We start from the raw sequence: 57,671 nt of genomic DNA, 5'->3' as shown, positions 1-57,671 counted from the left end.
TAAAACGTGCTAAGTTAGTAGCTAAATATGCTGAAAAAAGAGCTGCTTTGAAAGAAGCTGGTGATTATATCGCTCTTGATAAATTACCTAAAGCAGCATCACCGGTAAAATTGCACAACCGTTGCAAGCTAACCGGCCGCCCTCGTGGTTATATGCGCCAGTTTGGCATTTCACGTGTAACATTCCGTGAAATGGCATTAGCAGGCCAGATACCAGGAGTTAAAAAAGCAAGCTGGTAATACAAAAAGCAGGTACCGAATTGCCGGTTGCAGGTTGAGAATTAAATTCTTACCTTTGCGGCCGGCAATTCGCAACATATACCTGCGCTTGCCGATTAATGAATTTTTTAACCGATGGAAGGTCGTCGCTGTGAAGCAGAAGGAAACCACCATCATAAACAACAATAATGAATACAGATCCAATCGCAGATTATCTTACAAGAGTAAGGAATGCTATTAAAGCCAACCATAGGGTTGTTGAAATTCCTGCATCAAATCTGAAGAAGGAAATCACGAAAGTGCTTTTCGACAAAGGTTACATTGCTAATTACAAGTTTGAAGAAGTTGGTGTACAAGGCACTATTAAAGTAGCTTTGAAATACCACCCTATCACTAAAATTCCTGCAATCCGCAGCATTTCACGTATTAGTAAACCAGGTTTGAGGAAATACGCAGGCACGGCTAACATGCCAAGGGTATTAAATGGTTTAGGTATCGCCATCCTGTCAACTTCTAAAGGTGTAATGACCGATAAAGAAGCCCGTCAGTTAAATGTTGGTGGTGAAGTTTTATGCTACGTTTATTAATAGGAGGAATTTAAGCAATGTCAAGAATAGGAAAAGCACCTATAGCATTAGCCTCTGGCGTAACAGTTACCGTATCAGCAGATAACGTAGTAACTGTAAAAGGCCCCAAAGGTGAATTGCATCAAGCTGTTGATAGGGATATCACGGTAGAGCAAGAAGAAGGAAACTTATTAGTTAAACGCCCTTCTGATCAAAAACGTCATAAAGCGCTGCACGGTTTATACCGCTCGCTTTTAAACAACATGGTTGTTGGTGTAACTGAAGGCTACAAAGTTCAGCAAGAGCTTGTAGGTGTTGGTTACCGTGCAACTAATACAGGTAATACTTTAGATTTAGTGTTGGGTTTCTCTCACCACTATGTATTTGAATTACCACAAGAAATTAAAGTTACAACTACTGCTGAAAAGGGTAAAAACCCAACTATCATTCTGGAGTCTATCGACAAACAGTTGATCGGTCAGGTAGCTGCGAAAATACGTTCGTTACGTGCTCCTGAACCATACAAAGGTAAAGGTATTAAATTTGTTGGCGAAGTGTTAAGAAGAAAAGCAGGTAAATCAGCATCTAAAAAATAATCGTCATGGCAGGTAAATTATCAAGAAGAGACAGAATTAAAAGAGGAATCAGAAAACGTATTTCAGGTTCTTCAGAGCGTCCGCGCTTGTCAGTATACAGGAGCAACAAAGGTATTTACGCTCAGATCATTGACGATGTAACCGGTAAAACTATAGTATCAGCTTCATCTTTATCAAAAGATTTTACAGCAGCAGAAGGCACTAAATCAGATCAATCAGTAGCCGTAGGCAAACTGGTAGCTGAAAAAGCGATCGCGGCTGGCATCAAAGATGTAGTTTTCGATAGAAATGGTTATTTGTACCATGGCCGTGTTAAATCACTGGCTGAAGGTGCACGTGAAGGTGGTTTAAACTTTTAATCGAAACAAGAGATGTCAACAATCAACATAAAAAGAGTAAAAACAAGCGAGATCGAATTAAAAGACCGCTTGGTAAGCATACAACGTGTTGCCAAAGTAACTAAAGGTGGTCGTACTTTCAGCTTCTCTGCCATTGTGGTAGTAGGTGATGAAAACGGTGTAGTTGGTTACGGTTTAGGTAAAGCAAAAGAGGTTACCGAGGCTATTGCCAAAGGTATTGATGATGCTAAAAAGAACCTGGTAAAGGTTCCGATTATCAACAACACTATACCTCACGAGCAAATCGGTAAATTTTCAGGTGGTTTCGTATTCTTGAAACCGGCTGCAAATGGTACCGGTGTAATTGCAGGTGGTGCGATGCGTGCTGTATTAGAATCAGCAGGTGTACACAACGTACTTGCAAAATCAAAAGGTTCATCAAACCCGCACAACGTGGTTAAAGCAACCGTATCAGCATTAGCGCAAATGCGTGATGCCTTTACAGTAGCTCAGCACCGTGGTGTAGATTTAGGTAAAGTATTTAACGGATAATCATCATGGCAAAAGTCAAAATAACCCTGATTAAAAGCGTGATCGATAGAAGTGAGCGCCAGAAAAAGACAGTGCAGGCACTGGGCTTAAGAAAAATAAACCATAGCGTGGAAGTTGAAGCTACTCCGGCTATCATCGGTATGGTAAGAAAAGTTAATCATTTGGTAGCAATAGAAAGCATTTAATATTATGAATTTAAGTAATCTTAAACCTGCTGAAGGTTCTACCAAAAGCAGAAAAAGAATTGGCCGTGGTACAGGTTCAGGCCGTGGCGGTACTTCAACACGCGGGCACAAAGGTGCCGGTTCACGTTCAGGTCACAGCACTAAAGTTGGTTTTGAAGGTGGTCAGATGCCATTACAACGCCGTGTACCAAAGGTAGGTTTCAAAAACCCTAACCGTATTGAGTACGTAGGTGTAAACCTTGATGTGCTTCAAAAATTAACCGAGCAATATTCAATTGCCGTAGTTGATTTTGATACATTGAAAGAGCATGGCCTGGCTTCAAAAAACGACCTTGTTAAAATATTAGGCCGTGGCGAACTTACAGCCAAGTTAGACGTTAAAGCTCATGCATTTACTGCTACTGCGCAAAAAGCAATTGAAGCAGCTGGTGGTACCATCGTTAAGTTGTAAATTTCAATGAAGAAATTATTCACTACATTATCCAATATCTGGAAAATTGAAGATTTAAGAGTGCGTATTATTAACACACTCTTATTTCTTTTAATATATCGTATAGGCTCATTCGTGGTTCTGCCGGGTGTAGATCCGGCATCGCTTAACAGCCAAAATGCTAAAGAGGGATTACTTGGGTTGCTGAATATGTTTGCAGGAGGTTCGTTTTCACGTTCCTCTATTTTTGCATTAGGTGTAATGCCTTACATATCGGCGTCTATCGTAGTGCAACTATTAGGTATTGCTGTACCTTACTTTGCTAAAATGCAAAAAGAAGGCGAAAGCGGCCGTAACAAAATCAATCAGTGGACCCGTTATTTGACAGTTGCTATCACCATAGCACAGTCAATAGCCTACTCACGTGCACAAATTACACCTGAAGCTAAACTGATAGGCGAACCATTGTTCACTATCTTAAGTACTTTCGTACTTACCGCTGGGACTTTATTTGTAATGTGGCTGGGTGAAAAAATTACGGATAAAGGTATCGGTAACGGTGTATCGCTCATCATTATGGTGGGTATCATCGCGCAGTTACCTGGTGCATTTGTTACCGAGTTTCAAACGCGTACAAGCGGCAGTGGTGGTTTAATTACCTTCATTGTTGAAATTGTAGCGTTGATACTGGTAGTAATGTTTACCATACTTATAGTACAGGGTACGCGCAAAATTGCCGTACAATATGCTAAACGTATGGTGGGCAACAAGCAATACGGTGGTGTACGTCAGTACATTCCGTTAAAGGTAAACGCTGCAGGTGTAATGCCGATCATCTTCGCCCAGGCGCTGATGTTTATTCCGGCTACTATCCCTCAGTTTGTACCAAGCTTAGCTACTAACAGTGTGCTGATGTCATTATCAAACTACAACTCATGGGCACATAACGTGTTGTTTGCAGTGCTGATCATCCTGTTCACTTACTTCTATACTGCCATCACGGTTAATCCAACCCAAATGTCAGACGATATGAAGAAGAACGGTGGATTTATACCAGGTGTTAAACCGGGTAAAACTACTGCAGATTATATTGATGATGTAATTTCAAAGATCACCCTTCCAGGTTCAATCTTCCTGGCTATTATCGCTATCATACCTGCTTTGGCAAGTGTTGTAGGTGTAAACAGCCTGTTCGCAAGATTCTTTGGAGGTACATCACTGATTATATTAGTGGGTGTGGTACTTGATACTTTACAGCAGATTGAAAGCCACTTATTGATGCGTCATTACGATGGCTTAATGAAAACAGGTAGAATTAAAGGCCGTTCAGCCGTTCCGGCTGCTACAGGCACTGTTCCACCGGCTATCTAATTATCGATGTCTAAGATCCATTACAAGTCGGCAGAGGAGATAGAACTAATCAGGCAAAGCGCCTTGTTAGTATCCAAAACGCTTGCAGAGGTAGCCAAAGTAATTGGACCGGGTGTAACAACCATAAAACTAAACGAGCTTGCCGAAACCTTTATAAGGGACAACGGCGGCGTACCGGCATTTTTGAATTATCATGGATTCCCCTATTCGTTATGCATTTCGCCTAACGATCAGGTGGTCCATGGTTTTCCAGGTAAAAAAGAACTGGTTGACGGCGACCTGATATCGGTTGACTGCGGTGTGATACTGAATAAGTATTACGGCGATTCGGCCTTTACCTTCGCCATAGGCGAGGTTGACGAAACTACCCGGACTTTGATGCGTGTTACCCGCGAATGCCTTGATAAAGGCATTGAGAAAGCCGTAGCAGGTTTACGCGTAGGCGATATAGCCAGCGCGGTACAGGAGCATGCTGAACAGCATAAATTCGGTGTGGTGAAAGAACTGGTTGGCCACGGTGTAGGCTTACAGCTGCATGAGAAGCCCGAAGTACCTAACTACGGTAAACGCGGCTCAGGCATTAAGCTTGAAGAAGGTATGGTGATAGCAATTGAACCGATGATCAACGCCGGCCGCGCCGGGGTTAAATTTTGGGACGATGGCTGGACAGTATCAACTGTTGATGGCAAACCATCAGCGCATTACGAGCATACCGTTGCGGTAAAAAAGGGGAAAGCAGACATCTTATCAACGTTTTCATACATTGATGATGTTTTAAAAGAAAAAAATAATAATTAAAAAAATTTTATTAATTTTGCGTCCCGCTTTTAGGGCTGGATAATTAAGTAATAATCAACAAAATATGGCGAAACAATCTTCGATTGAGCAGGACGGTACAATTAGGGAGGCATTGTCAAATGCAATGTTCAGGGTTGAACTGGAAAACGGCCACGAGATTATTGCACACATATCTGGTAAAATGCGTATGCACTACATCAAAATTCTTCCTGGCGACAGGGTGAAACTGGAGATGAGCCCATACGATTTAACCAAGGGCAGAATAACTTATAGATACAAATAAAATAAAGCGATGAAAGTTAGAGCATCCATTAAAAAACGCAGTGCTGATTGCAAGATCATCCGCCGCAACGGGAAACTTTATGTGATCAACAAAAAGAACCCAAAATTTAAACAACGCCAGGGCTAAGAACAATTAGTGAAGGATTGAAGAATTGAATGAGTGAATTCAATGTTCATGAATTCAACAAATCAACAAATAAAAAAATATGGCAAGGATTTCAGGTATTGATTTACCAAAAAATAAAAGAGGAGAGATCGGACTTACTTACATTTTCGGTATCGGCCGTACTACAGCTCAAAGCATTTTGACTGAGGCAGGTATTGATTTTAACATTAAAGTACAGGATTGGACCGATGAGCAGTTAAGCGCTATCCGTGGTATCATTAACGACCGTTTAAAGGTTGAAGGTGCACTGCGTTCAGAAGTACAGCTTAACATTAAGCGTTTAATGGATATTGGTTGCTACCGCGGCACCCGTCATCGCAAGGGCTTGCCATTACGTGGTCAGCGCACTAAAAACAACTCACGTACCCGTAAAGGAAAACGTAAAACAGTTGCTAACAAGAAAAAAGCTACTAAGTAATAACTGATTGGCAGGTTAACGCCTGCCAGGACTATAAATTATAAAACAGCTCAACGGGTCCGGGTTATAGTATTGATCCAGTAATTCGTTAGCTCAATAATTAAAAAAATGGCTAAAACTAAAAAAGTTACCAAAAAACGTATCGTAATTGTTGAGCCGGTTGGCGAAGCACACATCAACGCTACTTTTAACAACATCATTTTAACCCTTACCAACAAAAACGGACAGGCTATTTCATGGTCATCTGCAGGTAAAATGGGTTTCAAAGGTTCAAAAAAGAACACTCCTTACGCTGCTTCACAAGCTGCTGCCGATTGCGGTAAAGTTGCTTATGATTTAGGCTTGCGTAAAGTAGAGGTATTTGTTAAAGGCCCGGGTTCAGGTCGTGAGTCGGCTATCCGTACTTTACAAACAACCGGTATCGAGGTAACTACCATTAAAGATATCACCCCGCTTCCGCACAACGGATGTCGTCCTTCAAAAAGAAGAAGAGTTTAATTAATTCGATTTTTAAAGCTAAGATTCAGCAGCTACAGGCTGCCTGATACTTTAAACAACAAACAAAAATGGCAAGATACACAGGACCAAAGTCCAAAATTGCACGTCGTTTCCGCGAGCCGATCTTCGGTCCGGATAAAGCACTGGAAAGAAAAAATTACCCACCGGGTATGCATGGCGCCTCTAAAAGAAGAGGAAAACAATCTGAGTACTCTACTCAATTGCAAGAGAAACAAAAAGTTAAATACACTTACGGTGTATTAGAGCGTCAGTTCGAAAACTTGTTTCACCGTGCATCAGCAAAAGAAGGTATCACCGGCGAAAACTTGCTTAAATTCTTAGAAGCTCGTTTAGATAACGCGGTATACCGTTTAGGCATCGCTCCAACCCGTTCAGCTGCCCGTCAGTTGGTAGGTCACAAACACATCACTGTAAACGGTGAAGTGGTAAACATCGCTTCTTACGCTTTAAAAGCTGGTGATGTAGTTGCCGTACGCGAAAAATCAAAATCTCTTGAGGCTATCACTACTTCTGTAGCAGGCCGCAGGATCAATAAATATAGCTGGTTAGAATGGGATGCTAACACCTTAACAGGTAAATTCCTAACCTATCCAAATCGTGATGAGATCCCTGAAAATATCAAGGAAAACCTGATCGTCGAGTTGTACTCTAAATAAGTAATGATACTTATCCGCATAATGGTTGGTTTATTAAACCAATCATTTTTGTGGTTTAAATCAATTCAATTAAAAACAATAAACAAAGGATATAAATGGCAATTTTAGCATTTCAAAAACCAGACAAGGTTATCATGCAAAAATCAACTGATTTTGATGGCACGTTTGAATTCCGTCCGTTAGAACCAGGCTTCGGTGTAACCATTGGTAATGCTCTGCGTCGTATCTTACTTTCTTCGTTAGAAGGTTTTGCTATTACTTCTGTTCGTTTTTCAGGAGTTACGCATGAATTTTCAACGATTAAAGGCGTTGTTGAAGACGTTACCGAAATCATTTTGAACTTAAAACAAGTTCGTTTCAAAAAGACAGGTGAATCAGGCGACAACGAAAAAGTATTTGTTATCATCAACGGTCAGGATACTTTCAAAGCCGGTGATATCACTAAATTCTCAAATAACTTTACTGTTTTAAATCCTGATTTGGTTTTGGCCAATATGGATTCATCAGTTACACTTGAAGTTGAATTAACCGTTGCCAAAGGCCGTGGTTACATTTCAAACGAAGAAAACAAGAACCCTGATGCCAACATAGGCGTGATCGCTATCGATTCGATCTTCACCCCTATCAAAAACGTAAAATACACTATCGAGAACTATCGTGTTGAGCAAAAAACCGACTACGAGAAACTGGTACTTGATATTGCTACTGATGGCTCAATCCATCCGGAAGATGCATTAAAAGAAGCGGCTAAGATCCTTATCCAACACTTTATGCTATTCTCTGATGAGAACATGATGCTTGAAGCACAAGCTAAAGAAGAAACCAAAGAGGTTGACGAAGAGATACTGCACATGCGCAAGATCCTGAAAACTGAACTGGTTGATCTTGACCTTTCTGTTCGTGCATTAAATTGCCTTAAAGCTGCCGATATCCGCAGCCTTGCAGACCTGGTTTCTTATGATGTAGCTGATATGTTAAAGTTCAGAAACTTCGGTAAAAAATCATTAACTGAAATTCAGGACCTGGTTAAATCAAAAGGCCTGTCATTCGGTATGAACCTGTCTAAATTTAAATTAGACGAAGAATAATCAACAGAAATAAAGAGCAAAGAGTCAGGGATCAGGACTTCTGTCTTGCACCCTGGCTCTTTATTCTTAAATCAAATAAATTTAACCCGGCATAATTCCGAGGGCTTGACGGTAACGCCGCCCAACGGTATGCACGTGCCATAACAACAAAAAACAATGAGACACGGAAAAAAAGTAAATCACTTAGGCCGTACCAACAGTCACCGCAAGGCGATGTTAAGTAACATGGCTACTTCGCTTATTTTACACAAGCGTATTACAACTACTTTAGCTAAAGCGAAAGCTTTACGCGTTTATGTAGAGCCTTTGATAACAAAATCAAAAAGCGATACTACACATTCACGTCGTACAGTATTCAGCTATCTTAAAGATAAAGATGCTGTTTCGATCCTGTTCCGCGAAGTAGCTGAAAAAGTAGCTAACCGTCCGGGTGGTTACACTCGTATCATCAAACTGGAAAACCGTTTAGGTGATAACGCTGAAGTTGCGATAATTGAATTAGTAGATTATAACACTGTTTACGGTGCTGACGCTGCTCCTGCTGCTAAGAAAACAACACGTCGTCGTGGTGGTTCTGGTAAAGCTAAAACTGCTGACGCTGCTCCTGCTGAAGAAGCAGTAGTAGTTGAAGAAACTCCAAAAGCAGAAACAACTGAAGAAACTCCTGCCGCTGAAACACCAGCTGCAACTGATAAAGAAGAAAACGCTGAAAAGGGTGAGTAATCTTTAAAAGAGATCAATACAAAAACGCCTCGCTTATTTAAGTGGGGCGTTTTTTGTTTATGGCAGTTTTTTTAATTAATAGCCACTTGCATTTTCAATCGCCTGAGGTATGCTATAATATTTTCGCTGTTTCGCGTTAGGGGTAGTAGCGGATACCGGCCATGCGCATAAGGCCTGCAGGCGTATGAGCGGATAACCCGGACCGAAGGTAACGCCCTGATAATGGATATATAATAAATTCGCCCCTGTTGAATTCGCAGAACTTTTCCTCTTATTAGTGTAATTACTCCCTGTAATGGCTGTAAGGAAAAATGCATAATTGCACTTTGAAGGTAAAATGACGATTGCCCACACCCACTCTCCACTGTCATGCTGAGGAACGAAGCATCTATCGCAGATAAGTATAGCGAAGAAAGATTCTTCAAACGTTCAGAATGACAGTTTTTTTTAAATACGTCATTACTGTAAGGTGCGAAGCAATTCGTACTTAGGCTATGCTTGTGGTGTAATCAGCGTTAGTCTGCTCTTGGGCGCAGTGCCCCATTACTTTTGAGGGCAAAAGTAACAAAACCCTTGTCCAGCAAAAGGCTTTTTTGCCGCACAAGGCCTTCCCTGCAAAACGCGCAGAACTTTGGGCTGGAACTTTTGCGCCACCGCTCGCTTCCACCCCGCATGCAACAAGTTCACTATGCCCGCCTTTGCGCTCATGGCCTCCGCAGTTCTGCCCGTTTTCGCCCGAAGCTGTTTGCTGACGGAAAAAGGAATTAAATGAAAGATATAAAGCCCTCTCCCATGGAGAGGGTTGGGTGAGGCTAAACACATCAGGTGAGGTAGCTTGCTGAAAGTTATTTCATAAGGCCTTTACCTCCTTCTGATAAGCTCCCATTATTTAACCTCCATCGCACATTTATATCATCAATTACAACATGCCCCTTAAAACCCAAGTGTAACCAACTCTCTTACTTACCACAGCTCAACATATTTCGCGATTGCTTCGTACCTATCCATGACGTATTAAAAAAACTGTCATTCTGAACGTTTGAAGAATCTTCTTCGTTATGCCTATCTGCGATAGATGCTTCGTTCCTCAGCATGACAGTGGAGTGGGGGATACGTCGTCATTTTACCTCCAAAGTCAAAAAGGATTAAATTCTCTCAATGGCACGTTTTACGCTATTGGCTAAGGAATATGAATTGCCACAACAAACCCATTTCTGACAACCTGTCATTTCACTATACACCTTTTCTGCAAAAATATCCCTGCCAAATGCCATTATAAAGCAGTATTACTGCCATTTGCCAATTGGCACAAGCATTGATAAATAGCAGTGGTAAATACAATTAAATAAGAAAAAACAATCATATGTCTAAAATCATTGGAATCGACTTAGGGACAACAAACTCGTGCGTAGCAGTAATGGAGGGTAACGAACCTGTAGTTATTGCCAACAGCGAGGGTAAACGCACTACGCCATCAGTAGTTGCTTTTGTTGACAACGGCGAACGTAAAGTGGGTGACCCGGCAAAACGTCAGGCGATCACCAATCCTACAAAAACTATTTATTCTATCAAACGCTTTATGGGTAACCAGTTTAACGAGGTTACTAAAGAGGCTACACGTGTACCATACAAAGTTGTGGGTGAAAACAATACACCACGCGTTGAAATTGGCGACCGTAAATATACCCCCCAAGAAATTTCGGCTATGGTGCTTCAAAAAATGAAGAAAACCGCTGAAGATTTCTTAGGTACTGAAGTTACAGAAGCGGTTATTACCGTGCCTGCTTACTTTAACGATGCACAACGCCAGGCTACTAAAGAAGCCGGTGAAATTGCAGGCTTAAAAGTACGTCGTATCATTAACGAGCCTACTGCTGCTGCCCTTGCTTATGGCTTGGATAAAGCACACAAGGACATGAAAATCGCGGTATTTGACTGCGGTGGTGGTACGCATGACGTATCAATACTTGAGTTAGGTGATGGCGTGTTTGAAGTAAAATCAACCGATGGTGATACTCACTTAGGTGGTGACGACTTTGACCAGGTAATTATCGACTGGTTAGCTGACGAATTTAAAAGCGACGAAGGTATTGATCTGCGTAAAGACCCTATGGCTTTACAACGTTTAAAAGAAGCTTCTGAAAAAGCTAAAATTGAGCTTTCAAGCACTGCGCAAACTGAAATTAACTTACCATATATTACCGCTGTTGACGGTTTGCCTAAACACTTGGTTAAAACTTTAACCCGTGCTAAATTTGAGCAACTGGCTGATAGCCTGATCAAACGTACTATCGATCCTTGCCGTTCTGCATTGAAAAACGCAGGTTTAAGCACTTCTGATATCGACGAGGTTATTTTGGTAGGTGGTTCAACCCGTATCCCTGCAATTCAGGAAGCTGTACAATCATTCTTTGGTAAAGCGCCTTCAAAAGGTGTTAACCCTGATGAGGTTGTAGCTATTGGCGCCGCTATACAAGGTGGTGTGTTAACAGGTGAAGTTAAAGATGTATTGTTACTTGACGTTACCCCGCTTTCATTAGGTATTGAAACTATGGGTGGTGTAATGACCAAACTGATCGAAGCTAACACTACTATCCCTACTAAAAAATCGGAGACTTTCTCAACCGCGTCTGACAGTCAGCCATCAGTTGAGATCCACATATTACAAGGTGAGCGCCCAATGGCTGCTGCCAACCGTACTATTGGTCGTTTCCACTTAGATGGTATTCCACCTGCACCGCGTGGTGTGCCACAAGTTGAGGTAACTTTTGATATTGATGCTAACGGTATATTGCACGTATCTGCAAAAGATAAAGCAACCGGTAAGGAGCAAAAGATCCGTATCGAAGCTTCTTCAGGCTTAACTGATGCCGAGATCAAGAAAATGAAAGATGAAGCAGAAGCAAATGCTGAATCGGACAAGAAAGCAAGAGAAGAAGTTGAAAAACTGAACGCTGCTGACGCCCTGATCTTCTCTACAGAAAAACAACTGAAAGAGTATGGCGATAAGATTCCTGCTGACAAGAAAGCCCCAATTGAAGAAGGCTTAACCAAATTGAAAGCAGCGTACGAATCTAAGAATCTGGCTGATATTGAAGTGGCTCAAAACGAATTGAACACTGCATGGACTTCAGCTTCTGAAGATATGTACAAAGCTTCGGCAGAAGCAGGTCAACAACCGGGCGCTGATGCCGGTGCCCCTGGTACACAAGCAGGCAACGCTGATGGCGTTACCGATGTTGATTATGAAGAGGTAAAATAATATAACTCATCATATATAAAAACGGCCCGACTGATTACTCAGCCGGGCCGTTTTGCGTTTGGGAGGAAACTCGTCATTGTTACTTGCGCTCGTTTGCAACGAGCGCTTAACATGGTCTTGCGATTGCATCGCAACTACTATATAATAACGTTGCAAACGTTAACCCACATTGAAGCACTCGTTGCAAACGAGCGCAAGACGCAAACTCATATTCCATCATCAATACCCTGCCCCTACCACCGGCATATTATCTAAACATTTAGCAAAATACTTATCCCAGCTTACTTGCTGTACACGGTTTTGCATGTGGTTGGTGTCTGCTTCGTAGTCGAGATTGAGCTGGTGATATTTGGCATCAATACGGTTGAAAATATTGGCAACAACGATACTGTAATCTCTGCCGAAACGGGTCTGGCTAAATGTCCGCAATACTTCCTGCTGTTGCAGGTAGGCTATAATGTAATGGCCTTGTTCGTGCTTTAATACTTCGGGGAGTATATCATTGGTTACTTTGCTGCGGTTGAGCCACGATAGCCCTTTATTCATTACCATTTGCACGTTAAAATTGAGCTTAAACACACCGTTTAAGCGGCGAACCTGGTAATTATAACTGATGCTGCAATTGGTATAGGCTACGGCACCATAATTAGTTATTTTGGGAGTGCCCTGAAAATCGGCCGCGGTGAGTATGCGGTAGCCCTGGGCAAATGTTATTGAGGAAAGCGACAGCAGCAATACACTTGCTGCTATCGCTTTTTTAATGGTAGAAAACATACATCAAAAAGTTAGTTTTTACTTTTTGACGTCATCCTGTTTTAAAAGGTTTAATGCCATAGTTTCTTTCAGTGTGCGTTCCATTCCTTCAACCGAGCCATCAAGGAAGATCACGTTGCCTTTCGAGTTCTCGGAGAAGTGCTTGATCGACTCTGTCCACATGGTGAAAAGGATCACCGACGTATCCATATTGGCATGCTGCATCTCTTTGGCGGCTACCGTCATACCCTTGGCCACTTCCTCGCGGAACAGCGCGATACCTTGTCCGCGTAGTTGAGCAGCCTGGCGCTCGGCTTCGGCAGATATTTTGATGGCGTTACCCTCGGCCTCGGCGGCTTTGGTTTTGGTGATGAGTAAAGCCTGACCCTCGTTCTCCGCAGCGGCTTTCAGGTTGTTGGAGGCCACTACCTGGCTCATGGATTTCATGATCACATCATCAAAAGTAATATCATTCAATTGCAGATCTTGCAGGTGATAACCCCAGCTCTCCAGTATATTATCCAGTTGCTCTTTTACGTGCTCCACAATATCACGGCGCAGTATCAATACATCTGCCTGGCGTTTGGTGGCTACAAATGCACGGATGGAGCCCTCAACGGTACGCACCAGCGCCTGCATCAAGTTACGTTCATCCACAAACTTAAAGGCTACGTTTTTAATGGTTTCTTCATTTTGATCGAGTACCGAATAAAGCAGCATGGCTTTAAAGTAAACGTTGGCCTGATCAAAAGTTACGGCCTGAAACTCCAGCTCTACCGAACGGTTCTGTATAGAGATTCGGGAGTAGATCATCTCAATCAGCGGGATCTTAAAGTTAAGGCCCGGTGTAAGTATCCGGCGATACTTCCCGAATACCGTTATTACAGCTATAGTGCCCTGCTTTACAGTTACAAACGAGCTGAACAAAATAATAATTAAAACAAAAACTACTATTGAAATGCTTATAGTTGACGCCATGATTAATAATTGATTACGGAATAAATATAAATTAATTATTGGTGTATAATTTGTTTTTTTAACAATGTAAATCTAAAATCAATGAACTTAAAACGTACTTTCGGCACTGTACTCACCATATTGGGCATCATCGGGCTTATTTATACCGGCCTGGGTGTGATACAAAAAAACGCAGCCGTTACTACATTAATAGTAGTAGGCATAATCGCTATCATTTTCTTTTTTACAGGCGTTGGCCTTGTGCGCAACACCAAAGACGAAGCCTAACCCGCGGGTGTAATAACCCCGGAGTCGCTGATGTTGAGGCCGGCTTCGGGGATATCAATAGCGTTGAGCATTTTTATGCGCTTTACTACACGGTTAGCAGTATCTACACGTAAACCACCCGGCATTGATTGCCGGGTTGAAATGATACGGCCGCTCAAAAACTCTCCACTTTTGTTAATATAAATTTTAAGCAGGGGCGCAATGCCGCAAACGCCAGTGGTGTTTACACCTTTATAGGTACAAAAATTACCCAGGCTATACGCTATAAAACGGTTATTATATTTCTCCATAGCCCTTGTAAGGTGCGGACCATGCCCCAATACCACATCTGCACCGGCATCAATGGCGTTATGGGCAAACAGGCGCACATCCCCGCGGTGTTCGCCTTTGTATGATTCAGGCCCGGAAGGCACATGTTCATGATCGGTTCCCTCTCCACCGCCATGAAAAGATACGATCACTACATCAACCTGCTGCTTTAATTCGCTGATGATAGCGGCTGCCTTGGCATGATCGAGCAGTGATACCGTTGGCGCATTGGGCGAAAAGGCGCAAAAGCCATAAGTAACCCCATTTATTTTAAATATGGTGGAAGGATATTTGTGCAATCCGGCATATTTTATACCCACCGAATCGAGCATTTTAACGGTACTCTTTTGCCCGGCAAGGCCAAAATCGCCTACGTGGTTATTGGCTATACTCAACACATCAAAGCCTGCATCCTTCAAAATATCGGCATAATGCTGCGGCATCCGGAACAAATAGGCTTTACTTACCTGGTGCAGTTTATAATAGGCAGCCGCGCCGGTATCCAGCAGTACACCTTCGAGGTTACCGAAAGTAACATCGGCACTGCGTAACTCATCGGCCACAGCCTTAAAACTGTTCTTACCGCTATCAGGCGGTAAAGTTTGTTTATCTGGATATGATGTCCCCAGCATAATATCGCCAACGGCGGCAATACATATAGAATCGGCCGAGTGCTTAACCACTGTTTTGGTGGCAGTATCGTTTTGAAGAACATTCGCGGAATCGGGCTTTTGCGCTTGTTCGTTATTGAACCGGCAGGCCGAAAGTAGCAGAGTGATCAGTAAAAGGTTCAGGTACGGTTTCATAGTCAAAAAAAAATCCTTTCGTTATAACGAAAGGATTCAAATATTAATTCAAAGATATAAAAATCTTATTGGCTGTCATCTTCTTCTTCGTTTTCCAGCTGATCTTTGTAAGATGCCAGTAAACGGCCGCCTTTATAAAAGTAGCGGTTGTAATAGTTATCATCAAGGCTTGATATGGCAACACCTTTTGATGAAGCGTGCGCGAACCTGCCGTTGCCCAAATACACGCCTACGTGTGATATGCTGCGGCTGTGTATTTTAAAGAAAACCAGATCGCCTTCTTTCAACTCATCTTTACTAACAGGATTAACCATGCTGAAAATATCGCGTGAGCTGCGTTTGATGCTCAGGTTAAAAACCTTGCTGTACATCTCTTTGGTAAAGGCCGAACAATCGATGCCCCTGCGCGAAGTTCCGCCGAAACGATACGGAGTACCGATCCAATCATGAACAAATTCAAAAAGTTTTAAGTTTGAGGTGGCCGATAAAGCTACACCCATTATTTGAGAGAGGTATGTTTTAGCTAAACTTTCCTGATCATCTGCCGCATTATCAGTAGCCGCCGTGGCTGGCTTTGTTTGTGCACTTGCACTTAGCACGCTGATAATTAGTGCAATAGCAATAGTAATTTTCTTCATTTAATCCTTACCTTGTTGTTAATAGGGGTTCAACAGATTGTTTATTAAACTATACAGTGTGTCTATTGTTGAATACAAAGCTATCCAAACATTTTAAAATTGCAAATTTATGGCACACTTTTTTTAAATTAATGTAATTTTTGCAGCCTGCATTACGTACCCGGATAATTGTAAGTAACATTTGTAATGTATTTTCATAATTTAAAGTATATAGTTAGATTTGCGCTTCTGTTAACACAAAACTGGTTCTTTTAAAATATAATGAGTTCAATCGAAATAAATAAAGACACCTACCTGATGTGGTACGAGTCGATGATGCTAATGCGTAAGTTCGAGGAGAAAACCGGACAATTATACGGACAACAAAAAATAAGGGGCTTTTGCCACTTATATATTGGGCAGGAGGCTGTTTTGGCCGGTGCCATGTCGGTATTACGCCACGAGGATAGTATGATCACCGCGTACCGCGATCACGCTCATGCCCTTGCAAAAGGCACAACCCCTAAAGCCATTATGGCCGAAATGTATGGTAAAGCTACCGGCTGTTCAAAAGGCAAAGGTGGTTCAATGCACATGTTTGATAAGGAAAACCATTTTTACGGTGGTCACGGTATTGTAGGCGGTCAAATCCCATTGGGTGCCGGTATCGCTTTCGCCGAAAAATTTAAAGGTACCGAGTTTTTAAACGTTGCCTACATGGGCGATGGCGCCGTACGCCAGGGCGCGCTTAACGAAACCTTTAACATGGCTGCCCTTTGGAAACTGCCGGTTATTTTCGTTTGCGAAAACAATGGTTACGCCATGGGTACTTCAGTAGCACGTACTACAATTCAACCTGACATATATAAATTAGGCTTACCATACGGTATACCATCATCTGCTGTTGACGGTATGGATCCGGTAGCTGTACATAACGCTATGGACGAAGCCGCGCAACGTGCACGTGCAGGTGAAGGCCCAACCTTCCTTGAAATGCGTACTTACCGCTACAAAGGTCACTCGATGTCTGATCCGCAAAAGTACCGTACCAAAGAGGAGCTTGAAAGCTACAAAGCCAAAGACCCTATTGAGGTGGTAAAACAAACCATATTAAAAGAAGGTTATGCTGATGAGAAATGGATTGAGGAAATTGATGCCAAAATAAAAAACACTGTTGATGAAGCGGTAAAATTTGCCGAAGAGTCACCTTGGCCAGAGGCATCAGAACTATACACTGATGTTTACGTGCAAAAAGATTATCCTTACATTTTAGACTAACCCATTATATACATCTGAATTAATATGGCTGAAGTAGTTAAAATGCCTAAAATGAGCGATACCATGACCGAAGGGGTATTAGCTAAATGGCATAAAAAAGTTGGCGACAAGGTAAAATCAGGCGATGTAATTGCCGAAGTGGAAACCGACAAAGCCACAATGGATTTCGAATCATTCCAGGATGGTACTTTATTGTATATTGGAGTTGAGGAAGGTAAAGCAGTTCCGGTTGATGCTGTAATTGCCGTTTTAGGTAAAGATGGCGAAGACTATAAAGCCGCTTTAGAAGGCGAAGGAAGCGCTCCTGCTGCCGAAACCAAAGAAGAAAAACCTGCCGCCGAATCAAAACCGACTGAAGATAAAAAACCTGCGCCGGTTGCTCAAAAAGTTGATACTTCAAGCATCCCGGCTGCTGTAATACGCATGCCATTATTGAGCGACACCATGACAGAAGGTGTGATCAACAAATGGAACTTTAAAGTAGGCGATAAAGTAAAGGCCGATGATTCACTGGCCGATGTGGAAACCGATAAGGCTACCATGGAGGTTGTGGGTTATGAAGAAGGCACATTATTATACATTGGCGTAAAAGAAGGTGAAGCTGCTCCTGTTAATGGCATTATTGCCATTGTAGGTAAAGAAGGTACCGATATTACTCCATTATTACAGGATGGTGGCGATGCTCCTGCTGCTGAAACTGCAACAGAAGAAGCTGCTCCTGAAGCTAAAGAAAGCGCTCCGCAGGCAACTGCTCAAGCCGGTGGTTCATCTGATGATGACAGCCGTGTAAAAGCATCTCCGCTGGCACGCAAAATAGCTAAAGATAAAGGTATCAACCTTAACGATGTAAAAGGCAGCGCAGAAGGCGGCCGTATTGTTAAGAAAGATATTGAAGGCTTTACCCCTTCTACCAAAGAAGTACAGGAAGCCGCTGCAAGCAAACCGGCAGAAGCGCCTGCTAAAGAAGCAGCCAAAGGTGGCCAAACCATCTCTATACCTGCTTACGTTGGCGAAGAGAAATACACCGAGAAACCGGTTACTCAAATGCGTAAGGTAATTGCCAAACGCCTATCTGAGAGCTTGTTCACCGCGCCTCACTTCTACGTAACTATGTCAATTGATATGGATGCCGCTATTGTGGCCCGTAACAAAATGAACGAAGTTGCGCCGGTTAAGATCTCTTTCAACGATTTAGTGCTTAAAGCTACTGCTAAAGCATTGAAACAACACCCGATTATCAATTCATCATGGTTGGGCGATAAAATTCGCTTTAACGAGCATGTGAACATTGGTGTAGCCGTTGCGGTTGACGAAGGTTTATTAGTACCGGTTGTACGTTTTGCCGATGGTAAATCATTAAGCCACATATCTGCCGAGGTAAAAGAATTTGCCAAGAAAGCGAAAGATAAAAAACTACAGCCATCTGACTGGGAAGGTTCAACTTTCACTATCTCAAACTTAGGGATGTTCGGTGTTGACGAGTTTACCGCCATCATTAACACTCCTGATTCATGTATATTAGCAGTTAGCGGTATACAGGCAGTACCGGTAGTTAAAAATGGCGCGGTAGTACCGGGTAATATCATGAAAGTTACCCTGAGTGCAGATCACCGTACTGTTGACGGCGCATCAGCCGCAGCATTCCTGCAAACGTTAAAATCATTCCTTGAAGAACCGGTTAGGTTACTGATCTAATCAACCAGGAATTAGCATATTGAAAAGCGATGAGTTCAGGCTCATCGCTTTTTTTGTTTTGTGGGGATGTTTGTTATTTTAACCACAGAGTGCGCAGAGGCTTTCACGGAGTTACGCGGAGGTTTTGAGGGTTTTAGAGAGAAACAGAATTAGTTATATGATACCTTTGACAACTTTTAAAAAGTTGTCAAAGGTTGTCTACTCAACACCTATGCAAACGCACAGCCCTTCAATAACCGAAAAATGCGGCATCGTAAGGAACGGGTAGCACAAACCCTGCCTAAGCATAACCCAAACATAGTTCCTTGCGCAGCCGCGACTTTTTTCTTTGGTTACTTTCTTTTTTGAGAGAAAAAAGAAAGTAACATCCATTAACGATAATAATAGCAGAAACATTCCTAACGAAGAACTAATCGACGCAAAAACCAATCGCATAAGAACTCAGCATTGTAAAGGGTGAGTGAAGTGAAAAATTTGCCCGAATCATCCCCTTCTCCCCCATAAAGGGTGATTTCCAATCGCCCGATTGATAATCCCGTCACAATCATTAGCTTTACGTTATTAACTTACCGCAATAATGAAAAAACCAATTTTAATCCTGTGCCTTGCTTGCGCCTTCGCGGCTTGTAAGCAGCCTAAATCGGGCAGCGCAACGGGCGAAGAGAATAAAGATCTCGCCAAGCTATTCGACAATTATTATGAAGGCTATTTAAAGCTTGATCCCCTGACTGCCACCTACATTGGCGATACCCGTTATAACGATCAGCTGGCCAATAACGGCGCTGACGACTTCCTCAAAAAATCACACGATTTTTATACCGCCTATCTTGATAGCGTAAAAACCTTTAACCGCGAAGAACTCAACGATAACGACAAGCTATCGTACGATATATTTGTTTACGAAACTCAAACCACGCTTGATGGCTTTAAACACCACCTCGAATACCTGCCCTTTAACCAGATGTTCGCCTTGCCGCTTACTATTGGGCAGCTGGGCTCGGGAGCAGGCGCGCAGCCTTTTAAAACCGTTAAAGATTATAACGACTGGCTGAAACGCCTCGGCGCGTTTTCTGTTTGGGCCGATACTGCCATCGCCAACTTTAACAAGGGTGTTAAAACAGGTGTGGTACTGCCAAAATCGTTAGTGGTAAAAATGATACCGCAAATGCAAAGTTTTGTGGTTACCGATGCTACCAAGAGCCTGTTTTACGAGCCGGTGAAAAACTTACCGAAAGAATTTAGCGAGGCCGATAAGAAGACCGTTACCGATGCCTACATCAAAGCTATAAACGAAGTGGCCGTGCCTACTTACAAACGCCTGGCCGATTACCTGCAAAAAGATTATCTGTCACACACCCGCAACACATCCGGCTTATCGTCGGTTACTGATGGGGCTGCTAAATATGCTTACCTGGTAAAACAACAAACCACTACAGACCGTACACCCGACGAAATTTACCAGATAGGTTTAGATGAAGTGGCCCGCATAAACAAGCAGATGGATAGCATTAAAAATGCCGTAGGCTTTAAAGGTGACTTAAAGGCGTTTTTTGAATACATGAAGAACGATCCTAAGTTCACGCCTTACAAAACGCCTAAAGAGGTGCTGGATGCCTTCGAGAACATCCATAAACGTATGGAACCCAACCTGAAGAAAATGTTTAACCACGTGCCTAAAACACCATTCGTGATCAGGCAAACCGAAGCCTTCCGTGCCGCGTCAGCAAGCGCGGAATATAACCAGGGTTCGGCAGATGGTACAAGGCCGGGTATTTTCTATGTGCCTATACTGGATGCTACCAAGTTCAATATTACTTCGGGTATGGAATCATTGTTCCTGCACGAAGCTATACCGGGGCATCATTACCAGATCTCGTTAACACAGGAGAATACTTCGCTGCCAAAATTCCGCAGGTTCTTGATATTTGAAAACGCTTACGTAGAAGGCTGGGCATTGTATTGCGAATCGTTAGGTAAGGAGCTTGGCTTGTACACCGATCCATATCAGCACATGGGTGCTTTGGGCGATGAAATGCACCGCGCTATCCGTTTAGTGGTCGACGTGGCCATCCATACCAAAGGCATGACCCGCGAGCAAGCTATTAAATATATGATGGATAACGAAGCCATCAGCGAGCAGGGCGCTACCGCCGAAATTGAGCGTTACATGGGTATCCCGGCACAGGCCTTAGGCTACAAAACCGGCGCGCTAAAAATACGCGAACTGCGCAACCGTTACGAAAGCCTGCTGGGCAGCAAATTCAACCTCGCCGAATTCCATGATCAGGTATTAAAAGACGGTGCCATGCCACTAAGCGTTTTCGAAACTAAAATGGACGCCTGGGCAGCGAAACAGAAATAGTCTTTCTTGCGGGAGTCCGGAAGTCGGAAAGACGGGAAGTCCGAAAGGTCTGATTAACAATATTCCCCTATCGTCATTGCGAACGTAGTGAAGCAATCCCCGACTTTCAGAGCCACTCTATATAGTTTAGAGATTGCTTCGTCGTTCCTCCTTACAGCAATGACGATCAATGTAAAAAGCGCAATGACAAAATTGTAAAATAGCAAACCAGCGGTGGATCCCCCACCGCTGGTTCTGTTTGTGATATATATGGTTTAAGTAGGTTCTTCGAGCTAACTCTTGTCTATCTGCTCCCGTCTTACATCTTGTCTTGTCTCTTGCATCTAAATTCTTGACTCTAAAGCGTCTATTTCCCCGCGGCCAACTCTGTTTTCGCCAATAGCTTCGCGCTTTCGGCCAGTTTTATAAATTCGGCGCGGTATCCTTCGTGGTCGTCGCCTTTGCCTGAACGGGCTATGCGGATGGCCTGATCATAAGTAGCGTTCTGCTTGAATTGCGAATCGCGCAGCAACATCCCTATTTCGGCTACAGATGCGGCAAATTTGAAATCGGTAGAAGTGCTGTTGAAATCTTTAGGCATATCCTTCACAACAACCTGACTTAACTTACTGGCAGACGATTTAGGATCTTTATACCTGAATTTAATGGTCATCATTTCATCAGAGCTTGATGCCGCCGGTTTTTCATCGGTCTTCTGGTATTTCAAAGCATCAACCGAACCGCTGTAGTCATCCTTTATCCCGGCCGGTACAATTTCGTATAAGGCGGTAACGGTATGCCCGCTGCCCATATCACCGGCATCCTTTTTATCGTTATTAAAATCTTCTTTATTCAGCATCCGGTTCTCATAACCCACCAAACGGTAAGCCTGTACTTTGGCCGGGTTAAACTCAATTTGCAACTTAACATCCTTGGCCACGGTGAATAAGGTGCCGCCAAACTCGCTGACCAGCGTTTTGCGCGCTTCGGTAATGTTATCTATATAAGCATAGTTGCCATCGCCTTTATCGGCAAGGGTTTCCATTTTGCTGTCTTTATAATTACCCATACCATAACCTAATACCGATAGGTGAATACCGCTCTCTCTCTTTTTGGTGATCAGTTTCTCCATGTCATCATCGCTGGAAGCGCCTAGGTTAAAATCGCCATCGGTAGCCAGTATAATGCGGTTGTTGCCCTCCTTTAAAAAGTTTTCGGCAGCTACACGGTAAGCCAGTTTAATCCCTTCGCCGCCGGCTGTTGAGCCACCGGCGTTCAGGTTATCAATGGCATTGTTAATAGTGCTTTTTTTATCGCCATCGGTTGGTGGCAAAGCTAAACCTGCCGCGCCTGCGTATACCACTATGGCTACCTTATCTTTAGCACGCAACTGATTCACCAGCATTTTCATAGATGATTTTACCAGCGGCAGTTTATTTTCGCTCTCCATTGACCCCGAAACATCAATCAGGAAAACCAAATTCGAAGCAGGTAGGTTATCAGTAGGTATAGTTTTAGCCTTAAGGCCGATGCGCAGCAGGCGGTGTTTGCTATTCCATGGTGCCGATGATAGCTCGGTGTGGATAGCCACCGGCTCGTTACCAGCAGGGCCAGGCAAGTTGTAATTGAAATAATTGATCATCTCCTCAATGCGCACTGCATCGGCAGGCGGCAATTGACCGCCATTTATAAACCGACGAACATTACTGTATGATGCCGCGTCCACATCTACCGAGAAGGTGGATAACGGATTGCTCTTAGCTATATTAAAGCCATTTTCGGTGATGCCCTTGTAGCTTTCGGTATTTTCGGCCATAGCCGGTGGGGCATAATAACTTTTTTCAGACACACTTGGAGATACATACACTCCGGCAACCCGGCCATTTAAAACGGATACAGCAGAAGCTGTTGTAACCCTCTTTTGTTTGGTAGTATATCCCACCACCACAACCTCATTTAACGCCATATTATCGTTTTTTAAAATAACATTGATGGTATTAACCGAGCCGATCTTTATTTTTTGCGGCAGATAACCTATAAAATTGAAAGTGAGATATTTTTTGCCATCGGGTACGGTAATACTGTAATGGCCTTTTGCATCGGTAACTGTACTGATATTTGTTTCGTTAACAATTACCGACGCGCCGGGTATTACGCCCGATCTGTCAGATACCGTACCGCTGATAGTTCGGCTGCCGTTTAGCTTAAACGCCGTTAAGCCGGTGAACAGCAAAATAATGATAATGATCCTTTTCATGATTACTGGTTTTGCTGATAGGATGCAACCAAAAGCAGATTTCCATAAACCATTTAAAAAATTTATTTTGTGACGCCATAAATGAACTTTTTTAAACGAACCAATAAACCTGACGACGCGGATGATACGGCGTTGCTGAACAGCTACCGCGGCAGTGGTAACCTGTCGGTTTTAGGCTCGCTGTATGAAAAATATGCCTCTATAGTTTATGGTGTTTGTTTAAAGTATCTGCCCAATGAAGATGCTGCCAAAGATGCTGTAATGGCTATATTTGAAGAACTGATAACCAAAGCTAAACAACACGATATTAAGCAGTTCCGGAGTTGGCTATATGTACTAAGCCGTAATTATTGCCTGATGCAATTGCGGTCGGCCAAAAAGGTTGATACCGTTAATTTGGACGACTTTATGGAATTCACTCCCGTTTTGCATCCTGATAATGAATATAGTGAAGAGCACATTAAAGCTTTGGAACGATGTATGGATAAGTTACCCGGCGCGCAAAAAGAAAGCGTAAATCAATTTTATTTGCAGCAAAAATGCTACAAAGAAATTACCGAAGCAACCGGTTATACCTTAAACGAAGTAAAAAGTTATATACAAAACGGAAAGCGCAACCTTAAAATTTGCCTGGAGAAGAACAGTGAATAAACGAACCGACATATCGCAGCGAATAAGCCAATACCTTAACGGGGAACTGGATGCCCGTGCTATGCACCAACTGGAACGCGAAGCACTGCACGATCCTTTTTTGGCAGATGCCATAGAAGGGTACGAAAAAGCGGCCACCGATCAACAAACTAACCTAAACGATATACAGGCCCGGTTACAGCAACGCCTGAATCCACCTGTAAAAAGACTTATCCCCTGGAAGGTAATTTCTATAGCCGCGTCTGTACTGGTTGTGCTAACTGTAGGTATATTGGTATTAAATAAGGATACTAAACAAAGCGCGCAAAAACCTAAGATAGCGCTGGCCGAAAAAGCACAGCAAACTCCGCCACCACCTGTAGATTTGCAAAAAAAACCGGATTCTGCTACAAATGATGAAGTGATAATTGAAGCAGAACCTCCCGCACAAGCATACATCCCTACCAGATACCGGGCTAAAAAATTTGCCCCTCCCGTAGTAAAAGAAAGCGTACCGTTATTTGACAAAAGCGGTAACAAAAGTGACACAACCAACGCGCTTGAAGAAATGGTTGTGATGGGTTATGCAACACAAAAGAAAGAATCAACTACCAGTGCTGTAACTACAATAAAACCAAGCGATGTAACTGTCGAAAAAGCGGCTCCGGCACTTAACAATACCTTACAGGGCAGGGTTGCGGGACTATCTGTTTCTCCCGCCGATAAAAACAAAATAGCTACGCCTATAACCGGAACCGTTGTTGATGAACAGGGCGCTCCTATTCCGGGTGCTACTGTAAAGGTTGCCAATAGCAATAGTGTAAGCCAAACCAACGCGCAAGGCAAATTTACCCTTCCTGTTGTGCCAAATCAATCTGTATTAGATATTGCTTTTATAGGTTTTGAATCTAAACGTGTAAAGGTTAAAAACCTCGACACATTGATGATAGCTATGGTAGAAGACAAAAGGGCATTACAGGAGGTAGTAGTTAGCGGTTACAGCAGACCTAAAAAGCCTATTAAAAGCGCGCACCCTGAAGTTGGCTGGAAAGAATTTAACAAATACATCGGCGAAACAGCCGAATCGCCGGATGGCCAACAGGGAACCGTTAAACTATCATTCATTGTTGAACCCGATGGTGATTTAAGCGAGTTTAAGATACTGAAAAGCGTAAGCCCTAAAACTGATCAGCAGGCTATAGATCTGGTACAGGAAGGCCCAAAATGGATTGGCGAACTCAACGGCGAACCTAAAGAGATCAAGCTGAGCATCAAGTTCAGGAAAACGGAGTAGTATTATCGTTCCTGCTTTCTGACCAATTTATACTTTAACGTCCCTAAAACCAGTTCTGAAGAATCGGCATTGGCAAGCGTTTCATAAATATTCAATGTATCCCTATTTATTAAAAAAATGAAGTTAGCTTGATTTTTCTTATACTCATCGAAAGCTATTTCATCCATATTATTCATTGGGCCTGAATTAAAATCGGTTTGGAGATTATATAATTCAAAATTGCTTAAGCCATTTACCTTACCATCCGTAGTAAAATGTACTTTATTATGCACATTTAAGCTATCGTTTAAAATGTAAGTACCTGTTATTATAACTTGATTTACTAATTTATCCAAACCTGGCTGTAAACCAGCATCAGGGCTTAAATTGGGCGCCTTTATAAATTTAATAGTTTGGTTAACATTTCCCTCCGCATAGTACAAAACAAGCAGGGTATCCTTGCCCTTTATCTCGTATCCAAAATCGTTTCCACCAAGCAAAATTGTAAATGGCCTTTTCCCTTTGCGAAATTTCAAAGGCATCTCACCAGCATCGTGATTATTCCATCCAACTAATACCATAAGGCTATCATCTTTAATAGAGCCTACTTTGATCTCCATCCCTGTTATACCTTCGGCCAGATCTTTTGCCGCGTATGGCGATTTGGTTTTACTAATCTTATCGATATAATCTTTTTTAATCCAAATGCCATTGATTATAGGCTTAAAAGTATTTATAAGTTCCGGCGCAGCATTAGCTACAGGTGCAACAATTTTAGAGGTATCGTCATCCTGCTGTGTAGTTTTACTTTGGCACGAAGCGTAAAGAATGACAATCAATAACGCGTAAATAAGCTTTTTCATAATATGTAATGGTAAAGGCAATGTTCAAAAGTAACAAAAAACGTATTCGCGGTTAATATCGCTAATACTTAATTCTTATTTGCCTGCTCTTAATTTCGTTACCTTTGCAGTTATGATCAATGCTATACTTAAAAAGGGTAAAGAGAAAGCGGTTTTACAACGTCATCCGTGGGTATTTTCGGGAGCTATTGAAAAGGTAAAGGGTAAACCGGCCAATGGCGATGTGGTAAAGTTATTGAACGCGCAAGGCATATTTATGGCTTACGGTTTTTATAACGATCAATCGCGGGTTGCTTTACGCTTGCTGGAATGGAACGAGGAAACAGCCATTGACGAAGCCTGGTTTCGTGCAAAAGTAGCTACCGCCGTGGTCGCCCGTAAGCATATATTAGAAGATGGCAGCACCAATACCTGTCGCCTAATTTTTAGCGAAGCCGATTACCTGCCCGGACTTATCGTTGATAAATATGCCGATCATTTAGCAGTACAGGTGCTTACATCGGGCATACAAAATGTAATGCCGGTAATTATCGATGAGCTGCAAAAGCTGCTCAACCCATTAAGTATTTTTGATAAAAGCGATGCTTCATCCCGTGCGCACGAGGGATTGGAAACTGTAAATAACTTGCTGGCCGGCGTACATCCGCCCGAACTGGTGGAGGTAAAAGAGAATGGTATAACCTATGGCATCAATATCGCCGAAGGGCAAAAATCGGGCTTTTACTGCGATCAGCGCGATAACCGCCGCATTGTAGCATCATACGCCAAAGGCAAAAAGGTGCTCGATTGTTTTTCTTATACCGGCGGCTTTACGCTTAACAGCTTCAAAAACGGCGCTTCATCGGTATGTAGTGTGGATAGTTCGGCGTTGGCCATTGAAACCCTGCAAGAAAACATCCGTCTGAATAATTTCGACACGGGTAAACATACCTCAGTACAATCTGACGTAAACAAGCAGTTACGCAGGTTTAAAGAAGAAGGCGAAAAGTTCGACATCGTGATACTCGATCCGCCCAAATATGCGCCATCGCGCTCCGCACTTGATCGTGCCTCCCGTGCCTATAAAGACCTTAACCGTGTAGGCATGCTGCTGCTAAACGAAGGCGGCCTGCTGGCTACCTACTCCTGCTCGGGCGCTATGGATATGGAAACCTTTAAACAAGTACTGGCCTGGGCCGCGCTGGATGCCGGTAAACAGGTACAGTTCATCCATCAGTTTTGCCAACCCGAAGACCACCCCGTGAGGTCATCCTTCCCCGAAGGTGAATATTTGAAGGGGTTATTGTGCAGGGTGTTTTAAGGGAGATTTGGAAGAGGAGAGATTAGTTTGAAAGGCATCCCTCCCTCGGGAGGGCAGGGAGGGGTTAATGAACTATTCTGAAAATAATGACCAATAAAATCATCCCATACAACCCGGCCAATAAGGCTTTAGCAAATAAGCTTCGTAAAAATATGACGTACGGTGAGGTGTTGCTATGGAACGAGTTGAAGCAGAATGCGATCCTGGGTTTTGATTTTGACTGACAAAGGTGCATTGATAATTATATTGTTGATTTCTTTTGTAAAGACTTAATGCTGGTGATTGAAGTAGATGGTCATTCACATAATAATGAGATTACGTTTAATCACGATGAGCATCGGCAAAGTAAATTGGAAAGTTATGGCATCACCGTTTTACGTTTTAACGAAGCTGAAGTAAAACATGACCGGCTTAATGTTACCCGCACAATTACGTATACTATTATTGAGCTCATAAAGAAAACGCCGGGATGCAAACTGCCATCAGAGTTTGATATGACGTTACTTGATGGTTGAGGTCGCTTTTATAGACCCCTCCCTGCCCTCCCGAGGGAGGGATGCTTTTCAAATTCTTTTATTTCTTGGCTGCCTTCTTTGCCTGGCTTTTACTTTTAACTTTCAGGTTCAGCATTTCAACCAGTACCGAGAAAGCCATGGCGAAATAGATATATCCTTTCGGGATGTGCTGTTCTAACGCTTCGGCGAGCAGGGATACACCGATAAGCAACAGGAAAGACAGGGCCAGCATTTTTACCGTAGGGTGCTTGTTTACAAAGCTGGCCACACTTTCAGATGCCCACATCATGATCCCCACCGCGATAACTACTGCCGCTATCATGATCTCCACGTGTTCGGCCATACCTACGGCGGTGATCACCGAATCGAGCGAGAAAACGATATCCAATATCATGATCTGGAAGATGGTTCCCCAAAATGAATGCGGCTTAACGTTGGTTTCTTCTTCTTCGCCTTCAATTTTTCCGTGTATCTCATGAGTACTCTTATAGATCAGGAACAAGCCCCCTATCAGCAATATCAGATCGCGGCCGGAGATAGCCAGTTTTTCCACCCATTCGGCATTGGTAATACCAAACAAACCTGAAAGGTTGAATAGCGGCGAGGTGAGTTTCATTACCCAGCTGATAGACAGTAATAACAAGATCCGGGTGATCAAAGCCATGCCCAAACCTACTTTGCGGCCTTTGTTCTGTTCATCTTTAGGCAACTTATCGGCAAGTATGGAGATGAAGATGATGTTATCAATCCCCAATACGATTTCTAACACAGTAAGGGTAATGAGGGAGATCCACGTTTCCGGGTTCGAAAATATTTCCATAGGATGGGCAGTGTGAGTGTTTGGAGTGCCTAAAATAATAAAACCCCTGCCGTGGGGCAAGGGTTTGCGGTAATTAGTATATTAATTAAAATCGAAAGGGGCTTATTCAAATTTCACGCTGCCGTAGCTTGATTTAATGGTGATCACTTTATCGCCATTACCCTTACCCAGCTTACCTTTATAGTTTTTGGTAGAGCTCCAGCCTTTTTCTTCTTCGGATGGGGTTTGGTTAACCACGCTTACGGTGTTGTTATCGTAATTAAAGCTTCCGTAATGTACGGTTACATCAAAGTCGACATTATCTAAGGCGCCCATGCCTACCTTTACGCCCGAGTAGGATGAATTTACCTGTAAGGCCTTCAGGTTTCTATCGAGCGTTGCAATATTAAGCGTGCCGCTGTAGCGCACATTGATATTACCCGATGTTTTGATGCTGCCAATTTTGGCCGAACCATAGCTTACGTTGGCGGTTAGTTTATCGCTGGCACCCAGTACAAGGCTGCCATAAGCCACATCGAGGTCGCTGCCTACCAGGCCTTCGATATTGGCACTGCCGTATTTTACCTTGATCACGTTATCGGGGTTACTCAAATTTTTCGCGGTAAGGTTGCCGTAAGCACTGTTGATATTTAGCTTTCCGGTGAGGTCGGGCAGTACGGTAGCACCATAACGGTTACTTACTATCAGTCCATTTTTAACCGGCATATATACGATATAGTTGATCTCCATTTTACGTACCACTTTTCTGCCCGAGAAGAGTGATGACCACGAGCCGCCATTGCTTTCATCGTCAATTTTGGTTTTGAACCATACGGTTTCGCCATCCTTACCATCGCTGATGTTCACATTATCCAGCATCTTTTTGGCCTCGCCTTCGCGGTTGGTACCTACTTTTATCTGCACATCAACCTTAAATTCGTTTTTGGTCCATGTGTTTATGGTTACCTTACCATAACGGTTATCAATGCTCAGCACATCATTCCTATCGGCAGCGTAACTTTTGCTGTAGGTTTTCACCTGCTCATCAAGATCCTGCGTTTGAATGTTATTGTCGCCACTAATCAATATCGTATTTGAATTGGTATCATAATTAACAGATGCCAGCGGTTCAAAATGATCAAAGTTGATATCCAGATCGGTATTGACGCTGCTTAAGCTGCTGTTAACACTGGTTGTAATAGTTTTATCCAAATTTTTAAAAGTGTAAGTAAGGGTCTTGTTCAGGTTCTTATCCAGCTTAAGCTTACTCATCTTTTTTTGCAGCTCTTTCATTTGAGTTTGCAATTTGGCCATGCTCTTTTGGTAATCTTTATCCTTACTAATGTCGTAGGCTTTCGGTATCACAATAACGTGCGGAACCGGGTTTACCTGCGGAGCCGGAGTTGCAGGTGGTGTTGGGGGCACTGCAATGGCATTTTGTGCCAGGCCGGGTGTACTGATAGCCAAAAAAGCCATAAGTACAAAAAGTGCGGGGTTATATACTTTTGATTTCATTTTTCTCTTCCTTTTTCATCTGATTGTATTGTTCTATCACATTTAGCTGCTGATTAAGCACTTCGGTTTGTATTTGCAAGTTCCGGATCATTGCACGTAAAACACGTTCCTGGTTAGGGCTGGTACCTAAATCAACACTTAATTTTTTGTAAGCCGAATCCATCTTCGTCAACTCGGCATTAAATTCTTTATATAGCTGCGGATCTGATTTTGCCAGTTCTTTTAAAGCGGTACGCTTGGTTTGCACCATTGAAGCATACTGCACTTGTTGTTTGGCATAAGTTGGGTTAATAGCGGCCAGGTCTACGCCTTGTTTTTTGCCGTTGTGCAGATACAACGCGAAACCTATACCCATCACAACGATAACGGAAGCGGCCACCCGGAGCACAAAGCCAAGCGAGAATGTTTTGGCCTCTTGCTTTTTTGGCTGATCGCCGCTCTTTAATGTCAGCTGCTTTTCAATGTTATCCCAAAGCTCCATGCGGGGCTCCAGCTCATCAAACTCGTTATGGTTAGCTCTAATGAAATCTTCTAATCGCTTGCTCATTGTTTAATTCCCTTTCTGTTTAAAATTTCACTCAACTTTCTTTTTGCTCTCAAAAACTGCGTTCTTGATGTATTTTCTGTAATATTCAAAATCTGTCCTATTTCTTCATGATCGTAGCCTTCAAGCAGGTATAGCGATAATACTACACGGTAACCTTCGGGCAATTCGTTCATGGCTTGTTTTATCTGGGCCACTTTATATTGCGTTTCATCATCGTCGGGCGCTACTTCGTCGGGTATGTTTTCCAGCTCGTCGCCTTCCATTTCGGCCCATTCCAGCTTACGCTTACGCAACAGGTTGATAGAACGCGATACCACAATTTGCTTGAGCCACAGCCCGAAGGTGGTTTCCTGCCTAAAATCGTGCACCTTGTTAAAGGCGTGCAGAAAAGCCTCCTGAAGAATATCTTCGGCTTCGGCAATATTTCCCAATATCCTGAAGGCCACGTTCAACATGGCTTTAGAATACAGGCGGTATAACTCGTAGCAGGCTTTTTTGCTTCCCTGCTTACACTCAACCACCAGGTCGTAATGTTTATCTATATATATGGCTTCCAACTGTGATATCAAGCTTTCTGGTTATATGACACATGATATTTACCAACGTTGCACGGAGAGTGATAAATTATTTAATATTTTATTAATACAGCTAAATATCAAACAATTACAAAAATAAGCATATTACCAAAGCATAGTAATAATAGTTAGCCAATAAACGCGTCGATAGCGTTTACCGCGTTTTGATAACGTTCATCGCCCAGGCCGGAGATCACTTGGTAATTGGCATTAAGGGCTTTTAACTCGTTATGCCAAACCTGCATAAAGTGCTCACGCATATCGGGAAAGTTGCGCAGCGGGTCGTCTGCCCAAGGCATATCGATATCCAGCAGCAGATACAGATCGTAAGGGTGTTTTGGCAATTCATCCAACACCTCCTGCGGGGAACGACCGAATATTTCATCGCTCCATATTTTTACGGTAATAAAGGTAGTATCGCATATTAATATGCGGTTGGCCTGCGACAGCATTTCTTCTTCCAAAGCTATTTGTCCGTAAAACATGTTGATCTCGTCCTGCCAGGTACAGGGTTCGGTAAGTTTTTCACAATAGCCGCGTGCATACTCGGGCACCCATATCGTATGATAATGCTCCGCCAGGTATGCCGACATGGTTGATTTACCCGTTGACTCGGGGCCAACGATGGCTATTTTTATTATAGAGGGGTTATTCATTTATGCTTTGTTATTAAAAAATAATGATGATTGTCATTGCGAGGTACTAAGCAATCTCCACTTAGGTTTTGCTTGTGCTGTAATCAATGTTAGTCTGCTCTTGGGCGCAGGGCCCCATTACTTTTGAGGGCAAAAGTAACAAAACCCTTGTCCAGCAAAAGGCTTCTTTGCCGCACGAGGCCTTCCCTGCAAACCGTGCAGAACTTAGGGCTGGAACTTTTGCCCCACTGCGCTATTCCATCCCGCATGCAACAAGTTCACTATGCCCGCCTTCGCTCTTGGGCCACCAAAGTTCTGCCCACTTTCACCCGAAGCTGTTTGCTGACGAGTAACCCACATTTCACCATCACTCCATCTGCTTCTTCCAATCCCGTCGCCATTCAATATAGCCTAATAATGCTATACCAATGTACACGGCGTACATTATTGCAGTGAGGTGAAGATCTTTAAACAGGTATACGCCTACATATACTACGTTAACAAATATCCATATCAGCCAGTTCTCTAATACCTTGCGGGCCATTAATATTTGCGCGCCCATGCTGCAAGCAGCGCAAAAGCTGTCGATATATGGGTAGGAGGCCGTGGTGTATTTTAAAACGCTGCCTAATATAATGGTGAACACTATTACGGCTGCCGAAAGCAGTAATACCTGTTGCCGGGTGATTAATTTTACCGGGGTTTTAAGTGCTGCCCCGGGCTTATGGCTCCAATAATACCAGCCGTAAATATTCATCCATAAAAAGTATACCTGCAAATACATATCGGCAAAAAGGTGCGCCTTGAAAAAAATGAAAATGTAGATGCTCACATTAACAATGGCGAAAGGCCAATTCCAGATATTGTTTTTGGCCGCGAGGTAAACGCAGGCCAGGCCGGTTACAAAGCCAGCCATTTCGATAGCTGTTTGCTGGTGCCACCACTGGCTTAATTCCTGGCTGATGTTCATTATTGCCAAATATAACATGTTAAGCATTTATATTAACCTCAACGAAATGGCAGCAAAACGTTAACAACACAACATTGCACACAAATACTACTCAAAAAGTGCCATCAAAATAAGACATTGTAGTGAATAAAATACATAAATGTGTTTTAAATAACATACAGTGTACAAAATAGCGTATATTTTAAGGTTGTAACATGTATTATTTGTCAAAATAAATTCTTCTTAAAAAATTTACAATCAGGTTAATTTTTCAGTTAAAATATTTTATTCCGCCTATTTGTAACAGGTTAGTTACCTCCCCTTTTCAAAGTTTACAAATTGTGGCTTCGTGTTTGTTATTCCCTTACCGACCTTGCATCATCTGTGAAGAAATATAAAACAACATCTACCTTTGAAAAACTTTGTTTTTGAATTCTCAGACGCCCAGGCTGGGATTTTATGTTCTTTGTTTTGGGTTTAATCAATAGTTTAAATTAATTAGGGGAAAGGGAGCTTCAAAAAAGCTCTCTTTTTTTTTGACTAAAATTTACTATGCTTGCATACCAAACGCATACCTTCAATTAAATTATAAATCGATGGACTTTCAATTAACCGAAGAGCAGTTGATGATACGCCAGGCCGCGCGTGATTTTGCACAAACCGAATTAAAACCCGGCGTAATTGAGCGCGACGAACACCAGAAGTTTCCGGCAGAACAAATTAAGAAGCTCGGCGAGCTGGGCTTTTTAGGCATGATGGTAGCGCCCCAATACGGCGGCAGCGGCCTCGATGCCATATCGTACGTGCTGGCTATGGAAGAGCTTTCAAAGGTGGATGCCTCTGCATCGGTAGTGGTATCGGTAAATAATTCGTTGGTTTGCTATGGGCTGGAAAAATACGGCAGCGACTACCAAAAAGAGAAGTACCTGGTGCCGCTGGCCAAGGGCGAACACATAGGCGCGTTCTGCCTGTCGGAACCCGAAGCCGGTTCTGATGCTACCTCGCAACGTACCACGGCTATTGATATGGGCGACCATTACCTGCTCAACGGCACCAAAAACTGGATAACCAACGGTAATTCGGCATCAACCTATATCGTTATCGCGCAAACCGATGCCGCGAAAAAGCATCATGGAATAAACGCTTTTATAGTAGAAAAAGAGATGGCCGGTTTTACCGTAGGGCCAAAGGAAAATAAGATGGGCATCCGTGGGTCGGATACGCATTCGCTGATGTTTTCCGATGTTAAAGTGCCGAAGGAGAATCGTATTGGTGCGGATGGGTTCGGGTTTAAGTTTGCCATGAAGGTTTTGGAGGGCGGCCGTATAGGCATCGCCGCGCAGGCGCTGGGCATAGCGTCGGGGGCTTACGAGTTGGCGGTGCAATATGCTAAAGAACGTAAATCGTTCGGAAAACCTATTGCTGAACACCAGGCCATTCAATTTAAACTGGCCGATATTGCTACCGAAATTGAGGCGGCACGCCTGCTTTGCCTGCAAGCGGCATGGCTGAAAGATAACGGGCAACCCTACGCCAAAATGAGCGCGATGGCCAAACTCTTCGCCTCCGAAACGGCCATGAAAACCACTGTTGAAGCCGTGCAGATACATGGCGGATATGGTTACGTAAAAGAAAATCACGTGGAGCGGTTGATGCGCGATGCCAAAATTACGCAGATCTACGAGGGCACTTCCGAAATTCAGAAGATTGTCATTTCCCGCGAAGTGCTGAAGTAATTGGGCTTTTTATTTACCTTTGGAAGAAAGTATATCAACTTGGTAGATTTTTTTCAAGAGGGATGATCAATAAAATATTTATAACAGCCGCGGCAGCACTATTTACATTTACCGCAGGCTTTGCACAACAACTAAAAACAGGCACCTGGCGTGGCGCTTTAAAAACCGCGTCGGGCAATGAAATACCTTTTAACTTCGAGGTTAGTCAGCAAGGTGGCAAACCACAACTGGCCATTATTAACGGTAACGAGCATTTTAAAGTGACCGACGTTACTACACAAGGCGATTCGGTATTTATAAAGATGCCGTTGTTTAACACCGAGTTTAAGCTGAAACAAACCAACGGTAACCTCACCGGTAAATGGGTAAAACATACCGCGACTGCCGATGTACTTACCGATTTTACCGCTACCCCCAACACCAACTGGCGCTTTTTTAAAGAACCGGCCAAACCCGCGCAAAATTTAGGAGGCCGCTGGTCGGCAGTGTTTGGTGAGGGCGAAGGGCGCGACAGCACAGTAGGTGAATTTAAGCAAAGCGGACAAAAAATTACAGGTACATTTTTAACTACCACCGGCGATTACCGCTTTTTAGAGGGCGTTGTAGCTGCCGATAGTTTATATCTTTCGTGCTTTGATGGCGGCCACGCGTTTTTGTTTAAGGCGAGAATCAGCGATGCCAATATACTAACATCGGGCAGGTTTTATTCGGGCTATTCAGGCTCTGCCACCTGGACAGCCGTACGCAACGAGAACGCCCAACTCCCGGATGCTTACTCGCTGACAGCTTTAAACCCGGGCTATAAAAAATTGGAGTTCAGCTTCCCCGGGTTAGATGGCAAAACCATCTCCACCAGCGACGATCGCTTCAAAAACAAAGTGGTTATTGTACAAATATTAGGTTCGTGGTGCCCAAACTGTATGGACGAAACCGCTTATATGGTTAATTACTACAAAAAATACCAGGCTAAAGGTGTAGAGGTGGTCGGCCTCGCATATGAGCGCACCAAAGATTTCGACAAATCGGTAAAGGCATTGCTGCCGTTGAAAGCCAGGTTTAATATTCCGTACCCAATTTTGGTAACCGGTTACACCAGCGACAAAAAAGAAACAGCCAAAAGCTTACCCGCGTTGAGCAAAGTAGTGGGCTTCCCAACAACTATTATCATTGATAAAAACGGCGAAGTACGCAAAATACACACCGGGTTTAACGGCCCGGCTACAGGCGCCCACTACACCGAATTCATCAGCGAATTTGAAAAACTAACGGATGATTTGCTGGCGGAGAAAGCAGGAGAGTAATTAGATTCAAGAATTAAGATACAGGAATCAGGACCTTTCGAGGGATAAGAAAAAGGGTTACGAAGTTTTGAAAACTTCGTAACCCTTTTTCTTTTTTGCTTGCGCACGTCTGCGACGTGTGCTTAATATGGGTTAGCGTTTGTATTGCGGTAAACGGGTAACTAACTCACCCCGACTTCGCTGCGCTGGTCGCCCCTCTCTACTTCGTAAAGAGGGCGGAGTACAGCTATCCCTTCTTTGCGCAGCAGAGAAGGTGGTCGAGCGAAGCTAAGACCGGATAGGTAATTCTAATGGAGCTCTCAGGTTTTTATCCTCCATCCCCTGCAACTTCAATCCCCGATCCACGGCCCCAATCAACACACACTGAATCCCCGAACCCCGAACCCGAAACCTCACAACCAACTAAGCCCGCTCCTCCCATATCGCGCATAAATGCAATATGGTGTCTACCGCTTTTTGCATGTCTTGTACCGATACCCATTCCTGTTTACTGTGAAAGGCATGTTCACCGGCAAATATGTTGGGGCATGGCAGGCCCATAAATGATAGCCTCGAACCATCAGTACCGCCGCGGATGCTGCATAGCTTGGCGTTCAATCCGGCGCGTTTGATGGCCTCCATACCGTACTCAACTATTTCGGGATGCTGGTCGAGCATTTTTTTCATGTTGCGGTATTGGGCGGTTATTTTTAATGAGTATGATGAACCGGGAAACTCTGTGAGCACATCATCTGCCACCTGCTTCAGTACTTCGGCATGCCGATGCAGTTCCTCGTCGTCAAAATCGCGGATGATGAAGTCGATCACCGCTGTTTCCACATGGCCTTGTATGCCAACCGGGTGTATAAAACCCTGCATGTCTTCAGTATGCTCGGGCGACAGGCTATCCGGCAAAGCCGCTACTATTCTACCGGCAATCTTTATAGCGCTTTCCATCTTGCCTTTGGCAAAGCCGGGGTGCGTGCTGATGCCGTTAATGGTAAGCTTAGCACCATCGGCCGAGAAGGTTTCGTTCTCCATATTGCCCGCGCTTTCGCCATCAATGGTATAACCTGCATAAGCGCCCAGCTTTTCAATATCTACGTTATCTACACCCTTACCAACTTCTTCATCAGGGGTAAATAATATCCGGATCTTCCCATGTTTAATAGCCGGGTTATTGATCAGTTGATAACAGGCATCCATAATTTCGGCTACGCCTGCTTTGTTATCGGCACCTAACAAAGTGGTACCGCTGGCGGTGATAATGTCATTACCTATCTGGTTCTTCAGGTCGGCGTGATCGGCAAGGCGAAGCACCTGTGTTTCGTCGTCGGGCAGTACAATATCAGCCCCGTTATAATCAGCATGAATAATAGGCTTCACCCCTTCGCCGCTGCAATCGGGCGAAGTATCCATGTGTGAGCAAAAGCAGATCACCGGCACATCAGCCTTATCAGTATTGGCGGGAATGGTGGCATATACATAACCAAACTCATCTAAATGCGCATCGGCAACGCCCATTTCCAATAGCTCCTTTACCAATACACGGCCCAGGTTCTTCTGCTTTTCGGTGGATGGGAAAGTCTCCGATTCAGGGTCTGATTGGGTATCTATCGTTACATATCTTAAAAACCGTTCGGTCACGGTGTAGTTATTCAGGTTATTCATGTATATTTGATTTAGGGCAGATAACCCCGTTTTCAGCTTATCTTACCAATGCTAAATTATCATTTTAATACCCCTTGAACCTTGAAAAAAATATTTTTTTTACTCCTTCTATTTGCTGTTACTGCAAAAGTAATGGCCCAGCAGAGTTATAATTACCGCGAATGGGCTATTGGTATAACCGGTGGCATGACCAAACCATTTTGCGATCTCCAAAAAACAGATTTTGGCTATTCGGGCGGGGCAACTATTACGTATAACTATAACCCATACATACCGCTTACTGCTGAATTTCAATTCGGGCGGCTTTCGGGCGGCGATATTTTTAGCGATAAGGATACCCGCCAATTCACTAATAACTACAAAGCTGCCCTGATCTACGGCGATGTACAACTTGGTTCGTTCATTGAGTATTCATACAGTGGTTTTCTGGATGCGATTAAGGGCTTTTACGGAGGCACTGGTGTAGGCTTTATCATGAACAATAATAAAACAAACCGCTACAGCCGTACCAATGTGGGCTACAGGTTTCCGGGGGTAGATAAAAGCAGTAATTTTATGGTGCCCGTACGCTTTGGTTATGAATTTAAGATATTTGATGCTTATGACGACCCGTATTTGCGGATTACCATAGGTTATGTGCACAACTTTACGTTCGGCGAAGGTTTAGATGGCTATAACGATCCGCCCGAAATTTTCAAGAATGATCAGCCCGATCAGTACAACCAGATCACCATAGGAATAAGGTACGATTTTGGCAGGGAGGTATCTTATAATAAATTTATAAGACGCATAAGGTAAAATGAACATTGAAGAAATACGCGACCATTGCCTTATCAAACCGGGTGTAACCGAAAGCTTCCCTTTTGATAATGATACACTGGTATTTAAGGTTGGCAATAAGATATTTTTACTGGCTGGCCTGCCGCAAGGCGATCGTTTTAATGTAAAGTGTGATCCCGAACTGGCTATTGATCTGCGCGAACGCCATACCGAAGTACAGCCCGGTTATCACATGAACAAGGCCAACTGGAATACCGTTTTTATTAACGGCAGCCTTACCCGTAAACAGTTGTTTGATATGGTTGACCACTCGTACGACATGGTATTTAAAGGCCTAACCAAAAAATTACAGGCCGAAATTAACGAGGCTACTACCTGAGCGGTATATTTGGTTAAATTTAACTGATGAAACGTTTTTTAGCCGCCCTCTTTTTCAGCATTATATATACCGGCACATTTGCCCAGCTTACTCCTTTTGAACAAAGTAAGGATAAAAACTATACCGCTGCTTATCCCGAAGTAATTTCTTACTACAAAAAGCTGGCTACCCAATATCCGCAAATGCGGTTAATTAATTACGGCAGTACCGATGCAGGCAAACCACTTACTTTAGTCGTATTATCGGCTGATAAGGTGTTCGACCCGTTGCTGATAAAAAAGCAGGATAAGCGGGTATTTCTCATCAATAACGGCATCCATCCCGGTGAGCCGGAAGGCATTGATGCCAGCATGATGCTGGTACGCGATCTGCTGAAAAAGAAACAACTGCCCAAAAATGCAGTGCTGTGTTTTATTGCCTTGTATAATATTGACGGTAGCATGAACCGCGGTATTTCCCGCGCCAACCAAAACGGACCACGGGCACACGGTTTCAGAGGGAATTACCGTAATTTAGATTTGAACCGTGATTTTATTAAGGCCGATAGCCGCAACGCACTTGCCTTTGAGCAGATCCTCAACACCTGGCAGCCCGAAGTACTGCTGGATAACCATACCAGCGATGGCGCCGACTATCAGTATGTAATGACACTGATTGAAACCCAAAAAGACAAGCAGATCCCTCTATTGGCTGATTATACTACCCAAACCCTCACCCCTGCCTTGTATAGCGGTATGAAAAAGGATGGTTTTGAAATGATCCCTTATGGCGCGGGCGAAACCGGACTGCCGGATTCGGGCATTGTGAGTTTTATGGAATCGCCGAGGTTTTCAACAGGCTACGCGGTATTACACAATATGATCAGCTACATGGCCGAAACCCACATGTTAAAGCCCTTTGATAAACGGGTATATGCCACCTACGCGCTGATGCAAAACTTTATTAACACCATTGCCCGCGATGCAAAACAGATTGGCGAGCTGAAACAACTGGCAGATGAGCAGGTTAAAAAGCAGAAAAGCTTCCCGCTTACCTGGACTTTGGATATGGAGAAGGTAGATACCATCACCTTTAAAGGCTACGAAGCCAAATATAAAACCAGTGAAGTAAGCGGCTTAAACCGTTTGTATTACGACAGGAACAGTCCTTACACCAAAACCGTAAAGTTTTATAATACCTATAAACCAATAGTAAGTGTTGATAAACCCGTGGCCTATGTTATACCGCAGGCCTGGGGTAAAGTGATAGACCTGTTTAAACTTAACGGCGTAAAGATGCAGACACTAAGCCACGATACCACGCTGGCTTTGCAGATGTATTATATTGATGATTATAAAACAGCGGCTCGTCCGTATGAAGGGCATTATACCCATAACGGTGTAAAGCTAAACCCGGTTGATGCCAAAATTAAGTTTTACGCCGGCGATTACGTAGTGTACACCAACCAGCCGGTAAACCGCTATATTGTTGAAACGCTGGAACCCCAGGGTGTCGATTCATTTTTTACCTGGAACTTTTTTGATTCGGTATTGGGGCAAAAGGAATATTTCTCCGATTATGTATTTGAAGACATGGCCGCCGACCTGCTAAAGAAAGACCCTGAACTACGCAAGAAACTCGACGATGCCAAGGCGAAAGATAGCAAGCTGGCCACCGATGCCGAAGCACAGCTATATTTTGTGTACCGCAACTCACCTTATTTCGAAAAAACATATCTTCGCTACCCTATCGGCAGGTTATTGACCGATACCAAACTCGACCTTAAATGATTGAATATCTTCAGATGGCCCCGGTGGCGGCACTCATATTTATAATTACAATTATTACCTCGTTAATGGTGTTTTCAAACGAAACGCTTTACGGTAAATTTATGCTGCACCCGTATAGTGTATCGCGCAAGCAATACATTTATACCATTTTTACCAGCGGACTGATCCATAAAGACTGGATGCACCTCATCTTTAACATGATGTCCTACTATTTCTTCGCCTTTATGCTGGAAGCAACCATAGGGCACTGGCAATTTGGCTTGCTATATATAGCAACATTGGTATTGAGCGATTTACCGACTATTTATAAACAGCGCGATAATTATGGCTATCACAGTCTTGGCGCCTCGGGAGCTATCAGCGGGGTTATTTTTGGCTTTATATTGTATTACCCTAAAAGCCAGATGGGTATACTGTTTATCCCATTTCCAATACCGGCATATATATTTGGCGGGCTTTATTTATTGTATTGTACCTACGCCTCGAAACACTCACACGATGCCATTAACCACGATGCCCACTTATATGGTGCGCTTAGCGGTTTATTGATCACCATTGCGCTTAATCCCGATGTTATCGCTATTTGTTTGAGTCAGTTCGGGATAAGATTATAGTGCGAGGGTAATATCGTTGGCTTTAATAAACTCACCTTCTTTATCAAGCAGGTAGCTTACCGGGTGTTCGGGATCTTTGATGATCTCCAGCAGCAAAAAGCCCCAGTTTTTCCAGAAATTTTCCAGTACCTGGCCATAGGTTTTGTTCATCCAGTGGTCAAACAGCGGTTTGCTGCTCATACCCCGCAGGGGCATAGCTTCAATATAAATATCCTCGTTAACGGGTAATATATTGTACTCGGGCAGGCGGTTAAACAGGTAGGCCGAATAAAACAACCGCGCGTTCATTTCTTCAAATTGAATAGGGTGCAATAACTCGTCGCCCATTTTTGCCAGTACTTCGTGATGGTAGTTTCTGTTGGTGCCGTTATCCTGCAAACAAATGATCAGGCCGAAATCTTTAATACGTAACGAAAATGTAAGCGTATTGATCTCATCGCGGTAGCCAAAAATATCTTCGCTGTTATTTACTTTGAACAGAAATAGGCTGAAGGGTGTAAACTCGTCAAATATAATAGGCAGGTTAAGGCTTTGCAGCATCAAATGCAAATGGCTAAACCGGTGTATAATAGCCTGCGACATGTTAAAATCTTCGCCATTATTATGCTGCTGGCGTATGCCGGCCTGTATCTCATTAAAAATGATACCATATAATAACTTGCCCGCCCATTGAAAAAGCTTTACCTCCTCCAGCTGTTTAACGGCATCATAACCACGCTCAAAGGCTTCGGCTATTTCGTTTTCGAGGGGTTCGAGGTAGTCGTGGTTAATTTGTGCCGAGCAGGGTAATTTAAGGTCTTTATAAGTAGCCATGCTTTCATCAAGCAGCTTAAAAGGCTGATCCTGTAAATTAAAACGGCTCATTAGCCATTGCGGAAAAACCTGGATTTTCTCTTCCTCACTGATCAGTTGCTGCCCGGTTAAAAAGCAGTTTCTGTTACTAAAATTAAACTTCTCGAACGGATTATAAATTTGTGCCGGCATGGCCGCAAAGATAAGCATGAAATTGATTGGAAACTTTTAGCTTTGATTTTATAACATGCAACTGACTTACCAGCCATATGACCTGCAACTGAAGCACCCTTTTACCATAGCCCGCTTCACGCGCACATCTACGCCCTTAATGCTGGTACAGCTTAAACACGAGGGCTATATAGGTTATGGCGAAGCATCTATGGTACCTTACATGGGCGAAAGTCACGAAAGCGCCGCAGCATTTTTAAATAAGGTTGATGTAAACCGGTTTACTTACCCTTTTAATTTTGCGGAGATCATTACCTACCTGGATAGTCTTGCCACTGGCAACCCGGCCATAAAAGCGGCCATTGATATTGCGCTGCATGATCTGGATGGAAAGATCAAACAACAACCCTGCTGGCAATTGCTGGGCAGTGATCCTGCAAAAATGCCCGTAACCAGCTATACCATTGGTATGGATACGCCCGAAATAATAAGACAAAAGGTAAAAGAGGCCGAAGGGTTTAAGGTAATAAAGGTAAAGCTGGGCCGCGATGCCGATAAGGAATTGATCAGTACGATACGTTCCGTAACCGATACCCCGCTTTATGCCGATGCCAACCAGGGTTGGACGGACCGCCACCAAAGCCTCGACTTATTGCATTGGCTGCACGAACAAGGGGTACAACTGGTAGAACAACCTATGGACAAGGCTGACATTGACGGCAATGCCTGGCTTACCGAACGCAGCCCAATCCCCATTATTGGCGATGAAGCCGTGCAGCGGCTGGCCGACGTAGAGAAAGCTTATGGTGTTTACCATGGCATCAATATAAAACTAATGAAATCGGCAGGAATGTATGAGGCCGGGCTGATGATACAAAAAGCCCGCGAACTGAACCTGAAAATACTGATAGGCTGCATGAGCGAAACCAGTTGCGCCACCCTCGCCGCGGCAGCCCTCGCCCCGCAATGCGACTGGGCCGACCTCGATGGGCCATTTTTAACAGTAAACAATCCTTACCGGCAACCCGGTTTTGAAAATGGCAGGTGGGTATTGAACAGCGAACCAGGCTTGGGTATTAATCTATAAAAGCCTGTATATTTTCCCAATCGGCATCCTCTTCAATATCAACATCGGTGAGCCTGCCGGTAGTAGTTCCCCATTCTTCAAAAAAGGCGATAAGCGATTCATCGTTAGGTATGTAAAATATAATTTCGCGGCGTTGAGGTATGGTTGTGTGACCTACGTAGATCACATCGTACGGTTTTAACTTCTCTAACAACCTGGATTCTATTGCCTCCAGGTATTCGTATTCCGCATCGCTGGGGTGCCCATTCTCATCAACCTGTTCGGGTTCAATACCTATAAAAACCGATACCGGATAGGCCGCCTTGTTATCAAAGCCATCGAGCGTTGAATTGATAATGGCGAACGCCGGGTAACCGTCAAATTCAAATTCGTATGATTTAAAGGGGGTATCGTTATAGTCCATCGTGAGTGTTGGGGGAATGGTTGTTATTGAGTTACTGTGGGGTGGTCATCCTGAGCTTGTCGAAGGATCGCGCGGAAAGGCCTTCGCACGCACCCTTCGACAAGCTCAGAGTGACCAGCGTTGGCATCTCGGCCAAAACCTTACGAAGTTTTGAAAACTTCGTAAGGCCGGAATATGGCAAGCTTAATTTTTCGAGTTATTTCTGTGCTGATCTATCAGCTCTTTTACTTCTTTACGCAGCCTTATTTTGAGGGCTATAAATACCCCGCCAATAAATATCGCGCCAAGTAAAAATTCGTAACGGCCATGTTCAACGCCCCAGTAACCTATAATAATAGCTATTACTATACCTACGTTGTACAGTACGTTAAGTGCAATCTTTTTACCCATGGCTTAGTACACTTGTATATCCGGGTCAATTTCGGCTTGCCAGGCTAATATACCGCCTTGCAGGTTGTACAGGTTGGTAAAACCCTGCTGCTCTAATTGCGCTACTGCTACCGCGCTGCGTTTACCGCTGCGGCACATAATAACTACCGGTTTATCTTTGTATAATTTATCTTTCTCAATTAAAATACCACCCAATGGTATATGCTGACCGCCAATGTTTGATGTTTCGTATTCAAAATCTTCCCTTACATCTATCAGCTGGAAATCTTCGCCCCTGTCAAGCTTTTCTTTTAATTCCTGTACGGTAATTTCGTTCATGGTATAATTATTTAATTTTCAAATGTATGTTTTTTATATAGCAAACAATCAAAATGGCTATTGTGGCCAATAAATATTTACAATAGCATTAAATGTTTATAATTAACGTTGCTCTTACTTAAAACACCATAACCGTTCCCTTTAAGGCAAATTGCAAATATTTGACCTTTTGTGCTGTAACAATCAGGCAGTAAAGGCGTTTTATAGTAGTTAAAGTAATTTTAATTATTGATGAAGAAAATTACCCGCTTTTTCTGGTTTTGTTCAGGAGCGCATATTGATACCCTAAAAAAGTACCCCATTGAACATAATAAGTATGTTGGTATAGGTGCCACCATATTCTTTACCGCCTTATTTGCAGCACTTTCCGGCGGTTATGCTATGTATTTCGTGTTCAGTGGCAGCGCTTTCGCGGTTGGCTTTGCCATACTGTTCGGCTTGCTGTGGGGTACCGCCATTTTTAATATGGACAGGTATATCGTATCAAGCATAAATAAAGAAGGCAGCACCAACCATCAGATCTTGCAGGCGTCGCCGCGTATTTTACTGGCTATTATGATAGGTGTTGTAATATCGCGCCCGCTCGAACTCAAGATATTTGATAAAGAAATACGCCAGAAGTTAAAAACATCTTACCTGAAAGGTCAGCACCGTAAAATTGATACCCTGCAAAAAACCTATCAGCAAAAATATGCTATGGAGCTGGGTAAAAACGTGGAGCTGAAAAAAGAGAAAGACTCCTTAGAGAAAGACATTAATCGCTCACGTTACCAGCTTAACCAGGAGGTTTTTGGCGATAAAACCAACCAAACTTCGGGCATATCGGGCTACGGCACTTATGCCAAGCAAAAGCAGTCGGTATTAGAAGAAAAGCAGGCCCGCCTGAAAACCGTTACCGATAATTTAGGACAGATGGACCAATACCTCAGCGCCCGTAAAGATTACGAAGGACTGAACAGCACGCGTCTTTTCTCCGAAAAACAACTAGACAGCCTCAGCAGTGTGGCCGGTTTCTCCGACCGTAACTGGGCCCTGGGGCAGCTCTCATATAATGAGAACGGCACGCGCGACCTGGATACTTATCTTGCCATAGCGTTCATTGGCTACCTGTTCATTTTGTTTGAGTGCTTACCGGTATTTGTAAAGTTGATGTCGCCCAAAGGGCCTTATGATACAGCCATCGCCAAAATAGCCGAAGCTAATATTTACCATGCCGAAAAGGATAAAGACCGCGACATTGCCGTTACCGATAACGTATACGATCACCATCTTGATGCCGATGTAAACAAGCGAAAGCAAATGATTACCGGCCAGGCAGAGTATGACTTGGGCAGGCATAGCTATGATTAATGTTTCGGCTGATAAGCAATAGCTTATACCATACGTATTACATCTTTTACAATAATAATCGGTTAACAGGCGGGCGCTTTTTACCGCTATTGAAAAATTATAGTAATTTCAGCCTGTTAACTGGTTCTCATGAAAAAACTTCTATTAGTGGCGGTGGCCTGTATAGGCACATCCGCGTTATTCGCGCAAAAAAGATCACAAGCCCCTGTATATTATAATGTATCGTTCCCTAACGCGGTACACCACGAGGCCGAGATTGTAATTACCGTACCGCAGGCACCTGCCGGCCCAATGCGTTTTCGCATGAGCCGTTCTTCGCCGGGGCGTTACGCCACGCACGAGTTTGGCAAGAATATATACAACGTAAAGGCATTTACCGATAAAGGCACCGAACTTCCTCTTAAGCAAATTGAGGGCGATGTGTACGAAGTAGCCATGCACCCTTCAACCGTAAACATTAGCTATACGTTGTTTGGCAATTGGGTTGATGGTACTTATGCCGGTATTGATGCCGGGCAGGCACACCTGAATATGCCCGCCAGTTTTATGTGGGTAGCAGGGCTCGACAAAAGACCTGTAAAATTCAAGTTCAACGGCATTGAAAAATACGGCTGGAAGGTATCAACCCAGTTAAAGAACGAGGGCGATAACGTGTACAGCGCGCCCAACCTGCAATACATGATGGATAGCCCTACCGAGCTGTCGAACTTTAAATCGGCATCTTGGGAGGTGGTAAATCCGGATGGTAAAAGGCAAAAGGTGAACCTGCATGTATATTCCGATGATAGTCAGCAGGTGGTAGATAACTTCGCCAAAATGGTGCAAAAGGTAGTACTGGAAGAAAAAGCGATATACGGCGAACTGCCAAATTACGATTATGGCGAATATACCTTCATCAACAACGTACACCCTACCGTAAACGGCGATGGTATGGAGCACCGCAACTCCACCATTATTACCGATCCTATTGATAAAATTGGTGGTAACGAGGTTGATGTGTTAAGCACTTTCTCGCACGAGTACTTTCACAGCTGGAATGTGGAGCGCATCCGCCCAAAATCATTAGAACCATTCAACTTTGAGCACTCCAACGTAAGTGCCGAACTTTGGTTTGCCGAGGGTTTTACGCAATACTATGGCGAAATGCTGCTGCGCCGCGCCGGTTTTCATGATGATGAAGCTTATGGCAAGGTGTTAGCCGGTTTGGTTAATTCGGTGTTGAACATGCCTGCCGCGGCTAAATATTCACCGGCCCAAATGAGCCGCTACGCGGTATTTGCCGATGCAGGTGTATCTATTGATGCCAATAATAACCCCAACATATTCACTTCGTACTATGTATATGGCGGCGCGACTGCCTTAGCGCTCGATCTGCGTTTGCGCAGCGAGTTTAACCTTACCCTGGATGATTATATGCGCAAGGTTTGGCAGCTATACGGCAAAAAAGAGAGGGCCTATACCATACCAATGCTGCAACTGGCGCTCGCACAGCTCACCAAAGAGCCGGGCTTCGCGTCGGATTTCTTCAAGCAATATATTTATGGGTTCGAGAAGAACAATTATGTACCGCTACTGGCCAACGCGGGCTTTGCTATGCAAAAGGCAAAACCGGGCGCGGCGTGGGCTGGTCCGCTGTTTAACAATTTTGGCCGCAGCCGTGCAGGGCAGGCACATTCGGCAGTGGCTGATAGTGGTTTGTTCATAGCAACGAGTACCGTACAAGGTACTCCTATTTACAAAGCAGGCATTGATGCCGGTGATGTGATATTGAAGGCAGATGGCAAGAGTATAAAAACGCAAAAAGAGTTTAACGATATCGTAGCGACCAAAAAACCGGGCGATAAAATAGTAGTGAATTATAAGAACCGTACAGGTGATCATCAAACTACTATCGTGTTAGAAGAAAACCCGTATTTTGAAGTCGTGCCGTTTGAAAAGGCGGGCAAAACATTAACGGCAGATCAGGAAGCTTTCCGTAATAATTGGTTACAATCAAAAGTTAAATAATACTATCATGAACATAAAACATATTATAGCCGCTTCGGCACTCGTTGCCTTATCGGTTAACAGCTTCGGGCAAAATGTTAACAAGCTGATAAAACGCGCCGATGTGGAGCGCATTATCAAAACCCTTTCGGCCGATGACATGCAGGGCCGTGGTACATTTACACCGGGCATTGAAAAGGCAGCCACATTTATAGCTAATGAATTTAAACAGATAGGCCTTACGCCATTAACGGGCAATAAGGGTTATCTGCAAAGCTTCAGCCTTAACCGTTCAACGCCGTTAAAAGCAACAGTAAACATCAACGGGACTGAATTATCGCCCGATTCGGCATTCGTAGCTGCCGGGGCATCCTTTACATGGGACAGCAACAGCGGCGCGGAGGTGGCAAAAATTGCAGCGGGAGCCAACTTCAGGGAAGAATATTTTAAATATATAGAGAGCGGCAAAAAGATGATCATCGTTGTTGATACTTCATTCCATGCCATATTTAAACGGATAAAACAGCGCTCGTCTGATGGTCAACTGGTAGCGAAAGGCAGCGAAAAACAAGCCCTTGTTTTTGTACTGGGTAAGTATGATGAGGTAAAGAATTACACTGTAACTTACGAAAGTAAAACCGAAGAACTGCCTTTGGCCAATGTTGTTGGTGTGTTAAAAGGTAAAACCAAACCCAAAGAGTTTGTGATCTTTTCGGGCCATTATGATCACCTCGGTATTATCAAACCAATGGATGGCGACAGCATAGCCAACGGTGCAGACGATGATGCGTCGGGCACCACGGCGGTGATCTCATTAGCCAGGTATTACAAAAAGCTAAACAATAACGCCCGCACCTTAATTTTCGTAGCCTTTACTGCCGAAGAAATTGGCGGTTACGGTTCACGCCATTTCTCAGAAAAAGTTGACCCCGAAAAAACTGTAGCCATGTTCAATATCGAAATGATTGGCAAGGCTTCAAAGTTCGGTACTAACTCGGCATTTATTACCGGTTACGAAAGGTCAAACTTCGGTACCATTTTGCAAAAGAACTTAAAAGGTACCGTGTTCCAGTTTCACCCGGATCCTTACCCGGAGCAGGAGCTTTTTTACCGCAGCGATAATGCCACACTGGCTCGTTTAGGTGTACCGGCACACAGTATTTCAACCGACCAGATAGACAGCGATAAGCTATACCACACAGTAAAAGATGAGTTCAGCTCGCTGGATGCAGGCAATATTACCTCAACCATCAGGGCTATCGCTTTAAGCTCGCGCACTATAGTAAGCGGCAAGGATACGCCTACGCGCATCGCTAAAGAAAAATAAGAGGAAGCTATTTATATAAAAACGTTTTTATTACCGTTAATTGAGCATGAAAAAATTTGGTTTTTTATTGGTTTGCGCGTTCATTATGTCATCAGCGTACGCGCAAACCAAAACTACTATAACCCGCCAGGTAGTTAGGTACGAAGTAAAAAATATGGGTATTACTACCGAGGGTAAGTTTAGCGACTTACAGGCCGATATAAAATTCACCCCGGCACAATTGGCTACCAGCAGCATTGAAGCATCGATCGATGCCAACTCCATCAACACCGAAAACACCAAACGCGACGAGCACCTGCGCAGCGAGAAGTTTTTTGATGTGGCACATTATGCAGCCATTACCCTAAAATCGGTTTCGTTTCAGCAAAAGAGCGGTAATAACTTCAAGTCGAAATTTAACCTTACCATAAAAGGCAAAACCAAAGCGGTTGATGTAACCTTCACTTATACCGAAACCGGCAACACGGCCAGTTTTAAAGGCAGCTTTAAAATAAACCGTAACGATTTTAATGTAGGCGGCAGCAGCATGGTGTTAAGCGACGAGGTAACCGTTTTTATTGAGGCTGATATTACTAAATAACAATTTCATAAAGTTTAGTTGATAACTAATACCCTCTAAAGGTTAACTTTACGGTATGAAACTGCGTGTACTTGTTTTTATCAACGCCTTTGCCGTTGCTGTTACCTTATCTGTTGCCAACTACTATTTTCAACATAACTGGCATGCTGTGATCGTTACCTTTTCGGTAGCGCTTATTATCAGCTTTCTGATATTTTATTACCTGATAGAGAAGTATATCTACTCGAAGATAAAACTGATCTACAAACTGATACACAACCTTAAACTGGGCCGCGACCTGCGCGATGCCCTTGGCGAACACGTAAGCGCCGACCCCATTAACGATGTGGAGCACGAGGTAAAAGAATGGGCAGCGCAAAAAAAGGACGAGATCAACGAGCTGCGCAAACAGGAGAAATTCCGCCGCGATTTCCTGTCGAACATATCGCACGAGTTTAAAACCCCGCTGTTTGCTATACAGGGTTATATTGATGCCATACAGGATGATGACCTGGAGGACAAGGATATGGCCCGCCAGTTTCTGCAAAAGGCAGCCCGCAATGTTGACAGGTTGAGCTATTTGATCAAAGACCTTGATGAAATTTCTAAACTGGAATCGGGTGAGATACCGATCAATTACTCTAAATTTAAGATCAACGATTTGCTGCGCGAAGTGATCGAGGCATCGGAAATGAAAGCCAAACAACATCATATTAAGCTGATATTCAAGCAAAAATACGACGACTCCATATTGGTATATGCCGACAGGCAGAAGATAAGCCAAGTGCTCATTAACCTGATAGATAACTCTTTAAAATACGGAAAAGAAGGTGGCAACACGGCCGTTAGTCTGTTCGATTTGCACGAGCAGGTACTGGTTGAAATTACGGATGATGGCATCGGCATTGAAGAGAAATTTTTACCGCGTTTGTTCGAACGCTTTTTCCGTACCGATACCAGCCGTTCGAGGCAGATAGGTGGTTCGGGTTTGGGACTGGCCATTGTTAAGCATATTATAGAGGCGCACCAGCAAACCATCAACGTGCGCAGTACCGAAGGATTAGGTTCAACTTTTGGCTTCACATTGCAAAAAGCCAAGCAGAATTTGCCCTTCCCGAGTTTACCAACACTAAAAAGTTAACATTAACTTAACATTGCAAAGTTACCTTTGTCGGAAATACGATTACGATGTCATTAAACAGTATATTTCAATACTTTGTACCTAAAGATAAAAAGGTTTTCTTTCCATTATTCGAGCAGGCTTCAAACAATGTGGTAGCAATGGCAACCATTTTAGTAGAGGCAGTTAACCTAAACAATGTTGCTACTAAAGAGGAGCTTTTTAAGCAAATTGATAAGTTAGAGAACAAGGGCGACGAAATAACCCACCAGATTTACCTGGAACTTGGCAAGAACTTTATTACTCCTTTCGACAGAGAAGATATACATGCGCTGGCAACCGCAATTGACGACGTAGCCGATTATATACACGGTGCCGCTAACCGTATGAGCCTTTACCGTATTGATGCCCCTAACGATCATATCAGCAAATTATCTGAATTGATACTACAGGCCAGCATCGATCTTGAAAAAGCCGTAAGGGAACTGAAAGACCTTAAGAACGTACGTAACATAGCTGATTCATGCATCAGGATAAACAGTGTGGAAAACCAGGCCGATTATGTATTTGACCGCGCCGTTGCCGACCTGTTCCTGTACGAGAAAGACGCTATCCAACTGATAAAATACAAAGAGATATATGCCGCGCTTGAAACCGCGACAGATATGTGCGAGGATGCCGCCAACGTAATGGAATCAATTTTAGTTAAAAACGCGTAACTTCCTTTATACCACCACACATGGTTACTTCCCTGCTTGTTGTAGTAATAGTTCTGGCAATCATTTTCGATTTCATCAATGGTTTTCATGATGCCGCCAACTCTATCGCTACCATCGTATCAACAAAAGTACTTACGCCTTTTCAGGCCGTGTTATGGGCAGCAGCCTTTAACTTCTTGGCTTTCTTTGTTATAAAAGACCACAAAGTAGCCAACACCATTGCCAAAATTGTACTGCACGATTATGTAACCATCCATGTAATTATGGCCGGTTTAATTGCCGCCATCACCTGGAACTTAATTACCTGGTGGTTCGGTATCCCATCCAGCTCGTCGCACACGCTTATAGGCGGCTTTGCCGGTGCCGGTATGACCAATGCCTTATACATGGGTCATAATATGTTAAGCGCTGTTAAAATGGATTATGTGATCCAGATCATATCCTACATTGTATTGGCGCCGTTCATCGGTTTATTTATCGCTTATATTATTACCATACTTATATTACACTTGTGTAAAAATGCCAAGCCCTCTACTGCCGAACGTTGGTTTAAAAGAGGCCAGCTGGTATCATCTGCCGCGCTGAGCTTTGCACACGGTGGTAACGACGCGCAAAAGGTAATGGGTATCATCTACGTATCGCTGGTAACTACTAACGTAATTACCGATGGCATGCCAATGCCGGAGTGGATCCCGCTTACCTGTTACAGCGCCATCGCATTAGGTACCATGTCGGGCGGTTGGAAGATCGTTAAAACTATGGGTACCAAAATTACCAAGGTAACCCCGCTTGAAGGTGTAAGTGCCGAAACCGCGGGTGCCGTAACATTGTTCATCACCGAGCGTTTGGGTATACCGGTTTCAACCACGCACACCATTACCGGTTCAATTATCGGTGTGGGCTTAACCAAACGTGTATCGGCTGTACGCTGGGGTGTAACCATTAACCTGGTTTGGGCATGGATCATCACCATCCCTATTTCGGCACTGATAGCCGCGGGTGTTTATTCGCTGTTCCGCGTATTCGCTTAACAATATTGAATCAATTCACAATATATGATCCCGGCCACAAAAACCGGGATTTTTTGTTTTTAACCCGTTTCAAAATATACTTATAGCGGGCATGTTACACTAAGTATTTCGAGATGAACGCTAAACCATTTACCTTTATACAGGTTTAAACTACATATGAAAAAAGCATTTTTACTAATCCCCGCCGCATTATTATTGTTAGCGCCACTATCTGGCTGCGACACCCTTAACCAGGTAGCACAAACTGCCGGGCAACAACTGGGCAACCCATCAGCCTTAGAAATAGCATCGGGCCTAAAACAGGCTTTGGAGCAGGGCACCACCAAAAGCTCAAGCCAGTTATCGGCAGTAGATGGTTTCTTCGGGAACGCGGTAGTGAAAATACTTTTTCCACCCGAAGCGCAAAAAGCTGAAAAAACATTACGCTCTTTAGGTTTGAACAGTTTATGCGATAACGTGATATTATCACTTAACCGCGCCGCTGAAGATGCCGCCAAAGAAGCAAAACCTATCTTCATCAATTCAATAAAACAGCTTACCCTGCAAGATGCCACCAACATATTGTTCGGTAATAAAGACGCCGCTACCGAATACTTTAAACGTACTACCGTTAACCAGCTTACCGAAAAATTTAAACCGGTGATACAAGCAAGCTTAAGCAAGGTTAACGCTACTAAATACTATAGCGATGTAGTTACAGCCTATAACAAAGTACCACTGGTTAGCACCAAACTTAACCCCGACATCAGCGCCTACGTAACCCAAAAAGCTATTGAAGGCCTGTTTGTAGAGATAGCCAAAGAAGAGCTGAACATCCGCCAAAACCTATCGGCTCGCTCAACACCATTGCTGCAAAAAGTGTTTAGTTATGCTGATAAGAATAAGAAAGGTTAAGGATAGATGCAAGAGTAGAGATTCAGGAGACAGGATAAAATAGGCAATGCTGTCACGAGTTTAGCTTTGCTAAACTCGTGACCAAATATGGTGTAAGCTTTCAGCTTACCGGCAGCTGAAAGCTGCTAACATGCCGGGTCACGGGGTGCAACCCCGCGACAGCGAGAGAGACTAACGAACCGCCCTGTTGAATGTGTCGTCAGCAAACAGCTTCGGGCGAAAACGGGCAGAACTGTGAAGACCATGAGCGCAAAGGCGGGCATAGCGAACTTGTTGCATGTGGGGAGGAATGGCGCGGCGGGGCAAAAGTTCCAGCCCTAAGTTCTGACTGTTTTGCAGGGGAATGGCCTTGTGCGGCCAAGAAGCCTTTTGCTGGACATGACCTTTTGCTACTTTTGGGGCACAGCCAAAAGTAGTAGCCGCTGCGGCAATGAGCAGACTGACGTTAATTACAGCACAAACTCTGAAAGAAGCAGAAAAAACGCGACGGGATTGCTTCGTACCTCGCAATGACACGATTGATTTAATAATGATGACAGCTTGATGTGTACAGATGCTTCGTACCTCAGCATGACAGGTTTCTTATGGGTTTGAGTAAGAAAAAATCTTAAAACAACTTCAACTGTTCACTCACTTCATCCCCTTTAACTTTAACAGCCGCCTCTCCAAAATTTGATAACGAGATTCCTAACAAGCGGATGCGTTTATCATCAATACCAGATGCCAGCAAGAGCTGCTTCGCAGTGTTACCAATAGTTTCGAGATCGCCTACCGGGAATGGGAAAGATTGGTTGCGAGTGATCTGCCGGAAATCGTGATATTTTATTTTGAGGGTTATGGTACGGCCTTTTAAGTTGTATTTCAGCAGGCGGTTGTAAACCGCTTGAGCAATTTTATCCAGTTCGTCGTTCATTTCTTCAACCGTGGTAAGGTCGTAAGCGAAGGTGTCTTCTGCACCCATCGATTTGGTTTCGCGGTGAGGCTGTACCGCACGCTCATCTACACCACGCACTATCTGGTAATAGAATTTGCCAACCTTGCCGAACCTGCCTGTGAGTTCATCCTGTGTGAGCTTCTTTAAATCGGCACCGGTGTGTAGCCCCATTTTCTTCATCTTGTCGGCCGTTACCTTGCCTACGCCATGAAATTTCTCTACGGGCAGTTGCTCCATAAATGCCTCAATAGCCGATGGACCGATGAACTTCAATCCATCGGGTTTATTAATATCAGACGCTATTTTGGCCACAAACTTATTGACAGATACCCCTGCGGAGGCAGTTAACTGCAATTCATCCTTTATAGCCTGTTTTATTTGCTTGGCAATTTCAATGGCCGATCCCACATTCAGCTTGTCATCGGTAACATCAAGATAAGCTTCATCCAGCGATAGCGGCTCTATCAGATCAGTATACCGGCTGAAGATCTCCCTTATTTTTTGCGACACTTCTTTATAAACCGCAAATCGTGGTCGCACAAACAAAGCATGCGGACAAAGCTGCAAAGCCTTTTTTGAGGGCATTGCCGAACGGATGCCAAACTTACGTGCCTCATAACTCGCGGTAGCCACCACGCCTCCCCTGCCCTCGGGCGGGCCACCAACTACCAAAGGTTTGCCCCGCAATTCGGGATTATCCCGCTGCTCAACCGATGCGTAAAATGCGTCCATATCAATATGGATTATCTTGCGGTAAGTAGTGGTGGTTTCATTATCCATCGGTTATGTAAAATTACGGAGAAGTATTGAGTTGTGGGTTGTAAGTTGTGGATATTGGGGTTCGAGGTTTCAGGTTCCGCGATCGGGTGCTGGGTGGATGCAATTCTGTGAAAACCTTCATATTCCTTGTAGTTAAATCAGGAACATGCTCCCCTGTTTCCCTCTTAAATTTATAACTTGCAGCTATGGCTAAATTACGGCGATTGCAGCGGGCTATTGATTTCATTGAGCATCCATCATCAAGCGGAATCATCTTATTAAGCTGTGTGATTATCTCGCTGATTATCGCTAACTCATCTTTGAATGACGCCTTGAACAATATCCTGAACAGCCATCCCGGTACCGAACTTTCCGTTTCCGCATGGATCAATGACGGACTGATGGCTATCTTCTTTTTGATGGCCGGGCTTGAAATTAAACGGGAGATAGTGGAGGGGGAACTATCAGATGTTAAAAAAGCTACTTTACCTGTATTATGCGCATTGGGCGGCATGCTATTCCCTGCCGCTATTTACGCTTTACTGAATCAAAACCTCACTACATCGGCCGGTTGGGGAATACCCATGGCTACCGACATAGCCTTTGCCATAGCCATTTTAAATGTGCTGAAAAAGTTCATTCCTGCATCGTTAAGGGTGTTTTTAACGGCGCTGGCCATTGTCGACGATTTGGGCGCCATAGTAGTTATCGCTGTTTTTTACTCGCAGGGAATCCATTACGATCAACTGCTTTATGCAGGAGGCTTTTTCGCGCTATTGTTGATATTTAACGCCTTTCAAATAAAACATATCGTATTTTATTTGATACCAGGAATATTCATCTGGTATTTTATTCATCACTCCGGTGTACATGCTACGGTGGCGGGAGTGTTAACAGCCATGGCTATCCCGGTAAAAACACGCTCGGGTTACCAGCCGGTAGCAGCGCTGGAACACAAATTATCAAACCCGGTGAATTTTCTAATTATCCCGTTATTCGCTCTGGCTAATACCAATATCCGGTATGAGGGTGGTATGTTGGGCGAGTTATTTAGCCCATTAGGTTTGGGAGTAATTTGCGGATTGGTTTTGGGTAAACCATTGGGCATTTTACTAATGGCCTGGGCGGCGGTAAAATCGAAATTAAGCAAACTACCTGTGCAGGCAAATTGGATACACATGGCAGGCATGGGTTTGCTGGCAGGCATCGGTTTTACTATGTCGATATTTATCGCACTGCTATCGTTTAACACACCGGCCCTCCAAAGCGAAGCCAAGTTTGCTATCTTGATAGCATCTGTTTTGGCTGCATCTGCCGGGTATATCTGCCTTAAAACTTATTCCTCAAAACAAAAAGCGGTGGCAAATAAATAGTTATTCTATAATCACGGTTTTATTATTGTACACAAATACCCTATCGTCAAATACCAGTTTCAGCGCCTGTGCCAGTACGGATGTTTCTACTTCTTTACCTGCGTTCATCATGGTGGCGGCGGTGTAGGTATGGTTTACGGGGATGATCTGCTGAGCAATGATGGGACCTTCATCCAGCTCGTCGGATACGAAATGCGCCGTTGCGCCTATCAGTTTTACACCACGTTCAAAGGCCTTACGGTAAGGGTTTGCTCCCACAAAGGCAGGCAAAAAAGAGTGATGTATATTGATGATCCGCATCGGGAAATACTTATTAAAATCTGCCGACAGTATCCGCATAAATTTGGCGAGCACAATGTAATGCGGATCGTACTGCTGCACCAGTTGGGTTATGTGCTGTTCGGCTTGCAGCTTATCCTGCGTTTCGTACGATACATGGTGAAAGGGCACATCAAAACGCTTGCAGATATCTTCCAGCACGGTGTAATTACCAATTACGCATTGCACTGTAGCCCCCAGCGTACCAAAATAATTACGGATCAGTATATCTGCCAGGCAATGGTACTCTTTGGTTACCAGCACCACTACTTTTTTATCGGGCTGTGGGTTTATTTTGATCACAGCATCGGCAGGTAATATGGATTGCAGTTCCTGTTCTAAATCAGGACTAACCGTATCCCCGGCCACTTCCAGGCGCATAAAAAACAGGTTTTCGGCAACATCAACATGCTCGCCAAGCGAGATAATATTGTATTGATGTTTAGACATCAGGGCAGATATGGAAGCCACTAAACCCACCTGGTCGCGGCACTGGATAACGATGATCATGCTGAATTATAAATTGCCGTAAAGTTATAAATTGATGCCGATGCTCAAAGTGATCTGTTGATTTACAGCGATTAAAATTACAGGCATCAAAAAAGGGCACCGTTGCCGATGCCCCCATTAGTTCTATAATTGGGATAAAGAATCGCCTGCATTTGCAGGTTTCCCTCATCCTTAATTAAAGAAGACTTTAAAAAGTTGATTCAGCCGCTAACAGCATTTATTAGCATGGCGATATTAACAGTGCAGTTACCATGCCAGTATTTTTCAAATTAATTAATTTTTTTTCATTAAACACAACTTTAAGTTGTTGGAGTTTAGCGCAAGTTGGCTA

At 43.6% G+C, this 57,671-nt stretch carries 61 protein-coding genes (1 of these 61 only partly in view); 42 read left to right on the top strand and 19 right to left on the bottom strand.

Features of this window, described 5'->3' with window-relative positions; translation table 11 throughout:
- The 17 genes from rpsN to dnaK all read left to right on the top strand — a co-directional run.
- On the top strand, positions 1-239 hold the 3' portion of the coding sequence (rpsN, locus tag ABD894_RS20045) for a 30S ribosomal protein S14 (protein ID WP_345212855.1). The gene continues 31 nt to the left of window position 1, outside the view; only the last 239 of its 270 coding nucleotides appear in the window; its start codon lies off the left edge, out of view; its stop codon occupies positions 237-239.
- A gap of 167 nt (positions 240-406) precedes the next feature.
- Complete coding sequence (rpsH, locus tag ABD894_RS20040) at positions 407-805, top strand: 30S ribosomal protein S8 (RefSeq protein WP_425562992.1); 399 nt, start codon at positions 407-409, stop codon at positions 803-805.
- Between the two features lie 17 nt (positions 806-822).
- Positions 823-1,380, top strand: coding sequence for a 50S ribosomal protein L6 (gene rplF, locus ABD894_RS20035; protein ID WP_345212854.1), 558 nt, complete (start codon positions 823-825; stop codon positions 1,378-1,380).
- Between the two features lie 5 nt (positions 1,381-1,385).
- Positions 1,386-1,739, top strand: coding sequence for a 50S ribosomal protein L18 (gene rplR / locus ABD894_RS20030; protein ID WP_345212853.1), 354 nt, complete (start codon positions 1,386-1,388; stop codon positions 1,737-1,739).
- 12 nt (positions 1,740-1,751) lie between these two features.
- Positions 1,752-2,270, top strand: a complete 519-nt coding sequence (gene rpsE / locus ABD894_RS20025; protein WP_345212852.1) for a 30S ribosomal protein S5 — start codon at positions 1,752-1,754, stop codon at positions 2,268-2,270.
- 5 nt (positions 2,271-2,275) lie between these two features.
- On the top strand, positions 2,276-2,455 hold the full coding sequence (rpmD, locus tag ABD894_RS20020) for a 50S ribosomal protein L30 (protein WP_345212851.1): 180 nt from the start codon (positions 2,276-2,278) through the stop codon (positions 2,453-2,455).
- Between the two features lie 4 nt (positions 2,456-2,459).
- Positions 2,460-2,906, top strand: coding sequence for a 50S ribosomal protein L15 (gene rplO, locus ABD894_RS20015; protein WP_345212850.1), 447 nt, complete (start codon positions 2,460-2,462; stop codon positions 2,904-2,906).
- A 6-nt stretch (positions 2,907-2,912) separates the two neighbouring features.
- Positions 2,913-4,256 carry a preprotein translocase subunit SecY gene (secY, locus tag ABD894_RS20010; protein ID WP_345212849.1) on the top strand — a complete coding sequence of 448 codons (1,344 nt, stop codon included), beginning with the start codon at positions 2,913-2,915 and terminating at the stop codon, positions 4,254-4,256.
- Positions 4,257-4,262: 6 nt separating this feature from the next.
- Positions 4,263-5,054, top strand: a complete 792-nt coding sequence (gene map, locus ABD894_RS20005) for a type I methionyl aminopeptidase (protein ID WP_345212848.1) — start codon at positions 4,263-4,265, stop codon at positions 5,052-5,054.
- Between the two features lie 64 nt (positions 5,055-5,118).
- Positions 5,119-5,337, top strand: coding sequence for a translation initiation factor IF-1 (infA, locus tag ABD894_RS20000; protein WP_022833270.1), 219 nt, complete (start codon positions 5,119-5,121; stop codon positions 5,335-5,337).
- Positions 5,338-5,346: 9 nt separating this feature from the next.
- Positions 5,347-5,463 (top strand): type B 50S ribosomal protein L36, encoded by a 117-nt coding sequence (gene ykgO, locus ABD894_RS19995; protein WP_022833269.1) that lies wholly within the window; start codon positions 5,347-5,349, stop codon positions 5,461-5,463.
- A 79-nt stretch (positions 5,464-5,542) separates the two neighbouring features.
- Positions 5,543-5,920 carry a 30S ribosomal protein S13 gene (gene rpsM, locus ABD894_RS19990; protein ID WP_345212847.1) on the top strand — a complete coding sequence of 126 codons (378 nt, stop codon included), beginning with the start codon at positions 5,543-5,545 and terminating at the stop codon, positions 5,918-5,920.
- 108 nt (positions 5,921-6,028) lie between these two features.
- Positions 6,029-6,418 carry a 30S ribosomal protein S11 gene (gene rpsK, locus ABD894_RS19985; protein ID WP_345212846.1) on the top strand — a complete coding sequence of 130 codons (390 nt, stop codon included), beginning with the start codon at positions 6,029-6,031 and terminating at the stop codon, positions 6,416-6,418.
- Between the two features lie 68 nt (positions 6,419-6,486).
- Positions 6,487-7,095 carry a 30S ribosomal protein S4 gene (gene rpsD / locus ABD894_RS19980; protein ID WP_345212845.1) on the top strand — a complete coding sequence of 203 codons (609 nt, stop codon included), beginning with the start codon at positions 6,487-6,489 and terminating at the stop codon, positions 7,093-7,095.
- 95 nt (positions 7,096-7,190) lie between these two features.
- Positions 7,191-8,183, top strand: coding sequence for a DNA-directed RNA polymerase subunit alpha (locus ABD894_RS19975; RefSeq protein ID WP_345212844.1), 993 nt, complete (start codon positions 7,191-7,193; stop codon positions 8,181-8,183).
- 156 nt (positions 8,184-8,339) lie between these two features.
- Entirely contained in the window at positions 8,340-8,906 is a 567-nt protein-coding gene (gene rplQ / locus ABD894_RS19970; protein WP_345212843.1) for a 50S ribosomal protein L17, read from the top strand.
- A gap of 1,363 nt (positions 8,907-10,269) precedes the next feature.
- Positions 10,270-12,168, top strand: coding sequence for a molecular chaperone DnaK (gene dnaK / locus ABD894_RS19965; protein WP_345212842.1), 1,899 nt, complete (start codon positions 10,270-10,272; stop codon positions 12,166-12,168).
- Between the two features lie 219 nt (positions 12,169-12,387).
- On the opposite strand, the gene ABD894_RS19960 is transcribed toward dnaK, so the two are convergent.
- Positions 12,388-12,942: a DUF922 domain-containing protein gene (locus tag ABD894_RS19960; RefSeq protein WP_345212841.1), complete on the bottom strand. Its 555-nt coding sequence runs from the start codon at positions 12,940-12,942 to the stop codon at positions 12,388-12,390.
- Positions 12,943-12,960: 18 nt separating this feature from the next.
- Entirely contained in the window at positions 12,961-13,899 is a 939-nt protein-coding gene (locus tag ABD894_RS19955) for an SPFH domain-containing protein (protein WP_345212840.1), read from the bottom strand.
- An 81-nt stretch (positions 13,900-13,980) separates the two neighbouring features.
- Between ABD894_RS19955 and ABD894_RS19950 the strand changes: the two genes are divergently transcribed.
- Positions 13,981-14,166, top strand: a complete 186-nt coding sequence (locus tag ABD894_RS19950; RefSeq protein WP_345212839.1) for a hypothetical protein — start codon at positions 13,981-13,983, stop codon at positions 14,164-14,166.
- Here the strand turns inward: ABD894_RS19950 and ABD894_RS19945 are convergent.
- Together ABD894_RS19945 and ABD894_RS19940 are read right to left on the bottom strand one after the other, a co-directional pair.
- Positions 14,163-15,281 (bottom strand): CapA family protein, encoded by a 1,119-nt coding sequence (locus tag ABD894_RS19945; protein ID WP_345212838.1) that lies wholly within the window; start codon positions 15,279-15,281, stop codon positions 14,163-14,165. The genes ABD894_RS19950 and ABD894_RS19945 overlap by 4 nt on opposite strands.
- A 65-nt stretch (positions 15,282-15,346) precedes the next feature.
- Positions 15,347-15,919: a C40 family peptidase gene (locus ABD894_RS19940; protein ID WP_345212837.1), complete on the bottom strand. Its 573-nt coding sequence runs from the start codon at positions 15,917-15,919 to the stop codon at positions 15,347-15,349.
- Positions 15,920-16,180: 261 nt separating this feature from the next.
- Here ABD894_RS19940 and pdhA point away from each other — a divergent pair, with 261 nt between their 5' ends.
- The 3 genes from pdhA (at position 16,181) to ABD894_RS19925 (ending at position 21,233) form a co-directional block, all read left to right on the top strand.
- On the top strand, positions 16,181-17,176 hold the full coding sequence (gene pdhA, locus ABD894_RS19935; protein ID WP_345212836.1) for a pyruvate dehydrogenase (acetyl-transferring) E1 component subunit alpha: 996 nt from the start codon (positions 16,181-16,183) through the stop codon (positions 17,174-17,176).
- Between the two features lie 24 nt (positions 17,177-17,200).
- Positions 17,201-18,871, top strand: a complete 1,671-nt coding sequence (locus ABD894_RS19930; RefSeq protein ID WP_345212835.1) for a pyruvate dehydrogenase complex dihydrolipoamide acetyltransferase — start codon at positions 17,201-17,203, stop codon at positions 18,869-18,871.
- 577 nt (positions 18,872-19,448) lie between these two features.
- Positions 19,449-21,233 carry a DUF885 domain-containing protein gene (locus ABD894_RS19925; protein ID WP_345212834.1) on the top strand — a complete coding sequence of 595 codons (1,785 nt, stop codon included), beginning with the start codon at positions 19,449-19,451 and terminating at the stop codon, positions 21,231-21,233.
- Between the two features lie 346 nt (positions 21,234-21,579).
- Here the strand turns inward: ABD894_RS19925 and ABD894_RS19920 are convergent, their stop codons facing one another.
- Positions 21,580-23,469 carry a vWA domain-containing protein gene (locus ABD894_RS19920; RefSeq protein WP_345212833.1) on the bottom strand — a complete coding sequence of 630 codons (1,890 nt, stop codon included), beginning with the start codon at positions 23,467-23,469 and terminating at the stop codon, positions 21,580-21,582.
- An 81-nt stretch (positions 23,470-23,550) separates the two neighbouring features.
- Here ABD894_RS19920 and ABD894_RS19915 point away from each other — a divergent pair, with 81 nt between their 5' ends.
- Positions 23,551-24,120: an RNA polymerase sigma factor gene (locus ABD894_RS19915; RefSeq protein WP_345212832.1), complete on the top strand. Its 570-nt coding sequence runs from the start codon at positions 23,551-23,553 to the stop codon at positions 24,118-24,120.
- Complete coding sequence (locus ABD894_RS19910) at positions 24,113-25,393, top strand: carboxypeptidase-like regulatory domain-containing protein (RefSeq protein WP_345212831.1); 1,281 nt, start codon at positions 24,113-24,115, stop codon at positions 25,391-25,393. Before ABD894_RS19915 ends, ABD894_RS19910 begins: the two co-directional genes overlap by 8 nt.
- A gap of 2 nt (positions 25,394-25,395) precedes the next feature.
- Here ABD894_RS19910 and ABD894_RS19905 read toward each other — a convergent pair whose 3' ends face one another.
- Positions 25,396-26,235 (bottom strand): hypothetical protein, encoded by an 840-nt coding sequence (locus tag ABD894_RS19905; protein WP_345212830.1) that lies wholly within the window; start codon positions 26,233-26,235, stop codon positions 25,396-25,398.
- A gap of 112 nt (positions 26,236-26,347) precedes the next feature.
- Between ABD894_RS19905 and ABD894_RS19900 the strand changes: the two genes are divergently transcribed.
- The 3 genes from ABD894_RS19900 to ABD894_RS19890 all read left to right on the top strand — a co-directional run bounded on the left by ABD894_RS19900 (position 26,348) and on the right by ABD894_RS19890 (position 28,050).
- Complete coding sequence (locus ABD894_RS19900; RefSeq protein ID WP_345212829.1) at positions 26,348-27,535, top strand: class I SAM-dependent rRNA methyltransferase; 1,188 nt, start codon at positions 26,348-26,350, stop codon at positions 27,533-27,535.
- An 86-nt stretch (positions 27,536-27,621) separates the two neighbouring features.
- On the top strand, positions 27,622-27,759 hold the full coding sequence (locus ABD894_RS19895; protein ID WP_345212828.1) for a DUF559 domain-containing protein: 138 nt from the start codon (positions 27,622-27,624) through the stop codon (positions 27,757-27,759).
- A 9-nt stretch (positions 27,760-27,768) separates the two neighbouring features.
- Complete coding sequence (locus ABD894_RS19890) at positions 27,769-28,050, top strand: endonuclease domain-containing protein (protein WP_345212901.1); 282 nt, start codon at positions 27,769-27,771, stop codon at positions 28,048-28,050.
- Positions 28,051-28,108: 58 nt separating this feature from the next.
- On the opposite strand, the gene ABD894_RS19885 is transcribed toward ABD894_RS19890, so the two are convergent.
- The 6 genes from ABD894_RS19885 to pnuC form a co-directional block, all read right to left on the bottom strand.
- Entirely contained in the window at positions 28,109-28,870 is a 762-nt protein-coding gene (locus ABD894_RS19885) for a TerC family protein (protein ID WP_345212827.1), read from the bottom strand.
- Positions 28,871-28,972: 102 nt separating this feature from the next.
- Positions 28,973-30,364: a hypothetical protein gene (locus ABD894_RS19880; protein ID WP_345212826.1), complete on the bottom strand. Its 1,392-nt coding sequence runs from the start codon at positions 30,362-30,364 to the stop codon at positions 28,973-28,975.
- Positions 30,345-30,911 carry a hypothetical protein gene (locus ABD894_RS19875; RefSeq protein WP_345212825.1) on the bottom strand — a complete coding sequence of 189 codons (567 nt, stop codon included), beginning with the start codon at positions 30,909-30,911 and terminating at the stop codon, positions 30,345-30,347. The genes ABD894_RS19880 and ABD894_RS19875 overlap by 20 nt, the downstream gene beginning before the upstream one ends.
- A complete protein-coding gene (locus ABD894_RS19870) occupies positions 30,908-31,480 on the bottom strand; it encodes an RNA polymerase sigma factor (protein ID WP_345212824.1) in 573 nt (190 codons plus the stop codon). Before ABD894_RS19870 ends, ABD894_RS19875 begins: the two co-directional genes overlap by 4 nt.
- A gap of 134 nt (positions 31,481-31,614) precedes the next feature.
- Positions 31,615-32,142 carry an AAA family ATPase gene (locus tag ABD894_RS19865; protein WP_345212823.1) on the bottom strand — a complete coding sequence of 176 codons (528 nt, stop codon included), beginning with the start codon at positions 32,140-32,142 and terminating at the stop codon, positions 31,615-31,617.
- Between the two features lie 346 nt (positions 32,143-32,488).
- Positions 32,489-33,091 (bottom strand): nicotinamide riboside transporter PnuC, encoded by a 603-nt coding sequence (gene pnuC / locus ABD894_RS19860; RefSeq protein WP_345212822.1) that lies wholly within the window; start codon positions 33,089-33,091, stop codon positions 32,489-32,491.
- 575 nt (positions 33,092-33,666) lie between these two features.
- Between pnuC and ABD894_RS19855 the strand changes: the two genes are divergently transcribed.
- Both ABD894_RS19855 and ABD894_RS19850 read left to right on the top strand, forming a co-directional pair.
- Positions 33,667-34,806: an acyl-CoA dehydrogenase gene (locus ABD894_RS19855; protein WP_345212821.1), complete on the top strand. Its 1,140-nt coding sequence runs from the start codon at positions 33,667-33,669 to the stop codon at positions 34,804-34,806.
- A gap of 62 nt (positions 34,807-34,868) precedes the next feature.
- On the top strand, positions 34,869-36,107 hold the full coding sequence (locus tag ABD894_RS19850) for a peroxiredoxin family protein (protein ID WP_345212820.1): 1,239 nt from the start codon (positions 34,869-34,871) through the stop codon (positions 36,105-36,107).
- A 402-nt stretch (positions 36,108-36,509) separates the two neighbouring features.
- Here ABD894_RS19850 and pepT read toward each other — a convergent pair whose 3' ends face one another.
- Positions 36,510-37,757 (bottom strand): peptidase T, encoded by a 1,248-nt coding sequence (gene pepT, locus ABD894_RS19845; protein WP_345212819.1) that lies wholly within the window; start codon positions 37,755-37,757, stop codon positions 36,510-36,512.
- A 132-nt stretch (positions 37,758-37,889) separates the two neighbouring features.
- On the opposite strand from pepT, the gene ABD894_RS19840 reads away from it, so the two are divergent.
- From ABD894_RS19840 to ABD894_RS19825, 4 genes are read left to right on the top strand one after another with little or no spacing between them, the layout of a single operon-like run.
- Positions 37,890-38,555 (top strand): hypothetical protein, encoded by a 666-nt coding sequence (locus tag ABD894_RS19840; protein ID WP_345212818.1) that lies wholly within the window; start codon positions 37,890-37,892, stop codon positions 38,553-38,555.
- A 1-nt stretch (position 38,556) separates the two neighbouring features.
- A complete protein-coding gene (locus tag ABD894_RS19835; protein WP_345212817.1) occupies positions 38,557-38,916 on the top strand; it encodes an MmcQ/YjbR family DNA-binding protein in 360 nt (119 codons plus the stop codon).
- Positions 38,917-38,942: 26 nt separating this feature from the next.
- Entirely contained in the window at positions 38,943-40,685 is a 1,743-nt protein-coding gene (locus tag ABD894_RS19830) for a M14 family zinc carboxypeptidase (protein WP_345212816.1), read from the top strand.
- Positions 40,682-41,299: a rhomboid family intramembrane serine protease gene (locus ABD894_RS19825; protein WP_345212815.1), complete on the top strand. Its 618-nt coding sequence runs from the start codon at positions 40,682-40,684 to the stop codon at positions 41,297-41,299. Before ABD894_RS19830 ends, ABD894_RS19825 begins: the two co-directional genes overlap by 4 nt.
- Here the strand turns inward: ABD894_RS19825 and ABD894_RS19820 are convergent.
- On the bottom strand, positions 41,294-42,283 hold the full coding sequence (locus tag ABD894_RS19820; protein ID WP_345212814.1) for a hypothetical protein: 990 nt from the start codon (positions 42,281-42,283) through the stop codon (positions 41,294-41,296). The two genes, ABD894_RS19825 and ABD894_RS19820, sit on opposite strands and share 6 nt — an antisense overlap.
- A gap of 55 nt (positions 42,284-42,338) precedes the next feature.
- On the opposite strand from ABD894_RS19820, the gene ABD894_RS19815 reads away from it, so the two are divergent.
- On the top strand, positions 42,339-43,349 hold the full coding sequence (locus tag ABD894_RS19815; protein WP_345212813.1) for a dipeptide epimerase: 1,011 nt from the start codon (positions 42,339-42,341) through the stop codon (positions 43,347-43,349).
- Here ABD894_RS19815 and ABD894_RS19810 read toward each other — a convergent pair.
- The 3 genes from ABD894_RS19810 to ABD894_RS19800 form a co-directional block, all read right to left on the bottom strand.
- Positions 43,339-43,752 carry a DUF695 domain-containing protein gene (locus ABD894_RS19810; protein ID WP_345212812.1) on the bottom strand — a complete coding sequence of 138 codons (414 nt, stop codon included), beginning with the start codon at positions 43,750-43,752 and terminating at the stop codon, positions 43,339-43,341. The two genes, ABD894_RS19815 and ABD894_RS19810, sit on opposite strands and share 11 nt — an antisense overlap.
- A gap of 183 nt (positions 43,753-43,935) precedes the next feature.
- On the bottom strand, positions 43,936-44,142 hold the full coding sequence (locus tag ABD894_RS19805) for a DUF6358 family protein (protein ID WP_345212811.1): 207 nt from the start codon (positions 44,140-44,142) through the stop codon (positions 43,936-43,938).
- 3 nt (positions 44,143-44,145) lie between these two features.
- Positions 44,146-44,460: a rhodanese-like domain-containing protein gene (locus ABD894_RS19800; RefSeq protein WP_345212810.1), complete on the bottom strand. Its 315-nt coding sequence runs from the start codon at positions 44,458-44,460 to the stop codon at positions 44,146-44,148.
- 231 nt (positions 44,461-44,691) lie between these two features.
- Between ABD894_RS19800 and ABD894_RS19795 the strand changes: the two genes are divergently transcribed.
- The 8 genes from ABD894_RS19795 (at position 44,692) to ABD894_RS19760 (ending at position 53,446) form a co-directional block, all read left to right on the top strand.
- Positions 44,692-45,810 (top strand): DUF4407 domain-containing protein, encoded by a 1,119-nt coding sequence (locus ABD894_RS19795; RefSeq protein ID WP_345212809.1) that lies wholly within the window; start codon positions 44,692-44,694, stop codon positions 45,808-45,810.
- Between the two features lie 129 nt (positions 45,811-45,939).
- Positions 45,940-47,817 carry a M61 family metallopeptidase gene (locus tag ABD894_RS19790; protein ID WP_345212808.1) on the top strand — a complete coding sequence of 626 codons (1,878 nt, stop codon included), beginning with the start codon at positions 45,940-45,942 and terminating at the stop codon, positions 47,815-47,817.
- Positions 47,818-47,824: 7 nt separating this feature from the next.
- Complete coding sequence (locus tag ABD894_RS19785; RefSeq protein ID WP_345212807.1) at positions 47,825-49,123, top strand: M20/M25/M40 family metallo-hydrolase; 1,299 nt, start codon at positions 47,825-47,827, stop codon at positions 49,121-49,123.
- A gap of 46 nt (positions 49,124-49,169) precedes the next feature.
- Positions 49,170-49,703, top strand: coding sequence for a YceI family protein (locus ABD894_RS19780; RefSeq protein WP_345212806.1), 534 nt, complete (start codon positions 49,170-49,172; stop codon positions 49,701-49,703).
- 55 nt (positions 49,704-49,758) lie between these two features.
- Positions 49,759-50,823: a sensor histidine kinase gene (locus ABD894_RS19775; RefSeq protein ID WP_345212805.1), complete on the top strand. Its 1,065-nt coding sequence runs from the start codon at positions 49,759-49,761 to the stop codon at positions 50,821-50,823.
- A 47-nt stretch (positions 50,824-50,870) separates the two neighbouring features.
- Positions 50,871-51,521, top strand: coding sequence for a DUF47 domain-containing protein (locus ABD894_RS19770; protein WP_345212804.1), 651 nt, complete (start codon positions 50,871-50,873; stop codon positions 51,519-51,521).
- Between the two features lie 20 nt (positions 51,522-51,541).
- Positions 51,542-52,552 carry an inorganic phosphate transporter gene (locus tag ABD894_RS19765; protein WP_345212803.1) on the top strand — a complete coding sequence of 337 codons (1,011 nt, stop codon included), beginning with the start codon at positions 51,542-51,544 and terminating at the stop codon, positions 52,550-52,552.
- A gap of 156 nt (positions 52,553-52,708) precedes the next feature.
- Complete coding sequence (locus tag ABD894_RS19760) at positions 52,709-53,446, top strand: DUF4197 domain-containing protein (protein WP_345212802.1); 738 nt, start codon at positions 52,709-52,711, stop codon at positions 53,444-53,446.
- Between the two features lie 607 nt (positions 53,447-54,053).
- Here the strand turns inward: ABD894_RS19760 and dinB are convergent.
- Complete coding sequence (dinB, locus tag ABD894_RS19755) at positions 54,054-55,160, bottom strand: DNA polymerase IV (protein ID WP_345212801.1); 1,107 nt, start codon at positions 55,158-55,160, stop codon at positions 54,054-54,056.
- A gap of 185 nt (positions 55,161-55,345) precedes the next feature.
- Here dinB and nhaA point away from each other — a divergent pair, with 185 nt between their 5' ends.
- A complete protein-coding gene (gene nhaA / locus ABD894_RS19750) occupies positions 55,346-56,512 on the top strand; it encodes a Na+/H+ antiporter NhaA (RefSeq protein ID WP_345212800.1) in 1,167 nt (388 codons plus the stop codon).
- Here nhaA and purU read toward each other — a convergent pair whose 3' ends face one another.
- Entirely contained in the window at positions 56,513-57,340 is an 828-nt protein-coding gene (purU, locus tag ABD894_RS19745) for a formyltetrahydrofolate deformylase (protein ID WP_345212799.1), read from the bottom strand.
- Positions 57,341-57,671: the final 331 nt, after the last annotated feature.

It is taken from the genome of Mucilaginibacter gynuensis, assembly GCF_039541195.1.
GTDB lineage: Bacteria > Bacteroidota > Bacteroidia > Sphingobacteriales > Sphingobacteriaceae > Mucilaginibacter > Mucilaginibacter gynuensis.
The sequence above is the reverse complement of the archived record's forward strand: the minus strand, read 5'-3'. Positions and strand labels throughout refer to the sequence as shown.

Coding starts and splice junctions, on each gene's coding strand:
- rpsH (WP_425562992.1), top strand. CDS start 407: ATGAATACAGATCCAATCGCAGATTATCTTACAAGAGTAAGGAATGCT.
- rplF (WP_345212854.1), top strand. CDS start 823: ATGTCAAGAATAGGAAAAGCACCTATAGCATTAGCCTCTGGCGTAACA.
- rplR (WP_345212853.1), top strand. CDS start 1,386: ATGGCAGGTAAATTATCAAGAAGAGACAGAATTAAAAGAGGAATCAGA.
- rpsE (WP_345212852.1), top strand. CDS start 1,752: ATGTCAACAATCAACATAAAAAGAGTAAAAACAAGCGAGATCGAATTA.
- rpmD (WP_345212851.1), top strand. CDS start 2,276: ATGGCAAAAGTCAAAATAACCCTGATTAAAAGCGTGATCGATAGAAGT.
- rplO (WP_345212850.1), top strand. CDS start 2,460: ATGAATTTAAGTAATCTTAAACCTGCTGAAGGTTCTACCAAAAGCAGA.
- secY (WP_345212849.1), top strand. CDS start 2,913: ATGAAGAAATTATTCACTACATTATCCAATATCTGGAAAATTGAAGAT.
- map (WP_345212848.1), top strand. CDS start 4,263: ATGTCTAAGATCCATTACAAGTCGGCAGAGGAGATAGAACTAATCAGG.
- infA (WP_022833270.1), top strand. CDS start 5,119: ATGGCGAAACAATCTTCGATTGAGCAGGACGGTACAATTAGGGAGGCA.
- ykgO (WP_022833269.1), top strand. CDS start 5,347: ATGAAAGTTAGAGCATCCATTAAAAAACGCAGTGCTGATTGCAAGATC.
- rpsM (WP_345212847.1), top strand. CDS start 5,543: ATGGCAAGGATTTCAGGTATTGATTTACCAAAAAATAAAAGAGGAGAG.
- rpsK (WP_345212846.1), top strand. CDS start 6,029: ATGGCTAAAACTAAAAAAGTTACCAAAAAACGTATCGTAATTGTTGAG.
- rpsD (WP_345212845.1), top strand. CDS start 6,487: ATGGCAAGATACACAGGACCAAAGTCCAAAATTGCACGTCGTTTCCGC.
- ABD894_RS19975 (WP_345212844.1), top strand. CDS start 7,191: ATGGCAATTTTAGCATTTCAAAAACCAGACAAGGTTATCATGCAAAAA.
- rplQ (WP_345212843.1), top strand. CDS start 8,340: ATGAGACACGGAAAAAAAGTAAATCACTTAGGCCGTACCAACAGTCAC.
- dnaK (WP_345212842.1), top strand. CDS start 10,270: ATGTCTAAAATCATTGGAATCGACTTAGGGACAACAAACTCGTGCGTA.
- ABD894_RS19960 (WP_345212841.1), bottom strand. CDS start 12,942: ATGTTTTCTACCATTAAAAAAGCGATAGCAGCAAGTGTATTGCTGCTG.
- ABD894_RS19955 (WP_345212840.1), bottom strand. CDS start 13,899: ATGGCGTCAACTATAAGCATTTCAATAGTAGTTTTTGTTTTAATTATT.
- ABD894_RS19950 (WP_345212839.1), top strand. CDS start 13,981: ATGAACTTAAAACGTACTTTCGGCACTGTACTCACCATATTGGGCATC.
- ABD894_RS19945 (WP_345212838.1), bottom strand. CDS start 15,281: ATGAAACCGTACCTGAACCTTTTACTGATCACTCTGCTACTTTCGGCC.
- ABD894_RS19940 (WP_345212837.1), bottom strand. CDS start 15,919: ATGAAGAAAATTACTATTGCTATTGCACTAATTATCAGCGTGCTAAGT.
- pdhA (WP_345212836.1), top strand. CDS start 16,181: ATGAGTTCAATCGAAATAAATAAAGACACCTACCTGATGTGGTACGAG.
- ABD894_RS19930 (WP_345212835.1), top strand. CDS start 17,201: ATGGCTGAAGTAGTTAAAATGCCTAAAATGAGCGATACCATGACCGAA.
- ABD894_RS19925 (WP_345212834.1), top strand. CDS start 19,449: ATGAAAAAACCAATTTTAATCCTGTGCCTTGCTTGCGCCTTCGCGGCT.
- ABD894_RS19920 (WP_345212833.1), bottom strand. CDS start 23,469: ATGAAAAGGATCATTATCATTATTTTGCTGTTCACCGGCTTAACGGCG.
- ABD894_RS19915 (WP_345212832.1), top strand. CDS start 23,551: ATGAACTTTTTTAAACGAACCAATAAACCTGACGACGCGGATGATACG.
- ABD894_RS19905 (WP_345212830.1), bottom strand. CDS start 26,235: ATGAAAAAGCTTATTTACGCGTTATTGATTGTCATTCTTTACGCTTCG.
- ABD894_RS19900 (WP_345212829.1), top strand. CDS start 26,348: ATGATCAATGCTATACTTAAAAAGGGTAAAGAGAAAGCGGTTTTACAA.
- ABD894_RS19895 (WP_345212828.1), top strand. CDS start 27,622: ATGACCAATAAAATCATCCCATACAACCCGGCCAATAAGGCTTTAGCA.
- ABD894_RS19885 (WP_345212827.1), bottom strand. CDS start 28,870: ATGGAAATATTTTCGAACCCGGAAACGTGGATCTCCCTCATTACCCTT.
- ABD894_RS19880 (WP_345212826.1), bottom strand. CDS start 30,364: ATGAAATCAAAAGTATATAACCCCGCACTTTTTGTACTTATGGCTTTT.
- ABD894_RS19875 (WP_345212825.1), bottom strand. CDS start 30,911: ATGAGCAAGCGATTAGAAGATTTCATTAGAGCTAACCATAACGAGTTT.
- ABD894_RS19865 (WP_345212823.1), bottom strand. CDS start 32,142: ATGAATAACCCCTCTATAATAAAAATAGCCATCGTTGGCCCCGAGTCA.
- pnuC (WP_345212822.1), bottom strand. CDS start 33,091: ATGAACATCAGCCAGGAATTAAGCCAGTGGTGGCACCAGCAAACAGCT.
- ABD894_RS19855 (WP_345212821.1), top strand. CDS start 33,667: ATGGACTTTCAATTAACCGAAGAGCAGTTGATGATACGCCAGGCCGCG.
- ABD894_RS19850 (WP_345212820.1), top strand. CDS start 34,869: ATGATCAATAAAATATTTATAACAGCCGCGGCAGCACTATTTACATTT.
- pepT (WP_345212819.1), bottom strand. CDS start 37,757: ATGAATAACCTGAATAACTACACCGTGACCGAACGGTTTTTAAGATAT.
- ABD894_RS19840 (WP_345212818.1), top strand. CDS start 37,890: ATGGCCCAGCAGAGTTATAATTACCGCGAATGGGCTATTGGTATAACC.
- ABD894_RS19835 (WP_345212817.1), top strand. CDS start 38,557: ATGAACATTGAAGAAATACGCGACCATTGCCTTATCAAACCGGGTGTA.
- ABD894_RS19830 (WP_345212816.1), top strand. CDS start 38,943: ATGAAACGTTTTTTAGCCGCCCTCTTTTTCAGCATTATATATACCGGC.
- ABD894_RS19825 (WP_345212815.1), top strand. CDS start 40,682: ATGATTGAATATCTTCAGATGGCCCCGGTGGCGGCACTCATATTTATA.
- ABD894_RS19820 (WP_345212814.1), bottom strand. CDS start 42,283: ATGCCGGCACAAATTTATAATCCGTTCGAGAAGTTTAATTTTAGTAAC.
- ABD894_RS19815 (WP_345212813.1), top strand. CDS start 42,339: ATGCAACTGACTTACCAGCCATATGACCTGCAACTGAAGCACCCTTTT.
- ABD894_RS19810 (WP_345212812.1), bottom strand. CDS start 43,752: ATGGACTATAACGATACCCCCTTTAAATCATACGAATTTGAATTTGAC.
- ABD894_RS19805 (WP_345212811.1), bottom strand. CDS start 44,142: ATGGGTAAAAAGATTGCACTTAACGTACTGTACAACGTAGGTATAGTA.
- ABD894_RS19800 (WP_345212810.1), bottom strand. CDS start 44,460: ATGAACGAAATTACCGTACAGGAATTAAAAGAAAAGCTTGACAGGGGC.
- ABD894_RS19795 (WP_345212809.1), top strand. CDS start 44,692: ATGAAGAAAATTACCCGCTTTTTCTGGTTTTGTTCAGGAGCGCATATT.
- ABD894_RS19790 (WP_345212808.1), top strand. CDS start 45,940: ATGAAAAAACTTCTATTAGTGGCGGTGGCCTGTATAGGCACATCCGCG.
- ABD894_RS19785 (WP_345212807.1), top strand. CDS start 47,825: ATGAACATAAAACATATTATAGCCGCTTCGGCACTCGTTGCCTTATCG.
- ABD894_RS19780 (WP_345212806.1), top strand. CDS start 49,170: ATGAAAAAATTTGGTTTTTTATTGGTTTGCGCGTTCATTATGTCATCA.
- ABD894_RS19775 (WP_345212805.1), top strand. CDS start 49,759: ATGAAACTGCGTGTACTTGTTTTTATCAACGCCTTTGCCGTTGCTGTT.
- ABD894_RS19770 (WP_345212804.1), top strand. CDS start 50,871: ATGTCATTAAACAGTATATTTCAATACTTTGTACCTAAAGATAAAAAG.
- ABD894_RS19765 (WP_345212803.1), top strand. CDS start 51,542: ATGGTTACTTCCCTGCTTGTTGTAGTAATAGTTCTGGCAATCATTTTC.
- ABD894_RS19760 (WP_345212802.1), top strand. CDS start 52,709: ATGAAAAAAGCATTTTTACTAATCCCCGCCGCATTATTATTGTTAGCG.
- dinB (WP_345212801.1), bottom strand. CDS start 55,160: ATGGATAATGAAACCACCACTACTTACCGCAAGATAATCCATATTGAT.
- nhaA (WP_345212800.1), top strand. CDS start 55,346: ATGGCTAAATTACGGCGATTGCAGCGGGCTATTGATTTCATTGAGCAT.
- purU (WP_345212799.1), bottom strand. CDS start 57,340: ATGATCATCGTTATCCAGTGCCGCGACCAGGTGGGTTTAGTGGCTTCC.